Source organism: Paenibacillus oenotherae, from assembly GCF_019443105.1.
In the GTDB taxonomy this organism is placed as follows: domain Bacteria; phylum Bacillota; class Bacilli; order Paenibacillales; family Paenibacillaceae; genus Paenibacillus_Z; species Paenibacillus_Z oenotherae.
On record NZ_JAHZIJ010000023.1, the window covers coordinates 1 to 57,671 of the forward strand.

The 57,671-nt window shown below is 48.0% G+C and carries 52 protein-coding genes (1 of these 52 running past the window's edge); 42 read left to right on the top strand and 10 right to left on the bottom strand.

From position 1 onward, the window contains the following. Positions 1 to 718: 718 nt before the first annotated feature. Positions 719 to 1,900 carry an MFS transporter gene (locus K0T92_RS21575; RefSeq protein ID WP_219874567.1) on the top strand — a complete coding sequence of 394 codons (1,182 nt, stop codon included), beginning with the start codon at positions 719 to 721 and terminating at the stop codon, positions 1,898 to 1,900. A gap of 148 nt (positions 1,901 to 2,048) precedes the next feature. Here the strand turns inward: K0T92_RS21575 and K0T92_RS21580 are convergent, their stop codons facing one another. After that, positions 2,049 to 3,044, bottom strand: coding sequence for an ABC transporter substrate-binding protein (locus K0T92_RS21580; protein ID WP_219874568.1), 996 nt, complete (start codon positions 3,042 to 3,044; stop codon positions 2,049 to 2,051). Positions 3,045 to 3,245: 201 nt separating this feature from the next. Between K0T92_RS21580 and K0T92_RS21585 the strand changes: the two genes are divergently transcribed. The 5 genes from K0T92_RS21585 to K0T92_RS21605 all read left to right on the top strand — a co-directional run bounded on the left by K0T92_RS21585 (position 3,246) and on the right by K0T92_RS21605 (position 6,793). Then, entirely contained in the window at positions 3,246 to 4,253 is a 1,008-nt protein-coding gene (locus tag K0T92_RS21585; RefSeq protein WP_219874569.1) for a FecCD family ABC transporter permease, read from the top strand. Between the two features lies 1 nt (position 4,254). After that, the gene (locus K0T92_RS21590; RefSeq protein ID WP_219874570.1) at positions 4,255 to 5,298 is read left to right on the top strand and encodes a FecCD family ABC transporter permease; all 1,044 of its coding nucleotides are present in this window, start codon (positions 4,255 to 4,257) and stop codon (positions 5,296 to 5,298) included. A 14-nt stretch (positions 5,299 to 5,312) separates the two neighbouring features. After that, positions 5,313 to 6,113, top strand: a complete 801-nt coding sequence (locus K0T92_RS21595; RefSeq protein WP_219874571.1) for an ABC transporter ATP-binding protein — start codon at positions 5,313 to 5,315, stop codon at positions 6,111 to 6,113. Between the two features lie 175 nt (positions 6,114 to 6,288). Further along, positions 6,289 to 6,459 (top strand): hypothetical protein, encoded by a 171-nt coding sequence (locus K0T92_RS21600; protein ID WP_219874572.1) that lies wholly within the window; start codon positions 6,289 to 6,291, stop codon positions 6,457 to 6,459. A gap of 151 nt (positions 6,460 to 6,610) precedes the next feature. Beyond that, positions 6,611 to 6,793: a hypothetical protein gene (locus tag K0T92_RS21605; protein WP_219874573.1), complete on the top strand. Its 183-nt coding sequence runs from the start codon at positions 6,611 to 6,613 to the stop codon at positions 6,791 to 6,793. Positions 6,794 to 6,956: 163 nt separating this feature from the next. Here K0T92_RS21605 and K0T92_RS21610 read toward each other — a convergent pair whose 3' ends face one another. After that, positions 6,957 to 7,172: a hypothetical protein gene (locus tag K0T92_RS21610; RefSeq protein ID WP_219874574.1), complete on the bottom strand. Its 216-nt coding sequence runs from the start codon at positions 7,170 to 7,172 to the stop codon at positions 6,957 to 6,959. 419 nt (positions 7,173 to 7,591) lie between these two features. On the opposite strand from K0T92_RS21610, the gene lepB reads away from it, so the two are divergent. Beyond that, positions 7,592 to 8,164 (top strand): signal peptidase I, encoded by a 573-nt coding sequence (gene lepB / locus K0T92_RS21615; RefSeq protein ID WP_219874575.1) that lies wholly within the window; start codon positions 7,592 to 7,594, stop codon positions 8,162 to 8,164. 90 nt (positions 8,165 to 8,254) lie between these two features. Next, a complete protein-coding gene (locus K0T92_RS21620; protein WP_219874576.1) occupies positions 8,255 to 8,998 on the top strand; it encodes a helix-turn-helix domain-containing protein in 744 nt (247 codons plus the stop codon). A 55-nt stretch (positions 8,999 to 9,053) separates the two neighbouring features. Here the strand turns inward: K0T92_RS21620 and K0T92_RS21625 are convergent, their stop codons facing one another. From K0T92_RS21625 to K0T92_RS21635, 3 genes are all read right to left on the bottom strand, one after another. Further along, positions 9,054 to 9,878 carry an N-acetyltransferase gene (locus tag K0T92_RS21625; RefSeq protein ID WP_343223771.1) on the bottom strand — a complete coding sequence of 275 codons (825 nt, stop codon included), beginning with the start codon at positions 9,876 to 9,878 and terminating at the stop codon, positions 9,054 to 9,056. 173 nt (positions 9,879 to 10,051) lie between these two features. Beyond that, the gene (locus K0T92_RS21630; protein ID WP_219874577.1) at positions 10,052 to 10,684 is read right to left on the bottom strand and encodes a GNAT family N-acetyltransferase; all 633 of its coding nucleotides are present in this window, start codon (positions 10,682 to 10,684) and stop codon (positions 10,052 to 10,054) included. Beyond that, positions 10,681 to 11,250, bottom strand: a complete 570-nt coding sequence (locus K0T92_RS21635; protein WP_219874578.1) for a hypothetical protein — start codon at positions 11,248 to 11,250, stop codon at positions 10,681 to 10,683. Before K0T92_RS21635 ends, K0T92_RS21630 begins: the two co-directional genes overlap by 4 nt. Positions 11,251 to 11,430: 180 nt before the next feature. Between K0T92_RS21635 and K0T92_RS21640 the strand changes: the two genes are divergently transcribed. The 3 genes from K0T92_RS21640 (at position 11,431) to K0T92_RS21650 (ending at position 14,603) form a co-directional block, all read left to right on the top strand. Further along, positions 11,431 to 12,027 carry a TetR/AcrR family transcriptional regulator gene (locus K0T92_RS21640; RefSeq protein ID WP_219874579.1) on the top strand — a complete coding sequence of 199 codons (597 nt, stop codon included), beginning with the start codon at positions 11,431 to 11,433 and terminating at the stop codon, positions 12,025 to 12,027. Positions 12,028 to 12,249: 222 nt separating this feature from the next. Further along, positions 12,250 to 13,443 carry an SEC-C domain-containing protein gene (locus K0T92_RS21645; RefSeq protein ID WP_219874580.1) on the top strand — a complete coding sequence of 398 codons (1,194 nt, stop codon included), beginning with the start codon at positions 12,250 to 12,252 and terminating at the stop codon, positions 13,441 to 13,443. A gap of 515 nt (positions 13,444 to 13,958) precedes the next feature. Then, positions 13,959 to 14,603: a ThuA domain-containing protein gene (locus K0T92_RS21650; protein WP_219874581.1), complete on the top strand. Its 645-nt coding sequence runs from the start codon at positions 13,959 to 13,961 to the stop codon at positions 14,601 to 14,603. Here K0T92_RS21650 and K0T92_RS21655 read toward each other — a convergent pair. The 3 genes from K0T92_RS21655 to K0T92_RS21665 form a co-directional block, all read right to left on the bottom strand. Further along, positions 14,600 to 15,862: a mechanosensitive ion channel family protein gene (locus K0T92_RS21655; protein WP_219874582.1), complete on the bottom strand. Its 1,263-nt coding sequence runs from the start codon at positions 15,860 to 15,862 to the stop codon at positions 14,600 to 14,602. The genes K0T92_RS21650 and K0T92_RS21655 overlap by 4 nt on opposite strands. A gap of 239 nt (positions 15,863 to 16,101) precedes the next feature. Further along, a complete protein-coding gene (locus K0T92_RS21660) occupies positions 16,102 to 16,923 on the bottom strand; it encodes an N-acyl homoserine lactonase family protein (RefSeq protein ID WP_219874583.1) in 822 nt (273 codons plus the stop codon). Between the two features lies 1 nt (position 16,924). Next, a complete protein-coding gene (locus tag K0T92_RS21665) occupies positions 16,925 to 17,296 on the bottom strand; it encodes an ArsR/SmtB family transcription factor (RefSeq protein WP_219874584.1) in 372 nt (123 codons plus the stop codon). A 298-nt stretch (positions 17,297 to 17,594) separates the two neighbouring features. On the opposite strand from K0T92_RS21665, the gene K0T92_RS21670 reads away from it, so the two are divergent. Together K0T92_RS21670 and K0T92_RS21675 are read left to right on the top strand one after the other, a co-directional pair. Further along, positions 17,595 to 18,047: a helix-turn-helix domain-containing protein gene (locus K0T92_RS21670; RefSeq protein WP_219874585.1), complete on the top strand. Its 453-nt coding sequence runs from the start codon at positions 17,595 to 17,597 to the stop codon at positions 18,045 to 18,047. A 242-nt stretch (positions 18,048 to 18,289) separates the two neighbouring features. Further along, positions 18,290 to 19,237, top strand: a complete 948-nt coding sequence (locus K0T92_RS21675; protein ID WP_219874586.1) for an aminoglycoside phosphotransferase family protein — start codon at positions 18,290 to 18,292, stop codon at positions 19,235 to 19,237. A gap of 457 nt (positions 19,238 to 19,694) precedes the next feature. Here K0T92_RS21675 and K0T92_RS21680 read toward each other — a convergent pair whose 3' ends face one another. Continuing rightward, entirely contained in the window at positions 19,695 to 22,787 is a 3,093-nt protein-coding gene (locus tag K0T92_RS21680) for a hybrid sensor histidine kinase/response regulator (RefSeq protein ID WP_246628345.1), read from the bottom strand. Positions 22,788 to 22,992: 205 nt separating this feature from the next. Between K0T92_RS21680 and K0T92_RS21685 the strand changes: the two genes are divergently transcribed. From K0T92_RS21685 to fumC, 18 genes are all read left to right on the top strand, one after another. Further along, the gene (locus K0T92_RS21685) at positions 22,993 to 23,487 is read left to right on the top strand and encodes a GNAT family N-acetyltransferase (RefSeq protein ID WP_219874587.1); all 495 of its coding nucleotides are present in this window, start codon (positions 22,993 to 22,995) and stop codon (positions 23,485 to 23,487) included. Positions 23,488 to 23,582: 95 nt separating this feature from the next. Next, positions 23,583 to 24,110: a GNAT family N-acetyltransferase gene (locus K0T92_RS21690; protein WP_219874588.1), complete on the top strand. Its 528-nt coding sequence runs from the start codon at positions 23,583 to 23,585 to the stop codon at positions 24,108 to 24,110. A gap of 211 nt (positions 24,111 to 24,321) precedes the next feature. Further along, on the top strand, positions 24,322 to 24,657 hold the full coding sequence (locus K0T92_RS21695) for an ArsR/SmtB family transcription factor (protein WP_219874589.1): 336 nt from the start codon (positions 24,322 to 24,324) through the stop codon (positions 24,655 to 24,657). A gap of 12 nt (positions 24,658 to 24,669) precedes the next feature. Then, positions 24,670 to 25,179: an SRPBCC domain-containing protein gene (locus K0T92_RS21700; protein WP_219874590.1), complete on the top strand. Its 510-nt coding sequence runs from the start codon at positions 24,670 to 24,672 to the stop codon at positions 25,177 to 25,179. 225 nt (positions 25,180 to 25,404) lie between these two features. After that, positions 25,405 to 25,797 (top strand): VOC family protein, encoded by a 393-nt coding sequence (locus K0T92_RS21705; protein WP_219874591.1) that lies wholly within the window; start codon positions 25,405 to 25,407, stop codon positions 25,795 to 25,797. Positions 25,798 to 26,023: 226 nt separating this feature from the next. Continuing rightward, the gene (locus K0T92_RS21710) at positions 26,024 to 28,012 is read left to right on the top strand and encodes an AraC family transcriptional regulator (RefSeq protein WP_219874592.1); all 1,989 of its coding nucleotides are present in this window, start codon (positions 26,024 to 26,026) and stop codon (positions 28,010 to 28,012) included. Between the two features lie 137 nt (positions 28,013 to 28,149). After that, on the top strand, positions 28,150 to 28,488 hold the full coding sequence (locus tag K0T92_RS21715; RefSeq protein ID WP_219874593.1) for a PadR family transcriptional regulator: 339 nt from the start codon (positions 28,150 to 28,152) through the stop codon (positions 28,486 to 28,488). 14 nt (positions 28,489 to 28,502) lie between these two features. Then, positions 28,503 to 29,516 (top strand): HAAS signaling domain-containing protein, encoded by a 1,014-nt coding sequence (locus K0T92_RS21720; RefSeq protein ID WP_219874594.1) that lies wholly within the window; start codon positions 28,503 to 28,505, stop codon positions 29,514 to 29,516. A gap of 1,602 nt (positions 29,517 to 31,118) precedes the next feature. After that, positions 31,119 to 32,867, top strand: a complete 1,749-nt coding sequence (locus K0T92_RS21725) for an ABC transporter ATP-binding protein (RefSeq protein WP_219874595.1) — start codon at positions 31,119 to 31,121, stop codon at positions 32,865 to 32,867. Next, on the top strand, positions 32,864 to 34,615 hold the full coding sequence (locus K0T92_RS21730) for an ABC transporter ATP-binding protein (protein WP_219874596.1): 1,752 nt from the start codon (positions 32,864 to 32,866) through the stop codon (positions 34,613 to 34,615). Before K0T92_RS21725 ends, K0T92_RS21730 begins: the two co-directional genes overlap by 4 nt. A 49-nt stretch (positions 34,616 to 34,664) precedes the next feature. After that, positions 34,665 to 35,675: a GHMP family kinase ATP-binding protein gene (locus K0T92_RS21735; RefSeq protein ID WP_219874597.1), complete on the top strand. Its 1,011-nt coding sequence runs from the start codon at positions 34,665 to 34,667 to the stop codon at positions 35,673 to 35,675. Further along, positions 35,675 to 37,138 carry a glycogen synthase gene (locus K0T92_RS21740; RefSeq protein WP_219874598.1) on the top strand — a complete coding sequence of 488 codons (1,464 nt, stop codon included), beginning with the start codon at positions 35,675 to 35,677 and terminating at the stop codon, positions 37,136 to 37,138. Before K0T92_RS21735 ends, K0T92_RS21740 begins: the two co-directional genes overlap by 1 nt. A 32-nt stretch (positions 37,139 to 37,170) precedes the next feature. Beyond that, on the top strand, positions 37,171 to 38,601 hold the full coding sequence (locus K0T92_RS21745) for a glycogen synthase (RefSeq protein WP_219874599.1): 1,431 nt from the start codon (positions 37,171 to 37,173) through the stop codon (positions 38,599 to 38,601). Beyond that, a complete protein-coding gene (locus K0T92_RS21750; protein WP_219874600.1) occupies positions 38,598 to 39,887 on the top strand; it encodes an HAD-IIIA family hydrolase in 1,290 nt (429 codons plus the stop codon). The genes K0T92_RS21745 and K0T92_RS21750 overlap by 4 nt, the downstream gene beginning before the upstream one ends. 27 nt (positions 39,888 to 39,914) lie before the next feature. Next, positions 39,915 to 41,753 (top strand): 4-alpha-glucanotransferase, encoded by a 1,839-nt coding sequence (locus K0T92_RS21755; protein WP_219874601.1) that lies wholly within the window; start codon positions 39,915 to 39,917, stop codon positions 41,751 to 41,753. A 146-nt stretch (positions 41,754 to 41,899) separates the two neighbouring features. Then, positions 41,900 to 42,505, top strand: a complete 606-nt coding sequence (locus K0T92_RS21760) for an SIS domain-containing protein (RefSeq protein ID WP_219874602.1) — start codon at positions 41,900 to 41,902, stop codon at positions 42,503 to 42,505. Positions 42,506 to 42,732: 227 nt separating this feature from the next. Next, positions 42,733 to 43,137, top strand: a complete 405-nt coding sequence (locus tag K0T92_RS21765; protein ID WP_219874619.1) for an acyl-CoA thioesterase — start codon at positions 42,733 to 42,735, stop codon at positions 43,135 to 43,137. A 100-nt stretch (positions 43,138 to 43,237) separates the two neighbouring features. After that, positions 43,238 to 44,626: a class II fumarate hydratase gene (fumC, locus tag K0T92_RS21770; RefSeq protein ID WP_219874603.1), complete on the top strand. Its 1,389-nt coding sequence runs from the start codon at positions 43,238 to 43,240 to the stop codon at positions 44,624 to 44,626. Positions 44,627 to 44,801: 175 nt separating this feature from the next. On the opposite strand, the gene K0T92_RS21775 is transcribed toward fumC, so the two are convergent. Then, positions 44,802 to 45,770 (bottom strand): YihY/virulence factor BrkB family protein, encoded by a 969-nt coding sequence (locus K0T92_RS21775; protein WP_246628346.1) that lies wholly within the window; start codon positions 45,768 to 45,770, stop codon positions 44,802 to 44,804. Between the two features lie 233 nt (positions 45,771 to 46,003). Here K0T92_RS21775 and K0T92_RS21780 point away from each other — a divergent pair, with 233 nt between their 5' ends. The 11 genes from K0T92_RS21780 to K0T92_RS21830 all read left to right on the top strand — a co-directional run. After that, positions 46,004 to 46,924: a hypothetical protein gene (locus K0T92_RS21780; RefSeq protein WP_219874605.1), complete on the top strand. Its 921-nt coding sequence runs from the start codon at positions 46,004 to 46,006 to the stop codon at positions 46,922 to 46,924. Between the two features lie 83 nt (positions 46,925 to 47,007). Continuing rightward, entirely contained in the window at positions 47,008 to 47,751 is a 744-nt protein-coding gene (locus K0T92_RS21785) for an ABC transporter ATP-binding protein (RefSeq protein WP_219874606.1), read from the top strand. Beyond that, positions 47,744 to 48,493: an ABC transporter permease gene (locus K0T92_RS21790; RefSeq protein ID WP_219874607.1), complete on the top strand. Its 750-nt coding sequence runs from the start codon at positions 47,744 to 47,746 to the stop codon at positions 48,491 to 48,493. The genes K0T92_RS21785 and K0T92_RS21790 overlap by 8 nt, the downstream gene beginning before the upstream one ends. A 15-nt stretch (positions 48,494 to 48,508) precedes the next feature. Continuing rightward, the gene (locus K0T92_RS21795) at positions 48,509 to 50,026 is read left to right on the top strand and encodes a sensor histidine kinase (protein ID WP_219874608.1); all 1,518 of its coding nucleotides are present in this window, start codon (positions 48,509 to 48,511) and stop codon (positions 50,024 to 50,026) included. Next, the gene (locus tag K0T92_RS21800; protein WP_219874609.1) at positions 50,004 to 50,699 is read left to right on the top strand and encodes a response regulator transcription factor; all 696 of its coding nucleotides are present in this window, start codon (positions 50,004 to 50,006) and stop codon (positions 50,697 to 50,699) included. Before K0T92_RS21795 ends, K0T92_RS21800 begins: the two co-directional genes overlap by 23 nt. A 401-nt stretch (positions 50,700 to 51,100) precedes the next feature. Then, on the top strand, positions 51,101 to 52,465 hold the full coding sequence (locus K0T92_RS21805) for an FAD-binding oxidoreductase (RefSeq protein WP_219874610.1): 1,365 nt from the start codon (positions 51,101 to 51,103) through the stop codon (positions 52,463 to 52,465). A 32-nt stretch (positions 52,466 to 52,497) separates the two neighbouring features. Beyond that, a complete protein-coding gene (gene hppD, locus K0T92_RS21810) occupies positions 52,498 to 53,613 on the top strand; it encodes a 4-hydroxyphenylpyruvate dioxygenase (RefSeq protein WP_246628351.1) in 1,116 nt (371 codons plus the stop codon). A gap of 29 nt (positions 53,614 to 53,642) precedes the next feature. Continuing rightward, on the top strand, positions 53,643 to 54,527 hold the full coding sequence (ilvE, locus tag K0T92_RS21815) for a branched-chain-amino-acid transaminase (protein WP_425517677.1): 885 nt from the start codon (positions 53,643 to 53,645) through the stop codon (positions 54,525 to 54,527). Between the two features lie 371 nt (positions 54,528 to 54,898). Further along, complete coding sequence (locus K0T92_RS21820) at positions 54,899 to 56,530, top strand: cyclic peptide export ABC transporter (RefSeq protein ID WP_219874612.1); 1,632 nt, start codon at positions 54,899 to 54,901, stop codon at positions 56,528 to 56,530. Positions 56,531 to 56,538: 8 nt separating this feature from the next. After that, positions 56,539 to 57,252 carry a thioesterase II family protein gene (locus tag K0T92_RS21825; RefSeq protein ID WP_246628353.1) on the top strand — a complete coding sequence of 238 codons (714 nt, stop codon included), beginning with the start codon at positions 56,539 to 56,541 and terminating at the stop codon, positions 57,250 to 57,252. An 18-nt stretch (positions 57,253 to 57,270) separates the two neighbouring features. Continuing rightward, positions 57,271 to 57,671: the 5' end (the start) of a non-ribosomal peptide synthetase gene (locus K0T92_RS21830; protein WP_219874614.1), read on the top strand. Its footprint extends 19,774 nt past the window's final position; 401 of the gene's 20,175 nt are visible here — the first part of the coding sequence; it begins with the start codon at positions 57,271 to 57,273; the stop codon falls past the right edge of the window.

A 57,671-nucleotide genomic window follows, 5' to 3' on the forward strand; every position in this document is an offset into this window, starting at 1 on the left:
AGAAAAAATTGTATACTTGGACACCATCGCCTACAACGAACGTTTTGAGAACCGTGTCATCCCAGGTTTTGGCGATCCCGTTGTCAAACAAAAACTTAATGAGATGTTTGAAAAGCGCTATTCCTCGAATTCTGTTCAGTCGGATCCTCGGATCGAAAGTTAAACCAATATGGCGGGGCGGATTCCTCCACCCCCACCAACACCCGATGGATATATCTACAAGCTTACACAAACTTCTTGACGCTACCCATATGAGCTGAATTCGTTCTATATTCCTGCAGGATTGCAGGCATTTCGCCGTTTCGTGTTCTGATAGCAAAAACTCCTGCACTTTAGCAGGCTTTCATTCCAACCAACCAACCAACCAACCAACCAACCAACCTACTTACCTACCAACCGTGCGGCGTTGCGCATTTTTCGCATCAAGCGCGAGCTCCCAGTGCGGTGCTTGGCGTCACATGATGGTGGTTAACCGTCAACCACGTGGCTTTGCGAGTGGAGGTCATTTCTGTACAGATTATGGATGCCCGAATGGCCCGGTATGCGATATACTATGCTTACCAGCATCGAGAATGGATGCACGATTTCATTTGCAGAAAGGAATAATGACATGACACACGCAAGACCTCCCTGTTAATCTGCAGCCTTACGCCGCACGCGGGGACCTCCATATTCTGAATGCGCATCATTCATTCAGATTATGAGAGGAGCCGCTGGTATGGGCTATACGCGGAATGTTTGGAAACTGTACGTCATCCGCTTTTTTTATCATCTTATCCCTGCTTATGTGATTGAGCGGTTGTTCTGGGAAGAGCGGGGCATGACGATCCAGATGGTCGTCTATACGGAAATTATTTTTGCCGCTACGGTTGTTATGGCTGAGGTTCCGACAGGAATTATCGCTGACAAATGGGGCCGGAAGCAGATGATTGTGTTGGCCGCCTTGTTGGGCTGCTTCGAGTTTCTTATTCTGGTGTTCGCAACGGAGTTCTGGCACTTCGCGCTTGTTGTATTTCTGGCGGCAATCGGCAGCTCGGCAAGCAGCGGGGCGGAGAATGCCTTGCTCTATGATTCGTTATTGGCAGAGGGTAAGGAAAAGGATTTTGAGAAGATACTGGGCCGTATGAATGCTCTTGATATCGTCTCCATCATCATTGCCGCGCTGTGCGGCAGCTTATTGTCGGACCGCTTCGGCTTTGAGCTTAATTACTGGATTTCATTAGCGGCTATGATCGTCTCTCTGGGCATGACAGCAACACTGGTTGAGCCTGGCGCCCGGCAAACAAATGCGGATAACGAAATGCCTGTCCCGATGAAAACCTATATAACGGCTTCTGTACGCTTCTTCAGCCATAATCCGGGCGTCAGCCTGGTGATGCTGTCTGGGATGGTGACTGGCGCAGCGATAAATTTCATCGATGAGTTCTGGCAGATCTACCTGAACAGATTAGAGATTCCTGTCATTTACTTCGGCTTGTTCTCGGCGCTGTTCTTCCTGCTCCGACTTCCGGGCAATGTCCTCGCCTATAAGCTGAAGGGCCGATTCAGCCATAGGATATTGCTGTCAGCCGTAACGGCAGTGCTGGCTCTTGGCTTCGTCTATATCTCGGCAGTGCGGGACTACAGCGGGCTGGCGGCCTTGTTCATCATCTGCCTGGCTGCCGGTGTCATCGAGCCGCTCGCTGCCGGATATTTGAACCACCGGATTGACTCCTCCATGAGAGCGACAATGGGCTCATTTCAATCTCTTGGCGAGAATGCTGTATTGGTGCTTGCGGGGCTCGGCTTTGGATATTTTTCCTCCAGGTTCGATGTTTTTGGCGGATTCGGCTTCGTTGCCATACTGTGCAGCGCCTTCTTTGTTTACTTTGCATTCGCATCCAGAAGGGTTGTTGAATAGTTGTCTGGAACGCTAGAGTAAGAAAAAACTAGCTGTCGGCGTGAAAAACCCAGCTATCAGCGTGAGCGAGGATAGAGTGGAGTATCGCCAGAAACAGCCATGAAAAAAAACAGCCGGTGGCCATCCACCGGCTGTTGCAATAAGCAGCTTATTGTTGAATTTCATAAATCGCATAAAGCTCATCAAGCATCAGGTTAGCTGCAATTACGCCGCCAGCCGTGTTCCAGATCGCATCGTTTACGCGGATTGCCTTGTTATTCTTCACAACGGAAAGGCTCTGCCAGAGCGGATCCTTCAGCATCGTTTCTTCCATCTCTGTTCCTTTGCCGTCACCCGTTTCGTACGTGAAGTAGAACAGCATGTCCGCATCTACTTCCGGGAGACGCTCCTTCGTAATTTCCTCTACGAATGTATCCGTATATTTCTGATTGTCCGGACGTGTAATGCCAAGCTTGGAGAATGCGACTCCTGTGAAGGTATCTTCCAGGTAAATGCGTATTTTTCCAGCCATGAAACGAACGACAGATACTTTCTGGTTCAGCTTGTCGCCTGCTTTGGACTTGAAGTCCGCAGTGCGGCTGTCGTAAGCTGCAATAGCTTTCTCGCCCTCGGCTTTTTTGCCCAGTGCATCAGCGTATAACAGGAAGTTCGCCTGCCATTCACCACGAAGCGTTTCGGAGAACACGGTTGGAGCGATTGCTTTCAACTGCTCGTACACTTTCTCCTGACGCAATTTGTTGCCGATTATAAGATCAGGTTTAAGACTGGCAATAAGTTCTAAGTTGGGCTGGCTTTCGTCACCGACGACGGTGACACCTTCCATGTCAGCAGAGATATGCTCGTACCATGGATTGCCTGTCCAGGATTTAACAGCTCCTACCGGCTTTACTCCGAGTGCCAGCAGCGCTTCCGTTCCTTCATTTGTGAGCACGACTACACGAGCCGGCGTGCCGGTAATTTCCGTTGTGCCCATCGCGTGGGTTACACTGCGTGCTGCTTGCTCTGTTTCTCCAGTGGCGGCAGTGTTGGCGTTGTTCTTGTTGTTGTCAGACCCGGCTTGGCCGCAGCCCGAAACGATAATAGCTAGTGCGAGTAAAACAGTGGTAATTGTCCAACCATACTTCTGCTTAAATACATGTGACATTGATTATGACTTCCTTTCTTCTGCGAATGACTCTCAATATCAGTCAATGAGAAACTATAGCAGGATCAAATATTAAAGTCAACGTTCTGTAACAGTTCCTCCTGATAATGATTCTTATATTCATTGACACGTTCTGCCGCATCCCATAAAATTATGAGGTGCCCTTATTGGACGGGTACAGGAAAAGGGAAAGAGGACAACATGAACACTTTACTAACGACGACCTCACAGAAGATTATGGGACTGTTGCTCTGCCTGATTGCTCTTACTGCCGGAATTATCTGCAGCATCGTATTCGGTGTAGCAAATATTAGCTGGCAAACGATTGTAGAATCATATACCGCATTCAATGGCTCTCAGGAGCATCTTATTATTCAAACTGCAAGAGCCCCCCGCGCGTTTATAGCGGCCATAGCTGGTGCAGCTCTGGCTGTTGCCGGCTCTCTGATGCAGGGTATAACCCGCAATCCGATTGCTTCTCCAAGCATCTTCGGCATTAATGCCGGGGCTGCTTTCTTTATCGTTGCGGGAGCCGCTTTCTTCGGAGCAAGCGGCCTGGCAACCTTCGCCTTGCTCGCTTTTATCGGTGCGGCATTCACGGTCATTGTCGTCTATGTGCTTGGCTCTATAGGAAGCGACGGATTGACACCGCTTAAAGTAACGCTCGCAGGAGCGGCTATGACCGCTTTTTTCTCATCGCTATCACTCGGTATTCTGCTGACCGGAGGGCAGACGTTCGATCAGGTGCTGCATTGGTTCGTCGGCTCGGTGGCAGGACGGGACATGAGCATTTTTACATCTGCGGCTCCATATATGGGGATTGCGCTTCTGGGCACGATTGTGCTGGCGAGGCATATGAATTTGCTGGCGCTTGGAGAGGATGTCGCTACAGGACTTGGGCAAAGGACGATCTACATTAAACTGGCTGCGGGAATTATTGTCGTGCTGCTTGCAGGCGGCTCTGTAGCTATTGCGGGTCCAATCGCTTTTGTCGGCATCATCATTCCGCATTTGACTCGTCACCTGGTCGGCATTGATTATCGCTGGGTCATTCCATACTGCGCATTGCTTGGCGGGGTTCTGCTGCTGGCAGCCGACATCGGCTCACGATATATTTCATTTCCCAAGGAAGTTCCTGTTGGCGTTATGACCGCGATTATTGGTGTGCCGTTCTTCGTCTATATTGCCAGAAGAGGGGGGCGCAACTGATATGAATCATTGGTTGACGTTTAGAGGACGGTACCATTCGTTCGAAATTCACCGCCGTACTATAGGGGTCATTCTGCTCCTGCTGCTGGCTAATCTGGCTGCTGTCATCGTCTGTGCAGGCCTCGGCGGAACAGCGATCAGTCCAGTCTCGGTTGTTAAAACTTTGCTTGGCATTGGCGAATCATCCGATTCCATGATTATTTTCTCACTTCGCATGCCGCGTGTTGTGATCGCTGTTATGGTGGGCGCGGCGCTTGGCGTGTCAGGCGCACTGCTGCAAGGGATTGTCCGCAACCCGCTGACCTCGCCGGATATTATTGGCATCTCAGGCGGAGCTGCGCTCGGTACGGTTATTTTCATTCTGTACTTCTCCCATATCAGTATCCGTTATATGCCGATCAGCTCGATTGCAGGGGCTTTTATCGCCGCCTTCCTGATCTACCTGTTCGCCTATCGCAAGGGGATTACGCCGCTTAGGCTTGTCCTTATTGGAATTGGGATGGCAACAGCGTTAACGGCTGTTACTTACATGCTCATTCTTACATCCTCGTTCACGCCGACAGCGGTAGCGGTCAAAGCGTTTACCTTTATGACGGGGAGCATCTATGGTGTGTCATGGGAGCGGGATGTGATGACACTGCTGCCATGGATTGTGGTGCTGCTGCCTGTCTCGTTTATCTATGCCAGACATCTGAATGTTCAAGAGCTGGGGGATGAGGTTGCTACCAGTGTGGGCAGCTCCGTACATGTCAAAAGAACGATTCTGCTCTTCGTCAGTGTCGCTCTTGCAGGGGCGGCGGTCGCTATTGGCGGAACGATTAATTTTATCGGTCTCATGGCGCCGCATATTGCCCGGAAGCTTGTCGGTCCCGCCTACGGAGGCGTCATTCCGGTGTCGGCGCTTATCGGCTCGCTTGTGCTGCTGTTATCCGATCTTGTAGCCAGGGTTGCTTTTATTCCGCTTGATATTCCTGCTGGGGTATTTACTGCCGCTATTGGAGCGCCTTTCTTTATTTACTTACTGTATCGCAACCGCAAATCATAAAGGGAGTGAGTCTCATGTCGGTTATTCAAGCGGAGAAGCTTACGTTGTCTTATGGAAAAGAGCCGATCTTCTCAAATCTGGATCTAGCCATCCCCCCTCATAAAATAACAGTATTCATCGGCAGCAACGGCTGCGGCAAATCAACGCTGCTGCGTTCGCTTGCCCGTCTACTGAAGCCTCAAGAGGGGGCCATTATTCTTAATGGCAAAGATATTGCCAAGCTGTCAAGCAAGGAAGTTGCGCGGCAACTTGCTATTCTGCCGCAAGGCCCGGTCGTTCCAGAGGGATTGACCGTGCAGCAGCTCGTCAAGCAAGGTCGTTATCCTTACCAAAGCTTTCTGCAGCAATGGTCGCATGAGGACGAGAAGCAGGTGAAGCGGGCGCTTGAGGTTACCCATATGGATGGGCTGGCATCCCGCTCGGTGGATTCACTGTCCGGGGGACAACGGCAGCGGGCCTGGATTGCGATGACGCTGGCACAGAACACCGGAACGATTCTGCTGGATGAGCCTACCACCTACCTGGATATGACGCATCAGATCGAAATACTCGATCTGTTGTTCGAGCTTAACAAGCAAGAGAATCGCACCATTGCTATGGTGCTCCATGATATCAATCTCGCCTGCCGCTATGCGCATCATATCGTAGCGGTCAAAGAAGGCAGCATCTACGCGCAAGGCGAGCCGGAAAATATCGTAAACGAGCAGCTTATCCGCGACGTATTCGATATGGAATGCCAAGTGATGAAGGACCCCATCTTCGGAACGCCGCTCTGTATTCCATACGGCAAAGGCCGTATGCTCAGCGAGGCGTAAGGCTCGCTTCTGCGAGCGGTGGCGCCTCGGGGCGGCGCTGCGGCCGCTGGCGTTGCGGCCGCGCGCGTGCCACGTGCTTGCCGCGTGGTATGGGCACGCTGTGCTGCGCCGCCGTGCTGCGCCGCCGTGCTGCGCGTGCGCCGCGTCTTGCTGCGTCGCGTACGTGCCGTGCGGCATGCACGCTATGCTGGAGGTGAGCGGGGCAGCGGGTGGAGCACATGCGGTGGCGGTAAGCGGGCCAGCAGGTGGAGCGCTGAGCGGAACCGCTATGCGAGACGCAAGCGAGATGGCAAGCGAGACGGCAAGGGGGGCGGAAAGCCTGCGGAAGAGCAGGCTTTCCCGCTGAAATCCGGCATTTGGAGAAAAAGCCTGCGATGAAGCAGGCTTTTTGGCCATTCTCCTCTCGAATGAGGGTTGGAGCGGAAAAAAGATGCAGGATTGCAGGTATTCCAGTAAATTGGGTAAATAAGCCGCCTAAAGGATGCACATTTGCAGGCATGTTGGCAGGAGCAAACATATGGACTGATCCCGCATGTGCCGAGCAAGGAGAGGTGGCCAATCCACAGCTGACCAGGCAGATCACGCAGACCATACCATATGGAGACGGCAAGGGGGGCGGAAAGCCTGCGGAAGAGCAGGTTTTCCCGTTGAAATCCGGCATTTGGAGAAAAAGCCTGTGATGAAGCAGGCTTTTTGGCTATTCTCCTCTCGAAACAGGGTTGGAGCGGAAAAAAGATGCAGGATTGCAGGAATTTCAGTAAATTGGGTAAATAAGCCGCCTAAAGGATGCACAATTGCAGGCATGTTGGCAGGAGCAACCTTATGGACTGATCCCGCATGTGGCTAGAAAGGAGAGCTGGCCAATCCACAGTTGACCAGGCAGATCAGACCAACCGCATCAATCGCACCAACCGCACCAACCGCACCAACCGCACCAACCGCACCAACCGCACCAACCGCACCAACCGCACCAACCGCACCAACCGCACCAACCGCACCAACCGCACCAACCGCACCAACCGCACCAACCACCCAAACCACCCAAACCACCCAAACCATCCAAACCACCCAAACCCTGCTCAGCCCACGCTCAGCCCCCACCCCACACGTAAAGGCAAAGCGGGATTGCCTGGGCGGTAGATTACATCCGAGGTATGTCTAACTATACAGAAGAGTTGAAAGCCACAGCGACTATCAGTGGAATTGGCAAGCTGGTTCCCTTCATATAATAGCGAAAACCCGTCCTGCGCAGGGTGGGCTTTCTTCGTAATCTCCCGGTACAGACACAGTATGTACTGGCATTTTTCAGTTACCAAAAAGATGATAAAAGTGTAAAATTACGATATGAACTCACTCATTATTGCAGCTAATATGAAGAGGAGATTCTGATGAAAGCTATATTTTGCGTCATATTATTCATGTCCATTAGCCTCATTATTGGCTGCTCAGCCCGCAATGTGGAGGACTCGCGCCCGAGTGTGCTGTCAGATGATTCAACTCCCGAGATGCCAGCAACAGTAACGATCAAGGCAGGAAATATCGTCATCAATCACGACTTAGACAATATGGATAGAGGGAATCACGAGTATGAGGGGAGTCTAGTTGTCCATAAAAGCTACTGCGACTCCAATGAAATGAAACGAGGAGATGTTGTTTATTTTAGAACGCCCCCATTCCAACATCCAAACCCCAATATGACCGTTCCGAAAAAAAGTATATCCAGAGTGGTGGCACTGGCAGGAGAGAAAATCGAAATAAAGGAGGGACAAATTTATATAGACGGGAAGCAGTTGGATGCCTTTTATGGCAAAGCGCAGTCGAAAGGAGTGGATCGTGAGCAATATAAACTGCTCGATGCCAAGCTCCAAAATCCGGAGTTGTTGCAGCAATTCTATCATATGAATCTGCCAGAGGTCGAAATTCCGGCTGATCATGTTTTTGTGCTGGGGGATACATGGTGGAGGAGTGTGGACAGCCAACTGTTCGGGCCTTTGCCAATCGAGCAAATAGAAGGGCGTGTTGAAGGATATCCAGCTAAGTTAAGCGATTGAAATATACGACAAGCCGCTGAGCTTGGAGAATGGGGGGGCTCCTGTAAGCAGGTGCAAGCCGTTATCCTGAATGACAAAGGAGAAGATGTTATGGAGCATTGGATTCTTGTTCTTATCATTATTTTAATATCAGGTGCAATTGGGGGGATCGTTAATTATTTGCTGGTGGAAAGAGTAGGCGTATTATTTCTGAGGGACAGGGAGTTCTACAAATCAATCTTTATTGGATTGGCGGCTGCCTTGCTTGTACCGTTATTTCTGAATACAATATCAAGCAATCTCATCAGAGATAGTGAAACGGATATCTACAAAATATTTGTTATCTCAGGCTTTTGTCTTATCGCCTCCATCTATTCCAAAAGCTTCATCCAAACCTTATCAGATAAGGTGATCAGGCAATTAGATGAGGTTCAACAAAAGGTTAAGAATGTTGAGAAGGATGTCAATGCAATTGCAGATAGTGAAACGGAGGATGGCTCTGGAGGCAAACATAATGACATTATGGTTTCCCATTCATTGGATGAGCATCTGCCTCAATTGAAGGCTTCATTCAGAGAAAATGACACCGATAAAATTAAGATCCTCCGATCCCTGGCGGAAGGGAATTATACCTTTCGATCTCTGCAAGGAATGAGCAAGGAGACGGGGATAAATGAACGGGAAATCAACATCGCTATTAATGAATTATCTGCGTTAGGTTATATAGATCAATCCATGAGAGGCAGTGGTATAAGATTCTATATTACCAGGCCAGGTCGGGAGCATCTTGCTTGGTATAACGGGACCTCCTATGCCCACCTGCTCGAAAAGAACGGGGATATCAAGGGGGCGTAAGGAATCTGCCGCGATCGTCCCCGTCCCAAAAGAGCTGCTTCTTGTGCAGACCCCGTCACAGCGGGGCCCATTGGGCGCGTGTCCAGGCCAGTTGCATGCCAATTCGCTCCATATTGTGCTGGCTTGTGCTGCCGAACCCGGCTTGTGCGACAACAAGCTCACAGCCGATTTCATGCGCCTCATACATCCGCTGCTGGAGCAGAGCCGTTTGCAGCCCATGTCTTCGGCGTTCAGGCAGTGTTGCCGCCAGCGTGCAGGATGCGATGCCGCCGCCACTGCTATGCATGACAGCCACAGCAGACGGGACGTCGTTCCATAATGCCATATACAGGCTCCAGCCGGGTCTGTTCAGCAAGCCGATGTTATTGTTCACGAAGTGATGCTTATGCTCGGCCGACATCCCGGCGCCAACACAATGTATTCCCGCGTAGAGGTCAAAATCCTGTTCATTATCAATCTTGCGGATGGTTATAGGAGCGGGCAAGGAGGGCCTTTCCTCAGCCGGGCGTCCAACAAGGACGGAATGAAACCCGGCTTGGTACAAACCGTGCTCCGCCAATGCCCTGAGCATGCCGGGACTGCTTCCGGCAGGATTGATATCGAGCTGGAAGCTGCGCTCCCGTTCCCGATAGAATGCAAGAATGGCTTCCAGATGGCCAACATCCTCGCAGGAGAATCCCTTCACAGAATTGAATAGGGGCCAGGGCATCGTTCGAATGTAAAAGGCAGTTGCTTGGCCAAACCGCTTCATCTCGACGCCTTCGGGATTGCCGTTTCGTTCGCCGATCGAGCTGATTCGCGAGGTGAAATAGTCGATTTCGGACTGCTGTATCCGCTGTGCCAGTTCCCCGTTGATAACAGGCAATTTCAATATGAACACTCCATTCCATAGTAGAGCCGTTTTGTAATGTAAAAGTATCATAGCTAGAACCTAATTGTAAAATAATAGTTTAAATGGATGATGAGAGAACTGATGCTGCGAGGCGGATTGCTGTCACATGAAAGGCGAGATATTCGATTATTCGCGGACGCTATGTTCAGTTCGATAGAGTATCATTTGCGATAGAGCATACAATAGACTGGGACGTCATGAAGCTGTGTTTCCCGATGCAGAAGAAATCCGTTCTTGCGGTACCAAGCGACATTTTCTTTGTTTTCCGTATCGAGCAGGATGCCTTGCGATAGCTGATCCGCATTTGCCGCATGCAATAGGTGTAGCAGCAGCGTACCGCCGATGCCCTTTCCTTGCGCCTCAGGTTCTACGCCAATCATAATGAGGTAGTGATGCGGCACAGAGGGAGCAGCAGATCGCGTGATTCGCATGTAGGCGTTAAGGAGGCCCAAAGGTGGGGAGGATATGCGAAATAGCAAAGGAACCAGCCTGCCGATCAACAGCAAACCGCCGATCACATTCATAAGCTTGCTTGCAGATGGCTTCTCTACGACGTATGCGCCGAGCAGTCTTTCATGCTCAAACACGCCCACTATCTCTTCATGGAGCATGAAGCTGCTGTCAAATATAAAAGAGAGAAAGGCTGTCATCCGGCTGTTTGCTTTGCGATCCACTTCTGAATCTCCGAAAATATACAGGAATAAAGGATCACGGGCAAATGCCCTGCTCATCAACCCCACGAATAGAGGCTTGTCATTCTTCGTTAGCTTGGCCGTTCTGTATGGGGCAGTCATGCTTTGTCACCGGAGATTTTTATTGCTGTACCGTAATGGTCAACTGCGAAGCTGTAGGACACCTTGAGCATGAATAATAGGAAGGTTATTAGCATATAGGGCTGAATATCCGGCAGCATCGGTATAGAGCCAAGGCCCGCGGAGAGGAGCAAGCCAGCAACGAATCGCTGCGAGTGCTTGCCGTGAAGAGCATTGACGATGAATGCTGCACTAATCGTATACGCCCACACCGCTACCGAGTACCAAATATCTGCCTGCAGCAAAAGTGCGACAAGAATCACATGGAAATGTATCGCAATGAATACGATTCGGTTCTTATCGCGTGCTGCATAAAAGTTGCTGGTCGATGCCGTAAAGTTTGCTGCACAGCCGGAAAATATATCGAACATGAGCAGTAAGGCCAAGCTGCTGCGCCAGACCGGCACATTGTCGGCAAGCTCAGGGAATGCCAAATACAATGCAGCCGTCAGAAGTCCGCCGAATAGCAATATCGCCACAATCGCGCCGATGCTCTGTCTTTCACCGAATACATCATGCAAAAATGAAGGGATGAGTCTCTGTTTCATTCACATTCACTCCTGTCGTTGATTTAATTGCATAAGTGATGGCGGGGGAAGTTTTGTAGTTATTTTGTTGATTTACTACAAAACTATTATAGAATTGTAAGAATGGAATTGCAATAGATTTGTACTCAAATTGTTGTAATACTCTAAAACTTGGGCTACACTACAAGTGAGGTGGAGAAGATGAACGGTTTTGAACGACGGAAGCAGAAGAAGATTGAGCAAATATACAGCAAGGCCTTTCAGCTTTTTGCTGAGCATGGCTTTCAGAGGGTTAGTGTGAACGAGATCGCCCAGCAGGCGAAGGTGTCTCCGGCGACCATCTATAATTATTTCGGAACGAAAGAGCAGCTCTATGCCGATATGCTAATAGACTGGATGGACAGGCAGTTGGAGCATTACGAGGGTATTCTTGATTCGGAGCGTTCTTTTCCTGAGAAGGCCAGGGAGATTATGCTGCATGAGGTCAGCAATTTGAAGATCCTGTCGGATGAGTTTCAACAAGTCCCATCCTCCGATCGAAGCGGTTTGATGGGGATGATCGAGAGCTACAGCGAGCAAAAGATCAGGGGATTTTTCATGAAATTTGTTGCCGCCGGGAAGCACGAGGGCTATATCCGGGAGGATCTGACCGAAGAGATGATGCTGCTCTATTTCAATATGTACAAAAATGAGCTGGGCCGCTACTGGGAGTCGTCGGAACAGGAACCCGAAAACCGGAATATTGATCATTTGATGGAGTTGTTTTTTTATGGGTTGGTTGGCGGGGGAGGGGGATAGGGATAGTTGTTTTGGATTTATTTGGGAGCCGCGGCCGAAGGGCACAAGAGTATTGCTCTCTATCTTCAGAAGAAATTGGCTGCCATGAATTTTTTAGAACATCAATTAGCTTCGTAATACTTATGCCATGTTCCGATATTGCAACATCAGCTAATAATAGAGCATATGAACCCGAATTCTGACAGAAGTCAGAAATAACGTTTATGGAAAGCTGGTGTATTAATGACTTCTCCAGGCAACACGCACCAAACCATTAAAAAGAAAGAACAATGCCCGTGTGGTTCAGGAAGACAATATCGTAACTGTTGCAAGAAGAAAGATTTTTTATTGTACAGGAAAGATGGAAAAGTTTTTAAAAAAATACCTCTCGTGAAAGAATTATCAGATGAACTGAAAAATCAAAAAGTATTGTTTAAAGAAATTTATGGTCGCGAAGTAGGAGAGCACGATTTCATATTCTTCGGTATTTATAACGACAAACGTAATTTCGATAAATTTACCGTAAAGTTTTTGCGTGATGCGGGTTTCCCCGAGGAATTTATTTATGCATATACCCAAACAGGGTTAATCCCAACAGAATTCAATACGGGTTTAATCTCCGATACCGAATTAGAGGAATTTACCATGTATGTCGAGGAGTATCGGGAGAGTATTCAAGAAGCTCCAGCCTCTAATAAAGTTAATATCCTCATGTATATAGAATTTTCAAATCACTTTTTGAATGAAGTATTCGACAAGCTATTTTCTTATTTGATGTATTCATATAATTATTTTATTAGAACTCATCTGGAAGAGAGGCAGGATTTTTTTAACTACAGTGTCCAATCTTATTTGGATTTCGGCGGATTATGCGCAATCAAAACGCTCAAAAATTTGGAATCGATAGGACAATTAATAGAATACGAACTCGAAGAAAATATTCTTGCGACAACAAGGTTTGTTTTCGAAAGTTACTTATATTTGGTTATGTTGAATCAAGACAAAAGTTTCTTTCAGAAACATATATTAAATAATTCGAAATCAAACAGACTAACAATAAAGTCCATGTCGGAACGTAGCATGTTTGATCAAGATAAGAAATTGTATGAATTATTTTTCAAAACTTCATCAAAATATGTACATCTGGATGTACTAACCGCTCAAAGTTATTTTAAAGTAAGCCATCCTTTTGAAGAAGTGAACCGATCATTGGTAGCCTCGATAATAGGAACTGCTTTTTCAATATTAACCTTAGAGCAAATCTCCATTTTGGAAGGAAACAATCCGCAATTTAAGCAGGATATTCGCTATATGACTCAAAATGCAAAACAGGATCTAATAAAATGTTTTGAAGTCATTAAATCCGATGCGTCTCCTCAAGACGAAATGTATTCGACAATGATATCCAGATTGCGCGAGAATAAAACGAAAGAATAGGAATCTATGCTGTTCATTGGCTTCATTTATTATTCTTTCGATAGGTAATTACATTGATGGACTCTGACCCAGATAAGAAATAGCGATATTTTGCGAGAGTCCGCATTTTTGTCGAAATCAATACTGCCAAAAGCATTCTCCAAAAATAGGATGAAAGAAGAATAGATACTGATGTTTATATAGATATTTTTGAAGTAAGTAGAGGTTTTAATTGTGTCAATAAGTATGTGATCGCCCTCATTTTATACAATTTTTTTATTATCCGTGTCCCTTAGTCTGCTCTAACGGAAGCACTGAGAACGACACCCTCGAGAACGCTCGTAAATGGATTAAGAAAGGCCTTCCGATTAATAATTGGGAAACGCTCAACGGGATTAAACGAAGTTTGGAATTGGGACTAATACGCACAAATAAATTTAAGGGCCAAGTTATACGTTTCCATGACACCCGCCGTCTAATTTTGTGTTAAATTAAAATAGATAATTACGAGCTTTGCTGTTAAGGAGCTGAACACAATGTCTGGAACACAAATTTTGTTAATTGGTGATGATCAGTCGGGAGGTTGGCATCCACTTCAACCAGTGCGGGAAGAGCTGGAAAAGATCCTGAAAGAAAAATTCCAATTGACCGTAACAAACAATTACGATGACTTATCGACTCTCGATACCAGTAAGTTTGCAGCCTGTATCTCTTATGCGGATATCGGGACTCGGAATGTTACTCTGACATCGGAGCAAGTATCCGGCCTGCTGAAATTCATTGCAGACGGGGGCGGCCTGCTTGCCATTCATAACGGCATTTCATTGGCACGCAGCTACGAGCTGCTGCAAGTAATCGGTGCCAAATTTGTAGCTCATCCACCTTTTCAACCGCTTCATTTTTATCGAGTAATGAATGAGCATCCATTGCTTGAAGGAGTGGAGGATTTTACAGTCGATGAGGAGCCGTATCAGTTTGAATTCGATAGTTTCACACCCCGTACTGTATTCCTTGAATACGAATATAACGGAAAGAGATGGCCCTCTGCGTGGGAACACAAGTATGGTTTAGGTAAGGTCGTCTACTTGCATCCGGGCCACACGGAAGATTCTTTCAAGCCGGAAGCTATCCAACGGCTTATTCTAAATAGTGTTAGCTGGATAGCCGGCCTGGATTTCTAATAGCGGGAATCCGGTTGCCCATTAACCTCCGCCCGGAGCATACTTTTCATGTCATACCCGGACGGGTTCTGGAAGACGCGAAGGCCGAACTCCGGAGCTACGGCGAGGATATGGTCGAAAATATCGGACTGTACCCTTTCATATACGCTCCAGTCAATGTCGTTCGTGAACGCATAGATTTCCAGAGGAAGGCCTGTCTCCCCGGGAGCCAGCTGCCGGACGATGAGCGTCATGTCTTGATGAATATTCGGATGATGCTGAAGATAACGCATGACATAGGCGCGGAACACGCCGATATTGGTCATGGCCCGGCCGTTGACCACAACCGATCGATCAATGTCGTTCTCCCGGTTATACGCCTGGATCTCTTCCTCCTTCTCCTGCACATAATCACGGAGATATTGGATTTTCTTGAACTTCTCGATCATATCGGGACTGCAGAAGCCCACACTGCTCATATCGATGAAGACGGAGCGTTTGATTCGCCGTCCCCCGGAAATTTGCATGCCCCTCCAGTTTTTGAATGAATCCGAAATTAGCGCGTATGTCGGGATGGTCGTGATCGTCTTATCCCAATTTTGTACCTTGACCGTATTCAAGGAAATATCGGTGATGTTTCCGTCCGCGCCGTATTTGGGCATCTCGATCCAGTCGCCGACCCGGACCATATCGTTGGAGGTCAGCTGAACGCCCGCGACGAGACCGAGGAGCGAATCTTTGAAAATCAACAGCATCACGGCCGACATGGCGCCGATCCCGCTGAGAAGAATAAGCGGACTCTCGCCGATAACCCGGGAGATGACGAGAATTGCGCCGATGATGAATATGAAAATTTTGACGACCTGTATGTAGCCCCGGATCGGCCTGCTTTTGGAGATTTCGAACGTCGTGTAGATGTCGTTTACTGCATTCAGCAAGGCATCCAGAATCAGCAGCGCGACGATGATCAGATAGATGACGACACCTTGCTCAATCAGACGCTGATATTCAGGAAAGCTATAAGAGAACGAGTAAATGATCAGAGCAGGAATGATATGGGAGAGCTTCTGGATCACCTTTCGCTCCATAATGTAGCTGCCCCACTGGAACCGCTTGTTCCGAATGTAAGAAGAGACGATCTTCAGCACGATCTTCTTGGTCACATAGTTGGCCAGAATGGTCAGCGCTCCGACTCCGATGATGAGAATAATAGTAGCCATATAGACGGCGGTGCTATCCTTAATGCCCAGATCAGCAAGCAGATCCTTGATGTAATTCATACCTTCCTCCTCAATAAAAGCAAGGCTCTCCAGATGCGCATCGATCGATACGGTTAAGGGAGCTTTTATGACGATGTTATCGAAAGGCGCCTCCAACGTCAACTGTGAGGATAACCCAGGATCGGGATGATCATGCCGAGATGGTTCAGTGCAGGGGGAGTAGAATGAAAGACAAAAGGCCTTCCCGCATGGGATTGGCCCTATAACTGTGTTTAAGTGTAGCTAATAAATGCCTTATACTATAGCTCAATCGTATGTGGCCTAACATCAGGATCATGATTTGCGATTACTTCCACGCAGTTTGGACGCAGGCTCATTTCTTTAACCCACTGCAGTGATTCAAGGGCTTGCCGCTTACTAACGGTAAATCCGGGAAGTATCATGCTCTCCCATGACTTCTTTGCATAGCCAGTATCGGCTGCCAGGAGCACAAATTTGCCGTTTCTTTGGATAAGGGTTGAGGTCAAGCCTTTCGAATGCCCTGGTGTATGGACGAAAAGTACAGATCCATCACCGAACAGATCAAAGGCCTTTTGTTGAGGGCCAAATTCTGAGTCTTCCAGCGCAAATGTACGGACCGGAACCCCTTCCCACATATGCCGAAGGTAGCGGATACCGCCCTTTGATGCAGCCTGCCATTCCAAATCACTGGTCAAAATACGTTTAGCCTCGCTTACTAATTTCAGGCCGCTGGCATGATCGATATCCATATGGCTTAATACGACGTAATCCAGCTCCTTTGCTGTTATTCCTCTCTCAAGCAGTTGCTCATTGATAGCTTTCGCTTCAGGGAGAATGGCTTTACTGGCTTTGAAGCCCAGTCGTCCCATATATTTGACTTGATCTCCACGCAGATCGGTATGCCATCCGGTATCAATTAAGACGAGCCCTTTAGGGTGCTCAATCAGATAAGCCGAAACGGGGACAACAACCTGGTGCTTTTTTGAACGAAAGATACCAGCGGCAGCAACAGGATTAAGGGTATTCTGTCTGAATGGCACAGCAATATCAACCTGCACATGGCCACAGTGTAAAATATGCACTTTAATTGAATCTGACATGTTATACCCCGTCCTCTTCTGATGGCTGTTTTTGAATGTCCGTTATACATGCTTCAATGTTATCAAACATTTTTTTGAGCTTAAAAATATCGCTCTTAATAACATCCAGGTAATAATAATTTTTTGTTCCCTCTTTGCTAAATCCAATCAAATTCGCATCTTTTAAAATTTTCAAGTGATGGGACACAGCTGGACGGGATAGATTTGTCCTTTTTGTAAGCTCGCCAACACGGATACCCCTTTCACAGTCACTTACACTCTCCATAAGTGCAATGATGATGGATTGGCGTGTTTCATCCCCAATTGCTGTTAAAGCTTTTTTACATTCACTGAATTCATCAGCCAACTTTTTCAATCGTTTTTGTTTATCCATAATCGTCCTCGCGGTTTATTGGTTTAATTTTATAAACCATACTATCATAAAAAATGTTGAAAAGTTCATTGGGAAAGTAAATCGAGACCATTGGAGCCAGTATGCCCTAAGCGGAACATTGCCTGAGGCGTCCATTCGGATCGCAAGGAGAGTCCGGCTTGGCCGAATGAGGCGGGGTGGGGGCTCTGAATGTGTGGGTGCAACTTGGCGTTGCGGGGCAGCGCAACGAGATCGTTCTTTACTTTTGCGAGCGTCTGATTGAATAATTGCTTATAAGTTGCAGAAAGGCAGGTGCGGGATGGTTTTTGGCGAGAAGCTTAAAGGCGAAAGAAATAAAAGAGGCTGGTCCCAGGAAGAGCTGGCGGAACAATTGTTTGTCAGCCGGCAATCGGTTTCTAAATGGGAGAATGGGCAGAACTATCCAAGCATTGAGGTCATTATAAAGATAAGTGATCTATTCGGCTTAACAATCGATGAATTGCTAAGGAGCGATGAGGAATTGACCAAGAAAGTGATCAAAGATAGTAAGCAGCTTGCACATCCTAAATTGAAACTTGTATTCGATTTGCTTTTTATGCTGGGGCTTGCGCTCATGTTTATCAAGATTGGCATCCTTATTCTAAACAAACTTACCGAGCTCGACATTGCGTTGTTCGGCGGGACATTCTCTTGGAACATTGGAACGATCGCCTTAATGGTCGTTGGCGGAATCGGTTCAAACGTACTGAAGGATAAGTTTAAGGAAGAATAGACCTCAGGAAGTTGATTTCAATAACCAAACTAGGTAGCGATATGGATTTCATAGTCCCCAATTAAATATAAGCTGGCTCTGGCAGTTGCACCCTTATTGGGTGCTTTTTTGTTCCGAAACGGCTGCTGATGTCGAAAAGATGCTGCAAAAAAGGAAGCTTTGCACAGGATCACGAATATGATATAGGATTCAAATTGAATTTATATCTTAAAAAGTAAATATTTGCGAAAGAAGGGTTAGCGATGATTGAAGCCTTGAATGAATATGACCAGTTCCGCGACTGGATTCCCCTGCTACGTCATAGTGCCAAGATTGAACGCATACACAAGGGATATTCAAGTGATGAGAAATACATCGTGCATGACAGCGATGGCGCCCCCCAATACATATTAAGAACCTACAGCATCGATCACGACAAAGACAAGCGAGTAGAATTCAGCACTCTCAAGCTGATGGAAGTTCATAATGTGAAATGCTCCAGGCCTATTGAAATCGGGCTCCTTCCTGAACAAGCACTCGGCTACATGATCGTCTCCTTCATTGAGGGGAATGAAGCATCAGAAGAGCTGCCACTTTTAACGGAAGAAGAGCAGTTCAAGATAGGCGTTCAATCGGGATTAGAATTAAAGAAGATCCATCAGATTATCTGCCCCGATAATATGAAGCCGTGGGATGAAAGAATGCTCGCCAAGCATCATCGATACCGAATGAAGTATGCTAACTGCGGAGTTGCGATAAATAACGATGTGCGGTTGCTATCCTTTATTGATGACAAGCTCGATTTAATGAAAGGCAGGCCTAATATTTTTCAACATGATGACTACCACGTGGGAAATCTTATTGTCAGGGATGGGAACCTGTCGGGTATCATTGATTTCAACAGGTACGACTGGGGAGATCCTATTCATGAGTTTGTGAAAGTCGGCATGTTTAGCTCGGAAATTAGTATCCCTTTTTCAGTGGGCCAAATTCGGAGATACAATAATGATATTGAACCTGGCGATGAGTTCTGGCAGCTGTATTCTCTCTATCTAGCCATGACGCTTATTTCCTCTGTCGTGTGGATCTTAAAGGCTAAGCCGGATGAGCTGGATTCAATGTTAATGAAAATACAGAGGGTAATGGACGACCACGATGACTTCGAGTTAATTGTGCCTAAGTGGTACGGTCAGCATCGCCTAAGCCAGTAACGAGGAATAACCGATTAAACGCGGAAACAGCTAAACAAGAATCAGGAGGGAGCGGGGTTCCGTGAGCTCAAGCATTTGTTCTGTGAAAAGGTGGGGGGAGACAGGGTTTATTGGAACATCAGAGTAAATATTGAATGTCTGTACAACCCCTTCCTCCAGATGTTTTGAAGGCAGAGTGCCTGGAGTGAGAAGCCTGCGAATGTGCATGAATTTCGGTTACAAGACGCCATAATGGTAATATTCCTGCGATCAGGCATCAATTTGAGCAAAAATCGGCCGTAAAGGGGAAACGAAAGTAAAATACCTGCACGCTGGCAGGTATTTTACCTTCATGGGGTCAGAAACGAGCAAAAAACTGCCGTTTCGCATGTTTTACCTCGCTTACATCTCGCATCTCGCTTGTCTCGGCGTTTGAAAGCTCTTAGATAGGTCCTGCATGCGCTCATCCCAGCTTGTATCAATTATTCTGCTTGTTACGGTTGTCCGGAATGATAAACGTCACGGTTGTTCCTGTGCTCGGCTGACTGGCAATAGACAGGCCTTGGCCGTACAGCTGGATCAGCCGCCGATTCGTATTGGAAAGTCCAATGCCGCCCTTGTCCTTCATGGTAGGACTCAAAAGCTGAACAGCCTTCTCCGCTTTCATGCCCTTCCCATTATCCCTAACTTCAATCAGCGTGGAGCTGTCCTGGCGGGCAATCCGAATATGAACCGTGCCGCCGTTCATCTGGCTCATGAGGCCGTGCTTGACGGCATTCTCAACAAGCGGCTGGATCGAGAGCGGAGGGAGAAGCAAGTTGATGCCGGGATCAACCTCCCATGCGACGGACAGCCTTTCCTCAAACCGTTCTTGTTCAATATACAAATAGGCTTTAACCAGCTCCAGTTCATGCGATAGCTCGACCAGCTCCCCCGTATTGAGAAAATCAAAGCTGATCCGCAAATAGGATGCAAAAGCGCCGACCAGATTTTGCATTTTTACCGTGTCGATATCACTAAGCGCCATAATGGAATTCAGCGTATTGAACAGGAAGTGTGGATGAATTTGCGCCTGAAGATAGGCCGCTTCCATACGCAGCCGTTCATTGATGGATTGCCTCAGCGTAGTTAGCGCCCTGATTCGGTATTTGAGCTCCAATGCATCTACTGGCTTGGTCACATAGTCGCTCGCTCCCGACGAGAATCCGGTATAGATGTCAGCAGGCTGGCTGCGCGCGGTCAGCAGCAGAATCGGCAGCTCGGATACGGAGTAATGCTCCCGTACTTTCTGCGTCAACTCGTAGCCGGACATCTGCGGCATCATGACATCGGCAATCAGCAGATCCCATTGCTGCGTGCCCAGCATTTCCAACACTTCACGGGCTGAGCTGGCGGTTGTGATGCGATACGGCTCCGTCGAAAGGATGCCAACAAGCACATTCAGGTTGACCGGGTCGTCATCTACTGCAAGAATATTCACCTTCCCGTCATTCAATAGCGGCGGAATCTGTACGGAAGCTGCTAACTCCCTGATTGCACCGCTCGGAAAATATAATCCAGAGGGCTGGGCTTCAGCCTCATCTGTTATCTGTCCGGGAAGGAGGGGGGCTTGCGGCAATGGGAGATGCGACATGTCCGCTAACGGCAGATCAAAGCTGAATACGGAGCCCTTGCCCGGTTCGGAGCGAACGGTCAAAGCACCGCCGTGCAATTCGACCAGCTGCTTGCATATGCTCAGACCAAGCCCGATTCCTCTCCCATCACTAATGCCATGAGAGCCTTGTTCGTAAGAGTGAAACACTCGCGCCTGTGTCTCCTCATTCATGCCAACCCCGGTATCGGTGACATGGATCACGGCATTTCCATTCCGCGTTTCGGCGGAAATGGAGATGGTTCCTTCAGCTGTAAATTTGATCGCATTGTGCACCAGGTTATACAAAATTTGCACGAGCCTTTTCTCATCGGCCATGATCGGCGGCATCGAGTCTGCGATATTCATATCCAGCCGGACAGGCTTGCCTTCCAGCATAAATTTGAGCATGCCGATTACGCCGGGAACGACCGATTGAATCTGCAAGGGCTCTTGCCGCAGCACGACACGCTGCTCCTGAAGGCGGGCGACATCTAGCAGATCGCCAAGCATATGCGACATGCGGCGGCTTATCGTTATAAGCAGCTCCATATCCTTCAGGCTCTTCTCGTTTAATGCGGCTTTCTCTTTGATGACAACGGTCTCGGCAATATTCATAATGCCGTGCAGCGGCGTTCTCAGCTCATGCGAAGTATTGGCCAGAAATTGGTCCTTCAGCTTGTCGGCCTTCAGCAGCTGTTTGTTCAGATTGGCGATTTCCGTGGCATTGCGGAAGTATTTCTTGAACCAATAAGCGGAGAATCCGATAATAGCCACAATAATATCGATGGGATAATAAACGGTGGTAACGTTTTTAACGGACTCCAATATGCTCCACAGCAAGTTGGAGATGATGCCTGCTGCGGACAGCAGCAGGAAGGCGATGTCTTTGTCGGCCTGCTTCTTGAAGATCAGTGTCCCAACGATATAAATAAACCAAGCGAAGGCCAATAAATAGATTGTAATAAAAATCCTCAGATCGATGATTCCATTGGCCCATGAAGCGGGTGCAGCCAGCAGCAATCCCGACAGGCATATCAGTGTCACAGTGTATGCCCGCAGCCATACGTTCTGTGGCGGAGCCGCAGCGAATCTTCTGAATACAAGAAGAATAAAAAGATTTTGCCATAGAAGGAAGATCAGCCTGAGCTTAATCGCCCACGTATAATTGATCGGCAGCCATAACAGGAGCAAATTATCATGTCCGATCGTAATCGCTATTCCGACCGTCAGCGTTAACAGACTAGTGATGAACAAGGTTCGTTCTCGCGGATTAAATAAGTAAAGGATAAGGGCGTACAAGCCATGAAGCAGCAAAATAATAAATGTAACCAGTTGAAATCCGATCGAGTACCAGCGTACAGTGTCAATCGCGGCCAGAGAGCCAAAACGAATGGAGCGCATAATCCCGCCGTTAAAAGGCTCGTCGAAGTTGGCTGCCCGAATAAGCAGCTCAATCTCTGTTGAACCCTCTATTGTATAGGAAGCTGTGTAGGAGACATTCTCGGGCGTATATTCATGAGCGTTCGAGGCAAGCTTGCCGACATGGCTAGTGAGAACGCCATTGATCTCCACTTCCGAGGAAGCTTGAATGCTCTGAAGCCAGAAGGCGACAGGCTGCTTCAACGGGTTCATCAAAATGCGCAGCCGATATGTTCCGTATCCGTAAGAGGAACCGGAATCCTTGTTCAGCACGCTCCCCCAGTCGCCTGGAACCTGAATAGTGCGAAATTTATTATCCTCCGACTCTATTTGCTCATGTGTAATAAACTGTCCAGGGTAGAATTGCCATTCGCCGTCCAAATTGATTGCCGAGGACTGTTCCAAATCCAAGCCGCGCATGTCCAGCATGCCATTGACAGGACGGGGAGATTCCGAGATATGAAAAAACTCGGACCATACCCATCGCAGACAAAGAAGAACGCTAAAAAATAGTATCATTATCGCCACATATTTGAGGGTCGTTTTATTAAGTATTCGCATCATACGAAGAGATTCGCCATTAATTGCAAATAACCCTTTATTGCGTTTGCTCTGTGAAATGCCAGTGGCTAGAACAATAATCCTAATCAAATGTATTTACCATATATGGTAAAATAAATTGCGGATGCGGCATACGATTACAGGCGAAAGAAGGAAATATACAATGATAACGATTCACGAGGTCGAATACGATAAAAAGCCTGCGTTAAAAAATCTGCTGGAGCTTTATAGATATGATTTTACCGAGTTCGATCCTGATGATGTTAATGAAGACGGACTATATGATGATTATATGAATTTCGATTATTATTGGACGGAAGAAGGAAGATATCCCTTTTTTATTCGGGTGGATGGGAAGCTGGCCGGGTTTGCATTGGTAAGAGAGATCGGTACTAGTGAACACAACCAGACCATCTATTCAGTGGCTGAATTCTTCGTCATGAAAAAATATAGACAACTGGGAGTAGGCCAGCATGCCTCTACTGCATTATTCAATAGATTCCATGGTATATGGAGAGTTGCCCAGATCGAAGCGAATACACCGGCGCAAGCTTTTTGGAGGAAGACGATTAGCAGGTACACGAATGATGATTACCAGGAAGTTAGAGAAGAGGACTGGCATGGGCCGGTTCAAATGTTTGTATCAGGCGCTCGATGAGGACGATGGATTCTAAGGCAGAAAAGTTCTGCCGGACACAAGGGATGCTGCCAGCATTCGGTGGCTGTCGGTGAATGGGGAGGTAATGAAATACAATGACAATGGTTACACGACGTTTGACATTGCGTCAGCTTGAGCTTCATGACGCGGACGCAATCGAGCATTTGGCTGGTGATAAGGATGTAGCGGATACGACTTTGAGCATGCCTCATCCGTATCCTGCGGGTTCAGCCGCTACGTTTATTAATGCAAGACGTGAAGCTGCAGCGAGAGGCGAGGGCTATTCCTTCGCTGTAACTTCTACTGAAGACAGCGTCTTTCTCGGCATTGTTGGCCTGCATATAAATAAGACTCACCATATGGCAGAGCTAGGGTATTGGATTGGTAAACCATATTGGGGATATGGCTATTGCACAGAAGCGGCTGCCCGGGTCGTTCAGTTCGCATTCGACGAGCTTGAGTTGAATCGGGTGTTTGCCGCGGCAATGACGCGAAATCCTGCATCGTACAAAGTAATGGAGAAGATCGGAATGAAATATGAAGGCATCTTGCGCAATCATATTCGAAAAGGCGACACTTATGAGGATTTGAGGTACTATGGGCTGCTGCGAACGGACAGATAGGTGAATGCCCCGATATAGCTCTGTTATGGTTCATAGGCAGAGAGAGAACATTTTATAGGAATATTCCTTGACGGGAATATTCCTATAATGGTATATTGTAAATGCGAGCACGGTAAACATAACAAAGCGAGGTGGTTGGGGATGATTTCGAATGGAAGGGCTTGTGCCGTACTCTATACGATTATGGATTCATTAACGTTACATCCGAACGATGGATACAACAACATTTAGCGCACTAGCCGAACCCAACCGCTTGCGTATTGTTGAGCTTCTGCAGGGCGGGCCCATGACTGTCGGGGAAATCGCCGATCATACCGAGCTCCGCCAGCCGCAAGCCTCGAAGCATCTGCGTGTCCTGCTGGAGGCCGGATTAGTCGAGGTAGAAGCTGCCGCCAATCGCCGGAACTACAAGCTTCGAATGGAGCCGTTCCAAGCGTTGGACAGTTGGCTGGATACTTACCGCAATATTTGGAATGAGCGATTTGACAATTTGGACAACTACTTAAAGCAGCTGCAAGCGAAGAATAACAAACAAAATGAATCCTAGGAGGAATTATTCATGTCGAACAAAATGATTACTAAGGTAGAGGGCCCTCAGCTTACTCTGGAGCGTGTCTTCGATGCGCCGCGCGAGCTAGTATTCCAAGCATTCTCAGAGGCTGAGCATCTGAAGCATTGGTGGGGCCCGCGAGGCTGGACGCTTACGGTTTGCAATATTGATTTTCGCCCGGGCGGCATCTGGCACTACTGTATGAAGTGCATCGACGAGAATCAGGGGGATTTCTTCAACTACGAATCTTGGGGCAAAGGCGTCTACCAGGAGATCATTGACGGGGAGAAGATCGTCTATACCGATTATTTCTCGGATGCCGAGGGCAATGAAGCGGAAGGGATGCCTTCGACCCAGGTTACGTTGACCTTTGAAGAGCATGAGGGGAAGACGAAGCTCACTAGCAGCTCCATCTACGCTTCTGAGGAGGCGCTCAAGACTGTTCTGGATATGGGTATGGAGCAAGGCATTACAGAAACATGGGATCGTCTTGCCGAGCATCTGCAAGCGGTGAAATAAGCGAAACATCGCAGTGGCCGCCGGGTATCGCGTACTTCAGGCAGGCGGCGGACAACACTCTATCATGCACCGCGCACCGGAAACGGCACGCGGTGCATGAAGCCCTCAATGCCATTGTGGCGTTGAGGGCTTCAAGGCGCTTGCCAAGCAATTGTCTTAATCTGCAGGCAAGGCAAGCGGTCATTATGCACAATAACAATAAACAATTAAGGGAGTTGTACTGAAGTGGCGAATGCGAATCAGAAAATTACGCCCTTTTTGATGTTCACCGGTCAGGCGGAGGAGGCAATGAATTTCTACATCTCGCTATTTGACGACTCGGGAATTACAAGCATGCTGCATCATGAGGATGGAACGGTGCTGCACGCTGTCTTCACTTTAAACGGACAGACGTTTATGTGTATTGACAGCAATCTGGATCATGGCTTCACCTTCACGCCCGCAACCTCATTGTTTGTTAACTGCAATTCTTCTGAAGAAATTGACGCCATCTATGCCGCCCTGACACAAGAGGGCGCCATACTCATGCCTATCGCTCCAACGCCGGTAAGCGACAAATTCGCCTGGGTGAATGATAAATTCGGTGTCTCCTGGCAGTTGAACCTCCCCAAGCAGTAACGGAATTTGCGCCGCAGCAGCGACTCTCTGCAAGCAGCACACAGCACAGCAGCTGTATGAACACGCCTGTCCGGCGTGTTTTTTTGCGTTATGGGCTGTCGCTCGCACAGATTCATTGATTGTGAGAATCATTATCAATTATAATGATGAATGAATCTTCTTCTATTCCGGGATTGCAGAATTGTGGAGGATGCGATTGGCAGCAGCTTAGGGAGTGGACGATGGAATGAAATTAAATGATCATATATTGTTGTGGAATCATGTCTTTATTAAGGTGATCGATATTCGCCATAACGTGATGGAGAAGGGGGAGGAGCTGCGCTCTTATCGGCTTCCTGTCAGTACATTCCTCTATACGGTGCGCGGAAATGCGCGGATATGGCTGGATGACAATATCCACACGGCCAAGCGGTTTCATATTCTTCATGGCGGCAAGGGAACGAGCCTGAATATTATAGCGGATGATGAATTGGAGTACTATATGATTCTGTACAAGCCGACTCTTCCCTTGCTCTGTCGCCAGGAAATTGTGCAACTGATGGAGAAGGATAATCCCTTTCACTATCAGTATGCTTTTGCCCCGAGCTATCCGCTGTCTTTATACGACTATATCGTTCAGATGGACAAGTATTGGCATGAGTCGGCCACGTTAAGCAAGCTGCAGGTCAAAGCGACATTGTATCAGTTCGTTTATGAGCTGCTGCGGCAGCTGCATCGGCAGGACTTTGAGCCGGTAAGGCCTGATCCCGTTAGGCTGGCCGTCCGCTATATCCGCGAGCATTTCAATGAGCCGCTTACGCTTGATTCTATTGCACAAGCACTGGATTGCAGCGCAGGACATCTGTCGAGACTATTCAAGAGCAGCATGAACAATAGTCCCATTCATTATTTGGGCCAGATCCGGATTGACCGTACGATGCAGCTGCTGATTCGGACTGACGCAACTCTGCAGGAAATCGCTGAACAAGTCGGATTTGCCGATGCCCATTCTTTAAGCCGTGCCTTCAAGAAATATCAAGGTCTGTCACCTTCCCGCTTCAGAGAGAAGCAGCGCCGAAGCTGGCAGGATCGTGATTTGCCCTTGTCTATGCAAAGATTTGCCGTTCTACAGCATAAATTTTATCCCTATAATGATATTGAAAATCATTCTCATTATAGAACAGGGAGAGAGTTATTGATGCAAAGAAGAACAAAGATAGCGGTCATGACCTTGGTAATGTGCTTCTCATTATTAGTGGGGGCTTGCTCAAGTCCGGCCAATACAAATGTTGGCACTCAAGCTCCGGCTAATCATGCTGCGGAGGCTAATATCAATACAGGCAAGGGCGATCAGCAGGCGAACGCAGCGGCAAAAACAAGAATTGTATCTACTTTGAAGGGGGATGTAGAGGTGCCCGCTGAGCCTAAACGTGTAGCATCCGATCAATATATGGGCCATCTATTGAAGCTGGGCATTATTCCTGTAGGGGTTAGAAGCTTTATGCTGGGCGAGTCCTGGATTAGTAAGGCGGGCATTTCACAAGAAATTCTGAATGGAATTGAGGATCTCGGCGGATTTCCTATGAATCTGGAGAAGTTGACTTATTTGGAGCCGGATTTGATCATAGGCTCGCTCGATAAAAATATCGAGGAATACCAAAAAATCGGAACAACGGTGTTCCTGCCGTATTGGGAAGGCGAATCGACAGCGGGGCCGCTGGAGAAATTCCGGAGAATCAGTGAAATATTCGGAAAGCAGCAGGAAGCCGAGCAATGGATAACGGAATATGAGAAGAAAGTTGCAGAGGCTAAAGCGAAAATTGCCGGCATTGTTAAAGAAGGAGAGACGGTCTCTGTTGTGCAAATCGGCAGCAAGGCGATGTATGTTTTTGCTGCGGAGGGCGGCAATTATGGAAGCTCGACGATTTATCAAATGCTGCAGCTGCCGCCCACGAAGCAAGCGCTGAATATGAAGGAAGGATTCGAGAATATCTCTCTGGAGGTTCTGCCTGAATATATGGGTGACCATGTATTCGTGTACGGTGCAAAGGATGAAGGGGCCGATCAAATTATAAACAGCGACCTATGGAAGAGTATTCCCGCTGTTCAAAAGGGTCAGGTGTATATGTACGGGTCATTCGGCGAGAAGGGCGATGAGTTCGTAATGGAGGATCCTTACTCGTTGGAGCTTCAGCTCGATACGATTGTAAATCTGCTGTTGGCGAATAAAAAGTAAATGTATAGGGCAGGAAATAATAAGATCCATCCGATATTTCGGGATGGATTTTTTCGCATTATATTATTGATATCATGATAATTGGTTGTTTACAATAGTGTGTGACACACAGTATAATAACAGCAGGAGTTGATCATATGAGCAGCGTTAATGAAACCATCAGCGGCTTAATGCAGGAATTGCGCCGCGGGACGATTATTATCGGGGTATTGAGCCAGTTGTCAGAGCCTCAATATGGCTACTCCCTTGTTGCTATTCTGGAAGCGAAGGGAATCAGCATTGATCCAGGGACGCTCTATCCGCTGCTGCGCAGACTGGAGAAGCAAGAGCTGCTGGAGAGTAAGTGGGATACGAATGAAGCACGTCCGCGGAAGTATTATTTGCTCAGTCCGTTCGGGAAAGAGGTATACGAGCAGTTATGTCTGGAGTGGAGAAGTATGATTAGCAGCGTGGAGAGCATCATTGATCAAGCTTAAAGGAGGACGAGGCCATGGATTTAATTAAAAGGTACATTTATGCGGTTACGCACAAATTGCCGGAGAAGCAGAGAGCGGATATTGAACAGGAACTGCACGGATTAATCGAGGATATGCTGGAGCATCGTACGGGAGGCGGGGCGGTCACGGAGAAGGAGGTTGAGGAGGTGCTGCTTGAGCTCGGCTCTCCTCAGGAGATGGCTGAGAAGTACCTTGGACAGCGCAGATATTTGATCGGGCCCAAGCTGTTCGATCTCTATTGGATGGTGGTCAGAATCGTCGTGTTCTCCATTGTTCTCGCGCTCGGAATTGGACTGATCATCGAGCTCTTCCTCGAACCGGTTCAGGGCGGGCAGTTCATCATCGAGTCGATCGCTTCACTCATCTCCGCGGCCGTTCAAGGCTTTGCCTGGGTGACAGTTGTATTCGCGGTGATGGAATACAGGGGAGTGAAAGCGCCGGACATCGGACTGGGTGCCAAGAATGAATGGAGACCGTCCCAGCTTGCCCCCATTCCTAATCCTAAGACGACCATTAAACGGAGCGAGCCGATTGCATCGATTATTGTCAACCTGCTGGTCATCCTCTGGTTGACTTCTTCTATTCACTATTTCGGCATTATTTATTTCAATGAGGACGGGGGAACGGTCATTATTCCGTTTTTTAATGAAGCGGTATTCCGGGCTTACTATCCGCTCATCTGGGTGACGATTGCGATTAGTATTTTGAAGGATTCTATCAAATTAGTTGCAGGAAGATGGACGACAAAGCTTGCTGCCTTTCATCTGCTCTTCAACCTGGCCTCTGTTGTTATTGCAGCGATCATATTCATGGACCCGGCGGTGTGGAATGCCGAATTCCTGAGCGAGCTGCTGGCCTCCGGCATGGTGTCCGCAGGCAGCGAAGGTTATGAGACAGCGAGCATCATCTGGAACAATACGGCAGACAATTTCATTTATATTGTTGCGGTCATTGCAATTATCGATTCTATTGCGGTCATCTATAAGTTGTTCCAGGCCAGGAAGTAAATTGTCTGGTTAGAGAATACTCGAAAGGGTGTTGTCATCCCCCTTGATCTGGGGGGATGCTATAAATTGCGAACATGCCTGCGTTTACGCAGGCATGTTCGCATTCCGGCTTGCTAAAGGCGAGATGCCTGCCAAAGCGCAGGAATTTCGCCGTGTTCGCCCGATATCGGCCCGATCCGTCGTATATTCCTGCACATACGCAGGCATTCAGCCCTCAGCGGCTCCTTTTAGCCGAAAAGCCTGCACATACGCAGGCATTCTGCTCTCAGCGGCTCCTTTTAGCCGAAAAGCCTGCACATACGCAGGCATTCTGCTCTCAGCGGCTCCTTTTAGCCGAAAAGCCTGCACATACGCAGGCATTCAGCCCTCAGTGGCTCCTTTTAGCTGAAAAGCCTGCACTTACGCATGCTTCGCTCTCTCAGCCAGCAGGATGAGTTGTAGCAAGTTTACTCGTACCTGTTTGGGAGCGCGCGCAGCTCCCGGCACGGTGGGGACGGTACGGGTATCACCGCCTAGTTGATGGGAACCCGCCGGACTTTCTCAAAACCTGCGGATAGGCAGGCTTTTGCTCATTTTAACCCGCTGAAGACCGAATTCCTGCCAAAGCGCAGGAATTTCGCCGTGTTCGCCCGATATGGGCCCAATCCGCCATATATTCCTGCACATACGCAGGCATTCTGCTCTCAGCGGCTCCTTTTAGCCGAAAAGCCTGCACATACGCAGGCATTCAGTCCTCAGCAGCTCATTTTAGCTGAAATGTCTGCACATACGCATGCTTTGCTCTCTCAGCCAGCAGGATGAGTTATAGCAAGTTTACTCGTACCTGTTTGGGAGCGCGCGCAGCTCCCGGCACGGTGGGGACGGTAAGGGTGTCACTGCCTAACCTAGTTGATGGGAACCCGCCGGGCTTTCTCAAAAACCTGCGGATAGGCAGGCTTTTGCTCATTTCAACCCGCTGAAGAGCGAATGCCTGCCAAAGCGCAGGAATTTCGCCGTGTTCGCCCGATATGGGCCCAATCCGCCATATATTCCTGCACATACGCAGGCATTCAACCCTCAGCGGCTCCTTTTAGCCGAAAAGCCTGCACATACGCAGGCATTCAGTCCTCAGCAGCTCATTTTAGCTGAAATGTCTGCACATACGCATGCTTCGCTCTCTCAGCCAGCCGGATCAGTTGTAGCCAGTTACTCCGTACCTGTTTGGGAGCGCGCGCAGCTCCCGGCACGGTGGGGACGGTACGGGTGTCACCGAACAGTACGTGGGGTCAGCGGCTAGTTGACGGGGAGCCCGCCATAGTTCAAAGCGAAAGTATTTCACCGTTCCACCGTTTCGCCGTTTCGCCGTAATTTCCTCGAAACGCCCCATTCCGCCACCAAAGCCTGCATATGCGCAGGCAGTACGTTTCTACGACTTCTTTTAACTAGAATGGTTGCACTCGCGCAGATTCTTTCTCTCTATTGCTGGATGCCTCAATGGCAGCACTCTTTCTCCGCCCCTGAAAGGGTGCTTATTAATTTCCAATGGGTCATTAACAAATTCACAACAATTATGATACAATTAGTATCGTTATTTATAAATTCCGCATAAGAAAGGAGGTGAAATTGATCGAATCGACAAAAATAATGGGTATTATCCTCTCTTTTGTCAAACCCTATCGACTTATGGCTACAATTTGTATATTAGGCGCTTTTTTTGGAACCGGGGTGGATATTGTACAGGCGAATCTGCTCAAGGAGGTTGTAGATCATGCGATAGGGGGCGATAAGCAGGGGTTTATAGCAGCGGTTACTGCCATTATTCTTGTTATTGCAGCGAGCTGCCTGATCCGTTATGGGATCAAATACTACTCGGGACATCTGGGTATTCAGATTCTTAGAGATGTCCGAAGCCGGTTGGCCGGGCGGTTAGGGCGCTTGCCTGCCGCTTGTCTGGAGAACCGCCATTCGGGAGACATCATAACGAGAATGAATAATGATGTAGGCTCGATCTCAGGCTTTGTGGACCGCCATATTACGAACATGATCTACCTTCCGCTGGTCATTACTGGCGTCGCTGTTTATTTGCTTTATTTTAACTGGAAGCTGCTGATCGTCTCGATCATTCTGCTGCCGGTCAGCATGCTGGCATCCCATAAGCTAGGGCGAGCGGTGGGCAAATATGCGACTGAGCTGCAGGAGAGCTTCGCAAGATACAGCGCTGCTGTCCAGGACACGACAGGCGGTATCGCCTTGTTGAAGTCGTATAATATGGAGCCCGTCATGTTCGGCAAATTCAAGCGGATAACAGAGGATATTCTGGCGATCAAGCTCAAGACGGATTGGCGGTGCATGTATATTGCCCCGATCTCGATGGTGGTGGGCGTTGTCCCGCAGATGAGCTGCATTCTCTATGGCGGCTATTTGACCGTCCATGGTGTGCTTACGCCCGGCGAGCTGTTGACCTTCATCTATCTGCTGGGCTTTCTCATCGGCCCTCTATCCGGCATTCCGGGACTAATCATAGATTTCAAGGTTACGATTGCATCCGCAAGGCGTGTTATTGAACTGCTGGAGGAGCCGGAGGAGCGGCAGGACGGGAGCGTCTTTGCGCCGCCGGAGAACGGGGATACGCTGGTCGAATTCCGTAATGTCAGCTTCTCCTACGGGGAAGGCGAGCCCGCACTGCGCGGCTTGAATCTGACCATGCGGAGAAACAGGATCACCGCCCTGGCCGGGCCGAGCGGAAGCGGGAAAAGCACGGTGGCCAAGCTGCTGTGCGGTCAATATGACGGCTATGACGGCGATATCTATATCTATGGCAGCGAGCTGCACCAGTGGAGTTTGAGCGAGGCAAGAGCACGAATCTCGATTGTTTCGCAGGATACGTATCTCTTCCCGTGCTCTATCTATGAGAATATCGCGTATGGCAGAAGGGATGCGTCAAGAGAGGAGGTGATGCAGGCAGCTTCACTGGCTGGCGCGGATGAATTTATTCGGGATTTGCCCCAAGGCTATGAAACGGCGGTGGGGGAACGCGGGGCTGCCTTGTCGGGAGGGCAGCGGCAGCGGATAGCGATTGCCAGAGCCATTCTGAAGGATGCGCCAATCGTCATTCTGGACGAGCCCACTTCAGCCTTGGACGGGCAGTCCGAAGCATTGGTGCAGGAAGCGCTGGAGCGGATTGTCGTGAACCGGACCGTGCTTATTATTGCGCATAGGCTGTCCACGATCAGGGATGCGGATGAAATTGTTGTGATGAACAACGGTCAACTGGTAGAACAAGGCGGACATGAGGAGCTGATAGGAACCGATTCTTTGTACAGACAGCTATACAATAATCAGTATGCGTACTGCACCGAAGGGGGTGAATGATGATCAGGTTTCAATATGTGAGGGAGTTCAATCGGGTGATGGCCTTTATGAAACCAAGGGCATGGATATATGGCATCGGAATCGTCGGCAACAATGTATCCGCTGCGCTTGGCCTGAATATTGCTATGGCCTTCATTTATATGGATATGGTGAACGGGGCTGTTGAAGCGGATATGCGCCTGCTCGCCAGATCGGTTATTCTCGCCTTGGCCGTGCTGGCGGTCAGCAGCTTTCTGTGTACCTTTCTAACCTACATGTACAACAAATGCGTGCGGCATACGATGACGGAGATCAGGCAAATCAGCTTCCGCCATGTCGAAAGGCTGCCTCTTGCGGCATTCGAGCGTTCGCATAGCGGCGGCATGCTGTCGAGGCTGACGAATGATCTGAATCATATCGAGCATCTGTATGACGGGGCGATAGGGGGCATGATCTACGCGCTTGTCGTCGGCATAGGCGCTGCTGTTGCCATGTTCGCTCTTAACTGGAAGCTTGCCGTATACGCCATTGTGCTTGGGGGCGTTACTTTTCTTGTGAACACTTGCTTTGCAGGCAGATTCCGGAGCATGAATGATGATATCCAGCGCGCATTGGGCAGGAAGACAGAGCTGCTGTCGGATCTGTTGTCAGGCGTTCAGCTCGTCAAGATGTTCCAGCTCGGAGCAGCAATAACGGGCAAGTATGACGCCGCTAACAGGGAGATTGCCGCCTTGTCTACGAAAGTAAACCGGAAATACGCGCTGCTGGACGGCATCAATACGATATTGGGGAGCATGAGCTTTATCGGGATTGTCATTATTGGCGGGATGATGGCGCTGAATGACCGGACTGATTTCGGCACGATTATGGCCTTTATTAAGCTGCAGGGCAATATTGGCGCCATGTTCTTTAAGGCGGGAGATCTGGTGACCGATCTGCAGCGTGTATTGGCAGGGGCCAGCCGTGTCTTCGAGGTGCTGGACAAGCCGGTCGAGCCCGAGCGCTACCAGTCTCCCCCCGCCAGATGTACGGATTCGGCTCTTGAAATGAAGGATGTCGCCTTCCAGTATGAGGGCGGCAAAGAGGTGCTGCGGGGACTGAGCCTGACGATCGGCAAAGGGGAATGCGCAGCGCTCGTAGGTCTGAGCGGCAGCGGCAAGAGCACCATAGTAAAGCTGCTGCTGGGCTTCTATCCGGCGGGCAGCGGGAGCATGAGCTTGCTCGGCAAGCCGATGGGCGCCTACAGGCTGTCCGAGATCAGAGGTCTGATCGCCTACGTCCCTCAGGATGCGTTCCTGTTCGATGGCACGATCGGGGAGAATATCGGATATGGGAATCCGCGCGCCTCCCAAGCGGATATTATCGCTGCTGCGAAGGATGCCCACGCGCATGATTTTATTATGAACCAGCCTCAAGGCTACAGTACGGCTATTGGCGAAAGGGGAGTGAGGCTGTCAGGCGGACAAAAGCAGAGAATTGCCATTGCCCGGGCCTTCCTCAAGGATGCTCCGATTCTGCTGCTGGATGAAGCGACCTCTGCATTGGATACGGAGTCCGAAGCGATTGTGCAGGGAGCACTGAACCAATTGATGCAGGGCCGGACGGTCATTATGATTGCCCACCGGTTATCAACGATTGAGCGGGCGGACCGGATCTATGTAGTAGACAATGGTACCGTGCTTGAGCATGGGGGACATGAGGAGCTGATGGGACAGCAAAGTCTGTACAAGCAGCTGTATCAGCTTCAAACGGGAGATAGGGCAGGATAAGCCGGACCTGCTGATCGATGCAGGCGCAATACATGGAGGGGGAATCATCATGATTATTAGCCAGACACCTTTGAGAGTCAGCTTTTTTGGGGGTGGAACGGATTTAAAGGACTATTATCGTTTCCATGGCGGAGCTGTACTGAGCAGTACGATCGACAAGTATATCTATGTCATCGTGAAATCGAGATATGATGACCGGATTGTATTGAATTACGCGAAGAAGGAGGAGGTCCGCACTGTTGCGGAGATCGAGCATCCGATTATTAGAGAAGCGCTGACAATTGTCGGCATCGACCAAGGGATCGAGATTACGAGCATTTCGGACATTCCCTCTGAAGGCAGCGGTCTCGGCTCATCCAGCTCCTTCACGATCGGCTTGTTGAACGCCTTGTACATGTACAAGGGCGAGACCAAAAATCCGCATGAGCTCGGCGCGATTGCTTGCAGAATCGAAATTGATCTGCTGAAGGAGCCTATCGGCAAGCAGGATCAGTATGCCGCGGCCTTCGGCGGGTTCAAGAAGTACAGCTTCAACAGCGATGATACTGTAAGCGTGGACAGCATCCCGCTGACCAACAGCCAATATAAGCTGCTGGATATGCATGCGATGATGTTCTTTACGGGGATTACCAGAAAAGCATCTGCTGTACTGGCAGATCAGAAGCAGAACACAGGCAATAATCTGGATACGCTGAACCGGCTCAAGCAATTTGTGGATACTTGCCATGATGATTTTCTAAGTCTGAATATTGAGCGGATCGGCAGGCTGCTGGATGTCAGCTGGGAGGAGAAGAAGAAGCTGTCCCGGAAAATCAATAACAACGAAATCGACCGCATCTATGAGGCGGCCAAGGAAGCCGGCATATACGGCGGCAAGCTGCTGGGCGCTGGCGGAGGAGGGTTCTTCCTCTTCCTCTGTCCGCTGGAGAACCAGCAGAGGGTAAGGCAAGCGCTGCACCATTACGACGAGCTGCCAATCAGCTTCGACCGCTATGGAAGCCGGATCGTGCTGAATGCGAATGATCATTGCGGCTTTGTTAATTTGAAGGTGGGGTGCTAATGATGGAGAAGTCGATACTTATTGCGGCGGTAAGCAAGGATCCCTTTGAGACGAATGCTTTGAATGATGGATTTGTCCGCGAGCTGCTGGAGAGGGGGATAGACGCGAGAATGATACTCCCGCTCCATGACAGCATAGAAGGCATATGCGAATTGGACCTATCTATCATCGGAGACATTGCCTTGACAATGGATGGCAGACCTGTGCAAGGCACGATCAAGCAGGGTGTCATGAACGGAATCATCACCTATCTGATCGATACGCCGGAGTACTTCAATCGCGAGAAAATGTTCGAAAATCCTGATGATGCAGAACGGTTCTCTTATTACTGCAGAGCGGTATTGGCCTCATTGGCATGCATCGGTTTTGAGCCGGACATCATCCATTGCGAGGATTGGCCGGCCGCATTCATCCCCTTCTTGCTGAGAGCTAATTATGGCGGTCTGGAGCAATACAAGGGCACGCAAACCGTCCTGACCTTCAACAGCTTCGCCCATCAGGGCGTATTCGACCGGGAGAACAGCATCTATCTGGATATGGACTGGGATTCCATCAAGGATTGCGGGCTGGATTATTATGACCAGATCAATTTCTTGAAGGCGGGTCTGCTCTATGCGGATGTGCTGACGACCGTAAGCCCCAACTATGCATTGGAGATCCAGACGGAGATATGGGGCCAAACGCTGGAGGACTTTGCGATTAAGCGGAGGGATGATCTGCATGGGATATTGAACGGCGCTGACCCGGCGAAATATGACCCGGCGACGGATCGCCGTCTGCACGCCAATTACAGCATCGGCAATATGGAGGGGAAAGCGCGCAATAAAGCCAAGGTTCAGGCCGCGCATGGATTGGCCGCAAGAGAGGATGTTCCGCTTCTTGTGAGCAGCTTCAGAATGACCAGCGAGCATGGAGCCGAGCTGCTTCAATATGCGATTGGCGATCTTCTGAAGGCGGATATTCAGTTCATCCTGATGATAACAAGGGATGATGCGCTGTACACGGAGAGCGAGAAGGAGATCTTCATCAACTTCTTCCAAGCGGAAGCGGACAAGCACCCGGATAAATTCCGTTTCCTGAGCTTTGACGAGGATGAGCTGTTCAGACTCATTGCCGGAGCTGATCTGTATCTCATGCCTGCATCGGAGCCTTGCGGAATTGGCCATCTTATTGCGATGAGGTATGGCACGGTTCCGATTGTGAAGCATACCGGCGGTGCGGTGGACACGGTGCAGCCGTTCTGTGAGCAGTCAAGGGAGGGAACGGGCTTCTGCTTCAAGTATGCAAACGAGAAGGTTCTGCTGTACCAGGCGCGCAAGGCTGTTGGACTGTACAGCAGAACAGATGTCTGGCAGGAGCTCGTGGAGAATGGCATGAGGGAGCAGTTCTCGCAGAAGCATTATGCAGAGCAGTATATTGCGCTTTATGACAAATTGATCCATGGCAAGTATGTCACGGTGTAACCATAACCATAGTCCGGATGGAGGCTTGAGCGATGAACAATACAGTGCTGTTTGTTACGTCCCAGTTGTATCCCTTTACGACCGGAACGATGGGGATCTTCAATTATTCCCTTCCTAAGAACCTGATCGGGATGGGCTGGGATGCCAGAGTTATTGTACCGAAAGTAAATAAAACCTATCGGCCCTACCCGCATGATACGGAGGTGATCGCCGAGCTGAATATTGCGATGGGCGATAAAGCCTATGCCTGTACGATTGAAGCTTGTGTCTATGACGGCGTCCCGCTCTATTTCATTCAAGACTCTTATTATTTCGGCAGAGACGAGCTGTATGGCTACGAGGATGAGGTGGAGCGGTTCAGCTTCTTCACCAAGGCCGTGCTGGAAGCATTGCCGCATCTCGGCTTTAAGCCGAAGCTTCTGCACTGCCAGGACTGGCATACCGGCTTTATTCCGCTGCTCAAGAAGGTCAAGTATGCCGGGCAGCCTTTCTATGAGGAGATCAAGACGCTGTATACGATCCACAATATGGGCTATCAAGGGATATTCGATCAAGATAATTGCTTGTTCCTGGATATGGACTGGGAGGAGCTTCTGAGGCACAGAGTCGATTATTACGAGCAGCTTAATTTCATGAAGACGGGCCTGCTGCATGCGGATAAAATAACGGCGGTCAGCCCTACCTATGCCAAGGAAATTGCAACCGAGCAGTATGGCTCCACGCTTGAATTGACCGTTCAAGAAAGGCAGGCCGACATCTGTGGCGTTCTCTGCGGCCTGGATCTTGAGATCAATAATCCTTCGGCAGATGCACGCATCTACGCGAACTACGACGAGCATTCATTGGACGGCAAATATGCGAACAAGCGGATGCTTCAGCAGGCGCTCGGATTCCAGGTCAGGGAGGATATTCCGATCCTCTCCCTGTTCTCCAGATTGAAGACGGAGAAGGGGCTGGATCTGGTCAAAAATACGTTCAAGGACATTATGAAGCTGGATATCCAATTCGTGATGGTATCCAATGGCGATGCGGTGTACGAGGAGTTTTTTCAGGAGGCTGCGCGCAAATATCCTGATAAATTCTCCTTTACGCTCTATGATAATGATTTTGCTTACAAAGCCTATGCGGGCTCGGATCTGTTCCTTATGCCCTCCAGCTATGAGCCGTGCGGCATTGGCCAGTTAATTGCGCTGCGATACGGCACCGTGCCTATCGTTCGTCAGGTCGGGGGGCTGAATGACAGCATTCAGCACTATAACGAGGAGACCGGAGAAGGGAACGGATTTCTATTCAAGCATTATAATGCGAAGGTGATGCTTTATACGATTCGCCAGGCCATTGAAGTCTATAAGCGCAAGGAGACATGGGAGAATATCGTCCGCAATTGCATGGTGCAGAATCATGGATGGCCGCGCTATGTGAAGGAGTATACAGGCGTGTATGAAAGGGTGCTGGGAGCATGAAGGCGGTCATTCTCGCAGGCGGCAAAGGAACAAGGCTAAGCGAATTTACGAAGGAAATTCCGAAGCCGCTTGTTCCGGTTAACGGGAAATCCGTATTGGAGTATGCCATCGATAATTTCGCCCGGTATGGAATGAAGGACATCATTATCGTTATCGGGCATCTGGGGCATAAAATTCAGCAGGTTCTGGGGGACGGCCAGGAGCTTGGTGTGAGGATCAGCTATTATGTGGAGGATCAGCCGCTCGGAACGGCGGGAGCTCTGTATGCGCTGAAAGACGTGCTGACAGAGGATTTTGTGCTTGCCTATGGCGATGTTATTTTTGATATCGATCTTGCCCGGTTCATCGCTTTCCACAAGCAGCAAGGGCTGACGGGAACGCTTGCCGCGCATCCCAACAATCATCCCTACGATAGCGATGTGCTGCGAATGAAGGGCAGCGGAGTCGTGGAGGACATTCTGAAGAAGAATGAGAAGCGGGATTTCTATTATAGCAATTGCGTGAATGCTGGCGTGTTCGTATTCAATAAACGGATTGTCAGCTATATTGCTGCGAATACGAAGCAGGATCTGGAGAAGGACGTCATCGCACAGCTGATTCCCGAGGGAGAGATCTGTGCCTACCGGACGACTGAATATATGAAGGATATGGGAACCCCCGACCGGTATGGACTGGTGCAGCGGCATGTGGAGAAAGGGATTGTAGGGAAGAAGAATCTGTCTCTGAAGCAGCGGGCTATCTTTATCGACCGGGACGGAACGATTAACAAATATGTCGGGCTGCTCTCCAAGCCGGAGCAGCTGGAAATTGAAGACCGTGTTGTGGAAGCGCTGCGGGAAATTAATGATTCGGACTATATCAGCATCGTCATTACGAATCAGCCGGTAGTTGCCCGGAATCTATGCTCGGAGGAGGAGCTCGGCCAGATTCACCGGAAGCTGGAGACCCTTCTTGGCGAGCGGGGTGTCTATGTGGACGATATTATGTATTGTCCCCATCATCCTGATGGGGGATATCCGGAAGAGAACAAGGCGTACAAAATTCCTTGCAGCTGCCGGAAGCCATCCATTGGCATGCTGGAAGCCGCCGCAAGCAAATACAACATTGACCTTGCAAGCTCGTTCCTGATCGGGGATACCACCGTTGATATCCAGACAGGCGTCAATGCGAATGTAAGCACGGTGCTGGTATCGACTGGACTCGGCGGGAAGGATAACAAATTTCAAGTGGCGCCGGATTATTATGCCGAGCATTTGCTGGAGGCGGTTCAGTACATTATGAAGTGAAGCAAATGACAGGACAGGGGGAATATTGTGATCACTAGCCAGGGGAGCATGATGCCGTATTTATACGGAGCGAATAAATGGGATCGGATCGGTATCGAGAAGCGGGCGGGGCTGCTTGCCCCTCTATTCAGCCTTCATTCGAAGCGGAGTGCGGGTGTAGGCGATCTGGAGGATTTGAAGCGGGCAGTGGACTGGTGCGAGCGAACAGGCCATACGATCCTTCAGCTTCTGCCTATGAGCGACTACTATAATACGCCTTATTCGACGACCACCTTGTTCGCCGTTGAACCGATGTATATGGCGATGGATCATTTGCTCGGAGTCGCGAAGGAAGCGGTCGAGCCATACATTCAGGGAATCCGGGAGCAGTTCCCTATCGATAAGGGCTTCATGGATTTGAATGTGAAGCACGCCAAGATTAACGCGCTTCATGATTTATTTCAGCAGGTGCAGCCTGTGGAAAGCCCGGCTTTTCACGATTATATGGCGGCCAATAAATATTGGCTGGATGACTACGCGCTGTTCTGCGCCTTGAAAATGAACTATTCACCGAATTTCTGGGAAGCTTGGGAGCCGAGGTACAGAGACCGCGATCCTGAAGCAATAGAGCAATTCTGCGAGGAGCATGCCCTCAGCATCTTATTCATCAAATGGATGCAGTGGCAGCTGTATGAGCAGTTTAAAGCGGCGAAGGCGTATGCGAATAGCAAAAACGTGCTGTTGATGGGTGATCTGTTCTATGTCTCCGCCCGGGACAGCTCCGATGTATGGGCGCGCGGCAAATATTTCAGGCTGGATCTTGTCCCTGGACTGCCCCCGGAACCGAGCCATGTGAAGGGGCAAAGATGGGGGGATCAGCCGATCTACAACTGGCAGGCCATCATAGCGGACGACTGTGAGCTTTATAAGAAGCGCTTGCAATATAATCAGAACTTTTTTGATATTATGCGGCTTGACGCGGCATCGACATTGTTCAAGATGTGGTGCATTCCAAGGGAGGAGCCTTCGGAGAATCTTGGTCTCAACGGATTCTACTATCCGGGCACGCCACAAGAACAGGAGGAACAGGGAAGGACGATGCTGACGGCTATGCTGGACAGTACCACAATGATGCTCTGTGCAGAGAACCTGGCTCCCTTTGGCGAGGAATTCACACCTATCGTGAGAGAATTGGGAATTCCTCCGATTAATTTTCAGCGCTGGGACAAGGATTGGGACGGAACGAAAGGATTTACGCTGCCTGAGGAGCATGATCCGCTCACTGTTTTTATTCTATCGAATCATGATACGTCCATATGGGGGGATTGGTGGGAGAATGAAGCGGGGACGATAGATGCTTCTATCTTTATGGAATACTGCGGCAAGGCAGGGCTTGATTATGAGGAGATGAAGGTAATTATTTTCGAAGAAACTCTCTCCTCCGATAACAAGCTGCGCTGGAGGAATCATGTAAACTCCCATGATAAATTGGCCGAACTTCTGGGCAGACCAAAGATGGATCTGTACGATCTGTATCACAGCTATGTTCTCAGCTACGGGGAAAAGGAGATGTTATGGGCCATAATGGGCCTGGAAGGAGCGGCAAGGGAGAAATGCGATCACGAGATCATTAGAGCGGCTATTCATTCTGTCCAATCCTCGAATGCGGTATGGTCGATAACGTCCATTCTTGATTATTTGAGCATGCTGGGGGCGATTGAAGGCGACTACCGCGAATTCAGATATAATCGGCCGGGCACCTGTGGAGATTGGAATTGGACGATTACATCTCCCCTTGCAATGGAAGAGCTGTTGGAGGAGAGTGTATGCTCTCAAGTGAGAGCCGTGGTCGAAAGCAGCATGTCAATTTCGACATCCAGCGTGTAATATAATGTCTAAATATTAGGATATTTAACTAATAAATAGTTCTCAATACTCTAAAAAAACAGCAGTTATCAGAGTATCATAAATAGGTGTCCATAATATTATACTTATGGTCATTATTTCGGGACCCATGAGAGGAGTGCTTTAAAATGAGTGGAGTAATGGGGCAAGTAGCTGTCGATTTTCGAGCGGATATCCAGGGATATTTGAGTGGATTGAAGGAAGTGCTCGATCAACTGGACGTCAATGAGATCCAAACCGTCATTGAGAAATTAATTAAGGTGAATGAGCGTGGAGGATTTGTTTACATTTTCGGCAACGGCGGAAGCGCCTCGACCGCATCCCATTTCGTCAATGATTTCAACAAGGGTGTAAGCGAGAAGCTGCGCAAGAAGTTCCGCTTCTGCTGCTTGAATGACAGTGTATCTACGATTATGGCAATCGCCAATGATGTGAGCTATGATCAAATTTTCAAAGTGCAGCTGGAAAACTACTTGACGCCTAATGACCTTGTGATTGGAATATCCGGCAGCGGCAATTCCAAGAATATTGTAGCGGCGCTGGAATATGCCAATACGCAAGGGGCGGAGACAATCGGGCTGGTCGGCTATGACGGAGGCAAGGTCAAGGAGCTTGCGACATGCTCCATCCATGTGCCGATTCATGACATGCAGAAGGTCGAGGATGTGCATATGATTATGGATCATCTCATGATGTTTATTCTCAAGGATTATTTGGAGAGGTGGGCGAGCTAACCTGCGATGAATGGTGTCAGCACCTTATAAGGAGATGAATTGATAAGCGAATAGAATCGGGTACCCGGTAAAGGCAAAGGCTTGTCCCATCCGTCATGACGACTGGGGACAGGCCTTTTGTGCTTCGTTCGGACAGGATTGATTGTTGGAGCATCCAATTCTATAATTAGCAGCATCGATGGATGTCATAATCAATAGTGATCAATAGCAAGGAGGAGAGGCTGGAGATGGAGGCCATGCTTGATATCGTGGTTCGATCCACAGAAATTGATGTCAACGGACATGTGAATAATGCAAAATATTTGGAGTACCTGGAATGGGGAAGAGAGGAATGGTACGAGCGGTCAGAGCTGCATTATGAAACTTTGCTCGCCATGGGGATTCAGACCGTTACCGTTAACATTAATATTAACTATCGGCATGAATGCAGACAGGGGGATCGTTTAACAATCACGACCACTCCCGAGAGAGCCGGACGAACCAGCTATGTGCTCAAGCAGACGATTATCAATGCCGATGGTGTATTGTGCGCAGATGCGCTCGTCACCAGTGTCACTATGGATGTGGCGACACGCAAGAGCAGGGAAATTCCCGGCGAGCTGCGGCGGTTGTTCGCAGCGGAGGCGCTGTGAGGTTGCCGTGGAGCTGCATCATGTATATCATTGCCCCAATGTAAGTAGAATACTGCTAGACGACGCTCATTGAATAAGCAGAATTGGAGGCGGGCACAACGTGAAATTCAGAACAGAGAAGGACTCCATGGGAGAGATTCAAGTTCCCGCGGAACGGCTGTGGGGAGCGCAAACGCAGCGAAGCCTGAATAATTTCAAGATCGGTGCGGATACGATGCCACTTGAGCTCATTCGTGCTTTTGCGTATTTGAAGAAGGGTGCGGCTATCGTTAATAAGGAGCTAGGCAAGCTTGACGCAGGGAAAGCGGATGCCATTGCGGAGGCCGCCGATGAGGTATTGGCGGGACGATGGGATGATGAATTCCCGCTTGCTGTATGGCAGACGGGCAGCGGTACGCAGTCCAATATGAATGTGAATGAGGTCATTGCGCGCAGAGCGGGCCAGCTGCTGGATGAACGAGCGGGCTCCGGCGCAGTTCATCCTAATGATGATGTCAATCGTTCCCAGAGCTCGAACGATACTTTCCCGACTGCGATGCACATTGCGGCTGCAATTGCAGTCGATGAGCTTGTGCTGCCGGCCATCGCGCAGCTAAGGGGGACTCTGGAACGCAAGCGTGATGAATACGCGAACGTGATTAAGATCGGTCGCACCCATTTGCAGGATGCGACTCCCCTTACGCTGGGGCAAGAGATCAGCGGCTGGGTGAGCATGCTCGCGAAGTGCGAGCGATATCTTCTTACCAGCCGCGAAGAGCTCCGTGAGCTTGCCATTGGCGGAACCGCAGTGGGCACAGGGCTCAATGCCCATCCGGAGTTCGGAGATCGCGTTGCTTCTGCGATCAGCGGACTGACGGGCAAGCGGTTCGTGAGCGCCGCCAATAAGTTTCATGCGCTGACAAGCCACGATGAGCTTGTATTCGTCCATGGAGCGCTCAAGGCGTTGGCGGCGGATCTTATGAAGATCGCCAACGATGTCAGGTGGCTGGCGAGCGGCCCGCGCTGCGGAATCGGCGAGATCCGCATACCGGAGAACGAGCCCGGCAGCTCCATTATGCCGGGCAAGGTCAATCCCACGCAGAGTGAGGCGCTGACTATGGTCGTCTGCCAGGTGATGGGCAATGATGCGGCAATCGGCTTCGCAGCCAGCCAAGGCAACTTCGAGCTTAACGTGTTCAAGCCCGTTATTATTCGCAACTTCCTGCATTCAGCACGGCTGCTGGCCGATGCAATGCGATCATTCGATGAGCATTGCGCCACCGGCCTGGAGGCGAATCTCGAAGCTATCGCCAGCTATCTGAGCGAATCGCTCATGCTGGTGACAGCACTTAACCCGCATATCGGTTATGAGAATGCGGCGACGATCGCCAAGACCGCACACAAGGAAGGGCTAACCTTGCGTGAGGCGGCGATCCGCAGCGGGCTTATTACCGCTGCGAAGTTCGATGAGGTGGTGCGGGCGGAGGATATGATATATCCGAAGAACTGACATCAGCCACCAGGTACGAGCCACAGGTCACCAGGCACGAGCCACAGGTCACCAGGCACGAGCCACAAGTCACCAGGCACGAGCCACAAGTCACCAGGCACAAGTCACCAGGCACGAGCCACAAGTCACCAGGCACAAGTCACCAGCCGCGAGCCACGAGCCACCAGCAGCAAGTCTATTGCTGGATCGGCGGATTTATTTTTGGCGAACTTGAAGAATGGGAAGAAGAGCCTTCGTGGTTCTTCTTTTTTTTGCCCAGAAAGGGCAGTGACAGTGCGAACTGCTTGCATGGTTTTTTGTGAATGCCATTTCTGTCGAAATGCAGTACCGCATTTATTTCACCGCCAAGCACGATTATGATGCTGGACAAATACAGCCATGTCAGCAGTACGATGATCCCTCCAATGCTTCCATAGGTCTTGGAATAGCTGCCGAAATTGTTTACATAGAAGGAGAACAGCAGCGAGATCGTTATCCAGCCGAATGTGGCGAAGACCGCCCCCGGAATGACCTCCTTGAACCTCAAACTCAGGTTCGGAATGAACAGATACAGCGAAGCGAACACGGCAATCATCATAAGAATGGGCAGCACATACTGGCCGGTTGCCCAGATTTGATCGAAGCTGCCGGGCAGACGAGAGAACTTATACAGGGAGTCTCCTATCACTCTGCCAAATACGAGCATAACAAAGCTGCATACGATAACGACAGCCAATACGATCGTGAATGCGAGCGAGATTGATTTGACCTTCCAGAACGGCCGTGATTCCTCCACATCGTACGCTTTGTTGAGCGCCTTCATCACCGCGCTGATGCCGTTGGACGCAGACCATAGCGTAATCAGAAGGCCGAAGGAGAGCAGGGAGCCGCTGCGGGATTCCTGAATCTCCGCGAAAGCATCCGTAATTGTGGAAGCAGACATCTCGGGCAGAACAAGCTGAATGTATGCGATGACATTCTGGATGCTGAGGTCAGTGAAGCTGAGAACCGCGATGACGAAGATCAGAAACGGGAAGAATGCAAGTATCAGATAGTAGGTCAACTGCGCTCCCATAGCAGGAACCTCATCATCCTGGAATCGGCAGTAAAGATTTTGAGCGAAATCGAGGGATCGTTTCTTAAAGGGTGTACGTGGCTTAGGCATAATTGCGGCCTCCTTCCTTATCACGTTAATACCCCTTCGCGTCATGAATTAACCGTGGGGAGGTTCAAGGTTCGCCAGCAAGCTCGGCAGCATTAGCCTGGATTGTTTGCAAATTTTATGCTTTTTTTAGATTTCATTAACGAGCAGTTTAGAGTTAGGGATTATTCTGATATCAGAAAGCTTCAGGAAACAAAAGGAAGTTTTCAAAAATAGATGAGGTGGAGGAATAGAAGATGAATAAGAAAAAATGGTTGAGTTTCGGCATCCCGGTAGCTGCAAGCGCAGTATTGCTGGTAGTCAGCGGCTTCACGGTTAGTGCAGGCACGTCCGGTTATGAGGCTTACAAATCAGCGTTGAAGAACAGTGACAACATCTCCAGTGTAACGACAGATTTCGCCCTGTCAGTCACGGATAATGGCAAGAGCGTCCTGGATGCAAAAGCAAATATTAAGCTGGATGAGGAAGGAGAGGGCACTAACGCTAATTTCTCCATAAACAACGGCACCGATAGCCGCCAATTGCAGGTTTATCACCAAGGAGACCAGGTGATCGTCAAGAACAGTGCGGATGATACGTATTACACCTTGGATACGAAAGAAAATAGCCGGAAAATAGAGCGAATGGAAAGAGAGAAATGGGAAGCGCCAGAGGAGATTGAGAATGTCATTGATGCCCTGGTCGGCAATTTGAAGCAGCAGATCAGTCTTGAAGAAGGAGCCGACGGGAAGCAGGAGGTTTCCTTGCATATGTCGGGCAATCAATTGCCGCCAATCGTCAATGCTGCCGGATCGCTAATGATCAAGTTTGCGGGTGAGCATAAGGAGTTCAACGCGGATGACAATAATTCCAATTCATTCAAAGAGCAGCTGTTCGGTGAAGAATTCGATGCCGCAATACCGGATCTGACAGAGGATATTCGAATTGAGGCAGTAAATATAGATGCCACGATCAATAAAGACAACCAATTGGAGCATCAGGCCTTTGAAATTGAAGTTACCGGTAAGGATGAGGCAGGGCAGGCACATGAAGTGAAGGTCGCTTTCAAAGCGGATTTTACTAACTTTAACGGTACGGTAGCCGAAGAGATCGATCTGCAGGGCAAAAAAGTTGAAGCTATCGATCCGAAAGCATGGAAAGAGAGAAAGCATCACTAAGATACAACGACCAAATCGGCCAAGGGAGCCGGATGCTGCACCACAGTGTCTGGCTCTGATGGTTTATGAATGAGGGGATAATAATGACAGAGCAAGCAGCGATGACAATAGCCCATATATCCAAAACCTACAAGAATGGTAGAGGCGTGCGCGATGTTAGCCTCTCCGTTAATAAAGGAGAGATATTTGGCCTGTTCGGCCCTAATGGCTCGGGCAAGACGACATTGCTCAAGATTATGACAGGTCTTTGTACTGCAGACGAGGGAGCCATCCACATTTTTGGCCATTCTATTTCAGAGCAGTTTGAAGGGGCGATGGCTAAGGTTGGTTGTGTCATTGAGACTGCGGATGCATACGAGTATATGAGCGGGTATGCGAATTTGAAGCTGGCAAGCCGATTTTATAACGATTTGCCGAGCGGCCGGATTGAAGAAGTATTGGAATTAGTAGGATTGAAAGCATACGGCCATGAAAAGGTAAGCGGATATTCCCTGGGCATGAAGCAGCGGTTAGCGCTGGCGGCAGCACTGATAAGCAATCCCAAGCTGATCATATTGGATGAACCGACGAACGGTCTTGATATTGAGGGAATCATCTCGGTGCGAAATGTCATTCTTCACCTGGCCGAGCATCAGGGCATGACCTTCATTATCTCCAGCCATATGATGAGCGAGATGGAGTTGATTTGCACGCGGATTGGGATTCTTTTTGGAGGACAGTTGATTGGGCAAGGGGAAATCGGAGAGCTACTAGAGGGAGGACAAACGATGGAGCAGTATTATCTGTCCGCGATTCAGCCATTCAAGGAGGGGGCAGCACATGTTTAGCTTAACTGCGAATATCCGTAATGAAATGCACAAATGGTGGCTGCATCGCAAGACCAAATGGTTCCTGCTGGCCATTGTACTCCTGCCTGTGGGGTTTGCCTGGTTAATTGCTAACGTGCAGGTGAGCATGGGCATTTCGGCAATTATCGGAACAGACTTCCCGCTCATCATGCTTGGCCTGTTGACGACAATTCTGCTTCCGCTCTACTTGTTCATGACCGCCGCAGATTCATTCTCAGGCGAATCGGCAGCACGAACAATGAAGATCGTTCTTGTAAGACCGATTACAAGGTCGAAAATTTTTGCTTCCAAAGTCATTTCCTTGATTGTTATTGCCATTATCACACTTGCAGGAGGCTGGTTGGCCTCGCTCTTGTCGGGTCTGTTTCTCGAGAACAGCTGGAGCTTGTCCGGAATATGGGATGGAGCAGCTGCGTACATGGTAGCCTTGGTCCCGATGGCTGTTGTGGCGATCTTTGCTGCACTAGTGGCGCAGTGGTTTCAAAGCAGTACGACAGCCATCATCTTATGTATTGCCATTTACGGGGCACTCAAGCTGCTGCCTTACCTCCTTCCACAAGCTTCTGTCTGGTCGCCCTTTGCTTATACGGATTGGTACAGCATGTGGTTAGGGAACGGTGTTTCATTCATGAAACTATTCAGTGTCTTCGTCTTTCTGTTATCGTGCAGTATAATAGTGTACATGGCAGGTTTGTTGCAATTTGCCAGAAGACAATACTAAACTAGGAGAATTCCCATGTCCATCCGGCTGAAGCTGCTGCTTTCCTATCTCGCAATGATTATTGTACCTGCGATTATTTTTATACTTACCGTTGTTATCATCTTGTCTTTGATTATGAAGGACAAAATGAATCCGCTCATCAGGATCATAGGTGATTTCGAAAGCGTGAGGGAAGCGCAAGAAATGATGCAGAAGCAGGAAGAATGGACATCAGGGCTAGCCTTCTTCTCCAAACACGAGCCGGAACGCTTTCGGGATGCTTCATTTCTGAAGAAGACCGATCAAGAACTAGATGGTTCGGAAACTGGTCTTGCAGTTGAGATTGACGGCTCATTAACATTCGCTTCATCGTTCTTGAATGAGGGGGAGCTTGAGCACAAGCTGAAGACGATAGAAAAGAAACGACCTGTCTATGGCTATATTGAGGCAGATCATTTTGATATTGGCGGCGTTGATTATATGGTAACGGTGCATGAATTGACTTTCGCGGATAATAGCAAAGGTATACTGTACGTATTGGCTGAGGATCGAGTGAGCGAGATGCTTATGATCAGCTTTCCATTTATCATTCTATTCGTACTGCTAGTAGTGGGATTAACAAATGGGGGATTAACCTATCTCATGTCTCGCAGCTTTATTAAACCGTTATACGCACTCAAACGGGCAGCGCAGCAGATCAAGGAGGGCAATCTTGACTATAATCTGAAGCTTGTCCGAAAAGACGAGTTTGGCCAATTAAGTGATGCTTTTGAAGAAATGAGAGTCAGGCTCAAGGATTCGATTGGGATTCAGCTGCAGTTTGAAGAGAATCGGAAAGAATTGATCTCGAATATCTCGCATGATTTGAAAACTCCGATAGCAGCGATAACGGCATGCGCGGAAGGAATGAAGGATGGCATTGCCGATTCTCCGGAGATGCAGCTTAAATATATCGATATGATTCATAAGAAGGCCTCTCACATGAATCGGTTAATAGATGAGTTATTCCTATTCTCGAAGCTGGATTTAAAGCGGCTCCCGTTCTACTTCGAGCAGACGGACATTCGCGGATTCTTGAACAATTATGTGGAGGAGCTTCGACTGCATCCGCAATATTCGGAAATCCGCTTCTTATTGGTTAGCGATTGTAATGAGCCGGTATATGTCATGGCTGACCGTGAGAAGCTTGGCAGAGTGATCGCGAATATAGTGGACAATAGTATCAAGCATATGGACACAATTGAGAAAATCATACAGTTCGAGCTCAGTGGCAGCAGAGAAGAAGCGACGGTATCGATTAGAGACAGCGGAAGAGGAATTAATGCTGATGCGCTTCCCTATATATTTGACCGGTTTTATCGAGCGGAGTCCGCCAGAAATACAGATACGGGCGGCACAGGGCTTGGTCTTGCTATTGTGAAACAAATTATAGAGGAGCATGGGGGCAGAACATGGGCTGAGAGCACCCTGGGTGAAGGAACCGCAATCAGCTTTACATTACTTACTCCAGAAGGGCATAAAGGTGAACGTCATGAAAAAAATACTAATCATTGAGGACGATACAGTTATAGCAGAAGTGCAAAAAGATTATCTGGAGGCAAGCGGCTATACGGTAAACATTGCAACGAGCGGTGACGTTGGTCTGCAAATCGCCATGAATGAAAAGGTTGATTTGATCATTCTGGATCTGATGCTCCCTGGCGTGGATGGTTACGAGATATGCAAGCAGGTCCGCGAGCATAGTACCGTTCCTATTCTCATGGTATCAGCAAAGAAAGAAGAAGTAGACAAAATCCGTGGTTTCGGTTTAGGCGCTGATGACTACATCATCAAACCCTTTAGCGTTGGCGAGTTAGTCGCAAGAGTGAAAGCCCATCTCGCTCGATTCGAGCGATTGACAGGTGACCAGTCGCATAAAAGGAAACAAGAACAGGTTCGCATTCGGGATCTCGTAATCGATAAGCTTCCGAGAAAAGTATACGTAAGAGAACGGGAAGTTGTATTTACTACGAAAGAATACGATTTATTGCTTCACTTGGCGTCGAATCCGAACCGCGTATTTACGAAAGAGCAGCTATTCGAAAGCATATGGGGACTAGACTCCCTCGGTGATCTGCCTACAGTTACCGTTCATATAAGCAAGCTCCGAGAGAAAATTGAGCAAAATCCCTCCAAACCCCAATTCATCGAAACAATCTGGGGTGTTGGTTATCGATTTAACTTGTAACGGAGTCGCACGACGATTACTTGCTAATCCAAGAAGATTCACCTAATCTGGCTTATATAATGAAAAAAAGTAATAAATGTATTTATTAAAATTAATAATTAAATAATTTATAATATAGACGAGTTCAGATGCAATGTGGGCTCGTTTTTTGTTGGGCTACTTTAAAATAATCACCCATAAAGATCATATTCCATCTACCTAAAGCGCATCAATATAGACCGCAAATTATCCGTCATCTTTCCATTCTGTCAGTTCCTAATTATACTGAAAATCGACAAAATTTAGTCTATTAATCCAAATAGAAAGATTTAAAGGAAAAATTAATATAGTTCGATAGACTTCGACATATTAACTGTGATATTCTAAAAAAAGGTTTTTATCAATTAATATGGAGAAATAATATGGGAGAATTAAAAGATCTAATTAAAGTTATTCCAGATTGCACAAGAATGAGTACTAAACAGGATGATTTGTTACATCATGGTAAGGATAAATCTTCCTATCATCCCGTTTTAACCCCTGATATTGTTGTATTTCCAATTACAACAGAAGAAGTTAAAGGGGTAGTTGTATTTGCTTCAGAAAAAGGAATTCCGGTAACTCCTTTTGGTCTTGGAACTTCTGTCGAAGGTCAGGTTATCCCCATCCTAGGTGGAATCAGTATGGATCTTAGTTTAATGAACAAAATTTTGGAGATTAGGCCAAATGATTTTTTTGTGAAGGTTCAGCCAGGTGTGACAAGAAATCAGCTGAATCAAGCTTTGAAGCCTTACAATTTATTTTTTCCTGTTGATCCGGCATTAGATGCTACGTTAGGCGGCATGGTGGCAACGAATGCAAGTGGAACGACAGCCGTTCGGTACGGGGCTATGAAAGATCAAATCCTAGGACTGGAGGTTGTACTGGCCAGCGGAGAAGTGATCCGTACAGGAGGTGCCTTTTTGAAATCATCCGCAGGTTATAATTTGACCGGTCTTTTTACTGGATCAGAAGGTACTTTGGGCGTAATTACAGAGATTATTTTGAAAGTATATGCATTGCCCGAATTTACAGCTACATTGACCGCCGGATTTGAGAGTCTCGAGGCGGCAAGCCGAGCTGTTGCAGGAATGATGCAAAACGGTCTGGCGATCGGCTGTGTCGAGATTGTCGACGAGCGAACTATTAATGCTATTAATCAATATAAAAAAATGGATCTCCCTGAGATTCCTCAGTTGTTTATAGAATTGGTCGGAAAAGAGTATACGGTTATGAACGATTTGGATGTAGTTAAAAAGGAGTTGGAGTTGCAAGGCTGCGTTCATATCGAGTATGCGTCGGATAAAGAACAGCGGGAACGATTGTGGATGGCCAGGCATGAAGCGGCAATGGCAATTATGGCAATAAATCCGGGGAAAAGGCTGATGGCGACGGACGTTTGCGTACCGCTCTCCGTATTGCCGTCAGCGATCCAGCGAACAAGAGAAATTATGAACGAATACGGGGTTGCGGGAGCCATAATGGGACATGTGGGAGACGGCAACTTCCACGCTGTTTTTGGGGTTGATCCGATGAATAAGGATGATTTGAGGAAGTTGCAGTCCATTAATGGGGCGATTGTTGACTATGCGTTAAGTCACGAAGGAACATGTTCCGGGGAACATGGCATTGGTATTGGGAAAATACCATTTATGCATAAGCAGCATGAAGATTTGATAGCCATATTTAAATCTATCAAAAAGATGTTCGATCCTAACAATATTATGAATCCAGGTAAGATTATATAAATTCGTTTACATACAGTATGGAGGTGTTCGTTTTGAGTTACCACGTGCAGAACCGTTTTGAGAAAGCAAGTGCCGTAGATGTTATAGATATTGAATACATTGAGATGTATACAAGCAATGCGAAGCAATCGGCCTTCTATTTTTGCAAACTGTACGGTTTCGAGATTATCGGGTACAGCGGATTGGAGACCGGCAACCGCGAGAAGACATCTTATTATTTGCAGCAAGGAGACGCCCGGCTAATTTTGAGTGCCGCTTACAGTTCTAATCATTTCATATCTGATTTTGTTAATAAAAGAGGGGATGGCGTTAAAGATATCGCTCTACTGGTAGATGATGTGGAGGAAACCTATCGCAATGCGCTACTTAACGGCGGGATCGCTATTGAAGAGCCTAATACGGTAAAAGATGAGCATGGTGAGATTAAACGTGCAGTGCTGGGGACATTCGGTGAAACGATACATACTTTGATCGAAAAACATAACTATACAGGAACGATGCTCCCGAATTTTGAAGCGGTTAAGGGGAAATACATTACTCCTAAGACGGGAATTACACGCTTTGACCATTTAGCGATTTGCGTGGAACAGAATCAGGAATGGATTGAATATTATGAAAGCGTATTCGGATTCGCGATGTCCCAACAATTTAGCAAAGATCAGGTCAGTTCACAGACTTCCTCGTTAATGACAAAAATTCTTCAGAATGGTACAGACAAAGTCAAGATGACAATTATCGAGCCGGCTCAAGGGAAGAAGAAATCGCAAATTACCGAGTTTTTAGAGTATAACGCAGGTGCTGGCGTACAGCATATCGCTTTACTGACATCCAATATTTTGGAGACAGTAGATAATTTGCAGATGAGTGGAACTGAATTTTTATATACGCCTGACATGTATTACGATATGTTGCCTGATCGTGTAGGAAATATTGATGAGTCGATTGACAAGCTGCACCGATTGAAGATATTGGTAGACCGCGATGACGAAGGCTATCTGTTGCAAATTTTTGCGCGGGCAATACAGGACAGGCCCACGCTTTTCTTTGAAATTATTCAAAGAAAAGGATCGCGAGGCTTTGGCAACGGGAATATAAGAGCTTTATTCGAAGCAGTTGAGAGGGAGCAGGCGCTGAGAGGGAATTTATAAGAAATATTACTTGACAAGGGGATTTGAAAATGATGAATTGGATTTTTATTAATGGGGAATATGTACGTCAGGAAGATGCGAAAATTTCAATCTATGATCATAGTTTTTTATTCGGGGACGGCATTTTTGAAGGGATACGGGCTTACAGCGGAAATGTATTTCGGTTAAGGGAGCATGTCTTGCGGCTGTTTGATTCTGCCAAGGCATTGCTGCTGCCTGTTCCTTATACCGTAGAGCAGATTGAGAATATTGTGCTGGAAACGCTGAGCAGAAACAAGTTGGAGACCGCGTATATCCGTCTTATTCTTACGAGAGGCGAGGGTGGCGGATTCAGTCTGGATCCGTTCATTTGCAAGGATCCTCAATTTATTTGTATTACGGTTGCGTTCGATGCTTTTCCGGAAAAGTACTATAACAGCGGGATCGAGATTGTTACGGTGCCGACTAGAAGAAATAGAGCCGACGTACTGAGTCCTCAAGTAAAATCCTTGAATTATTTGAACAATGTGCTTGTCAAAATAGAAGCTATTAATGCTGGCGTACAAGACGGTTTGATGTTAAATACGGAAGGTTTTGTTGCAGAAGGCACCACTCAAAACGTGTTTTTCGTAAAGAACGGAATTATATGTACGCCTCCTTGCTCGCAAGGTGCACTGGAAGGCATAACTCGCAATGCGGTGATGGAATTGGCTGCCGGCATGGGTATAACTGTAAAAGAACAAACCGTTACTCGCCATGATATTTATACTGCGGATGAAGTGTTCATGACGGGAACGGCTGCAGAAATTATCGGGGTAGTGAAAGTAGACGGTCGAGTAATCGGCAACGGAACGCCTGGCGAGTACACAAGACGTCTCTATCAGACTTATAAAATGTTTGTTCTCGGTTCAGAAATCCACACTGCGCAACACTAATGTTAATTTGGAGAGGAAGCTGACGGCTTTCTCTCATTTTTTCAAGCTAATCTTAAGATTATTAGGGGGATATCGTTCTTGTGTCGACTTATTTGGAGGCTGTTCTAAGTGTAATTATAGTCGTATTATCTGGTTGCTCTCTGTGGAGTGCAATCGAGATATCTCGTTCCAAACGAGAGAAAATGGCTCCAGTAGCGATTAAGACGATGCTTTTTCATTTGTTAATGGGAGTCATCTATTTTGCATTATTTATTTGGTGTATGCAGGATGCCAGCTCTGTAATTCCCCTTGTCTCGCCGATATTTGAGGGCTCTGAAGCTTGGATCGAGCAGTCCACGAGCTTATTGACGACTGCCGGTACACTGCTCTATGTGTACCTGCTGCTGGATCTCGCTTTTCCAGCCAAGAGGAATTCAAAGCTGATTGCGATTACTTTGCTGAGCGTTTTAAGCGGTTTTGGAGGGGCGTTCATCATTGTTGTATTAAACCAAGCAGTGCAACATGATCCGGCTGGATGGGTGGAATATTTTCTGTTTGCCATATTCGCCTCGCTTTACGGAGGCAGAGTTGTACGTATTAAACTGACGGAAATCTCGAATCGGATCGTTCTGGAAAAAAGAACGAGCTTAATAGAGAAGCTGCTGAATGCCTCCTATGAAAAGATCGAGAAGGTCGATAAAGGGAACATTCGAGTTTGTCTTAATCATGACACGGAAACGATAAGTCGTTTCGCGGGTGAAGCGGTATCCATTATACGGAACAGCGTCACTCTTCTCGTTAGCCTGCTTTATTTGGCTACATTAAATATTACCGCATTGCTCGTATCCGTAGCAGTATTTGGAATTGCCATAGCCTTCTATTATATTACCTCGCGAAGAGCAGGGAAAGATTGGACAAAAAATCGTGACATTCAAAATCTGTTTTATAAATATATTGATGATTTAATTTACGGTTACAAAGAACTGAGCATGAAAAAGGCTAAAAGGGCTGATTTTCAGAACGATATATTGCAAAGCTGCCAGATTAATTTTGAGACGCGTGTCCGAGGTGAGAATCGGTTCACCAATGTGTTTCTTATAGGAGAACTGCTTACATTCTCCATAATTGGAATGGTTATTTTTATTTTTCCGCTTCTATTTGTACTAGAGCCGGCATTTTTGCTTAGTTACTTATTGATTTTCCTATACATTAATGGCCAGATCTCATCCCTGCTGAACAGCATTCCACAAGTGGTGATGATGAGAATAAGCTGGGCGCGTATTAAAGAGACGATTGAACAAATTGAAAATATTAAAGTGAACGAACAGGAACGCGAGGATGAGATAGAAGCGGTGCCTGCCAGCATTCGTCTTCAGCTGCACGATGTCGGTTATGAATACGAGAACGAAGAGGATACTCCATTTTCAATAGGGCCTGTCAATTGCGAGTTTCGTTCAGGTGAAATTACATTCATTACAGGTGGAAATGGAAGCGGCAAGTCTACTTTGGCCAAAATTATTACAGGCTTGTACACACCGCATCAAGGCTATGTGACGTTTAATGGGATGCCTGTTTCTCAAAAATATTTAAGTGAACAGTTTACTGCTGTGTTTAGCGATTTTTATTTGTTCGAAAAATTATATGGCGTCTCTTATCAAGAGAAGAAGCAACAATTGGATCAGTATTTGAAGCTGCTTCAAATCGATACGAAGCTAACGGTGGATCATGGGAAATTCAGTACAGTCGCTCTTTCAACCGGACAGAGAAAGAGACTCGCATTATTAATCAGCTATATGGAGGATGCTCCTATTATCTTGTTTGATGAATGGGCAGCGGACCAAGATCCGGAATTCCGGAAATTCTTTTATTATGAGCTTCTGCCGGAATTGCGTCAAAGAGGAAAATGTGTAATTGCCATCACTCATGATGAACATTATTTCCATATGGCCGACCATCATTTAAAGATGGAATTCGGACAATTGAAGCTGCAAGTATTAGAAGGTGTTGGGGCGGAGGGACATTAGTGAATCGGATGCAATTATTTTGCCTTCCTTACGCAGGCGGGTCTGCCGCAGTTTACAAAAAGTGGAGCGATTGCTTGGAGTCTTGGATTGAGCTTGTTCCGATAGAGCTTTCAGGTCGCGGCAACCGCTTCAATCTTCCTTTCTATTCGACGATCAAAGAAGCGGTGGACGATGTGCAGCAGCAGATTGTTTCTTGCTTGAAGCCAAATACTCCTTATGCCATATGGGGGCACAGTATGGGCGCTTTATTAAGTTATGAAGCGGCTCACAGCTTGAGTCAGAGCGGTGTGCGTCAGCCTGATCATCTTTTTGTATCAGGGTCGAGCGCTCCAAACCACCGGAAAAAGGAAAAAAATTTGCATAACTTAGATGATGAAGAGTTTATGCGAGAGTTGAAAGAATTACAGGGGACGCCTGCTGATTTTTTTGAGAATAAAGAACTGGTGGAGCTGTTCCTTCCGATTATTCGCAATGATTTTAAAATTTCGGAGCAATACATTTACGAAGCTCCTTCAGCAAAGCTGCGGACGAATATAAGCGTCTTATACGGAAATGAAGAGAAATTCATTAACAAGATTCACGCATGGAGCGAACATACAGAGAAAGAGTGTCGATATCACGAGTTCCAAGGCGGTCACTTTTTTATTTTTGACCATATCCCAAAGGTTACTGACTTAATTAATGGATCTTTATCCCAATATAAATTCATTGGAATCCGGTGATTTCGGGGAGGGACTGAAATGAGCCTAAGCAAACAGCACTATCCATTGACACATGCACAGAAAAGAATTTGGCAAGTCGAAGCCATGTACCAGGGGACGGCAGTTGCCAATCTTGCGGGTCTAATTAAATTAGATGGCACATTAGATATTGATATTTTCCAGAAAGCTGCTAATCTGCTTGTTTCCTTAAATGATTCTTTAAGAATTCAAATGAAGCGTACCGAGGAGGAAGAAATTGAACAATACTTCGCTGAAGATACTGAAAAAGTTTTTGAATTGCATGATTTTAGTGAAAATGGCGGTGAAGAAAGGGCTCGTGAGTGGTTTGAAAAACAGAAACGCATTCCGTTTGCTCTATTAGATAGTCCGCTATACCGTATTTCATTAGTTAAAATAGAAGAAAGAAAATTTTGGATTTT

Excerpts from the sequence above, each read along its gene's own strand:
- K0T92_RS21575 (WP_219874567.1), top strand. The coding sequence starts at position 719 with ATGGGCTATACGCGGAATGTTTGGAAACTGTACGTCATCCGCTTTTTT.
- K0T92_RS21580 (WP_219874568.1), bottom strand. The coding sequence starts at position 3,044 with ATGTCACATGTATTTAAGCAGAAGTATGGTTGGACAATTACCACTGTT.
- K0T92_RS21585 (WP_219874569.1), top strand. The coding sequence starts at position 3,246 with ATGAACACTTTACTAACGACGACCTCACAGAAGATTATGGGACTGTTG.
- K0T92_RS21590 (WP_219874570.1), top strand. The coding sequence starts at position 4,255 with ATGAATCATTGGTTGACGTTTAGAGGACGGTACCATTCGTTCGAAATT.
- K0T92_RS21595 (WP_219874571.1), top strand. The coding sequence starts at position 5,313 with ATGTCGGTTATTCAAGCGGAGAAGCTTACGTTGTCTTATGGAAAAGAG.
- K0T92_RS21600 (WP_219874572.1), top strand. The coding sequence starts at position 6,289 with ATGCACGCTATGCTGGAGGTGAGCGGGGCAGCGGGTGGAGCACATGCG.
- K0T92_RS21605 (WP_219874573.1), top strand. The coding sequence starts at position 6,611 with ATGTTGGCAGGAGCAAACATATGGACTGATCCCGCATGTGCCGAGCAA.
- K0T92_RS21610 (WP_219874574.1), bottom strand. The coding sequence starts at position 7,172 with ATGGTTTGGGTGGTTTGGGTGGTTTGGGTGGTTGGTGCGGTTGGTGCG.
- K0T92_RS21620 (WP_219874576.1), top strand. The coding sequence starts at position 8,255 with ATGGAGCATTGGATTCTTGTTCTTATCATTATTTTAATATCAGGTGCA.
- K0T92_RS21630 (WP_219874577.1), bottom strand. The coding sequence starts at position 10,684 with ATGACTGCCCCATACAGAACGGCCAAGCTAACGAAGAATGACAAGCCT.
- K0T92_RS21635 (WP_219874578.1), bottom strand. The coding sequence starts at position 11,250 with ATGAAACAGAGACTCATCCCTTCATTTTTGCATGATGTATTCGGTGAA.
- K0T92_RS21640 (WP_219874579.1), top strand. The coding sequence starts at position 11,431 with ATGAACGGTTTTGAACGACGGAAGCAGAAGAAGATTGAGCAAATATAC.
- K0T92_RS21645 (WP_219874580.1), top strand. The coding sequence starts at position 12,250 with ATGACTTCTCCAGGCAACACGCACCAAACCATTAAAAAGAAAGAACAA.
- K0T92_RS21650 (WP_219874581.1), top strand. The coding sequence starts at position 13,959 with ATGTCTGGAACACAAATTTTGTTAATTGGTGATGATCAGTCGGGAGGT.
- K0T92_RS21655 (WP_219874582.1), bottom strand. The coding sequence starts at position 15,862 with ATGAATTACATCAAGGATCTGCTTGCTGATCTGGGCATTAAGGATAGC.
- K0T92_RS21660 (WP_219874583.1), bottom strand. The coding sequence starts at position 16,923 with ATGTCAGATTCAATTAAAGTGCATATTTTACACTGTGGCCATGTGCAG.
- K0T92_RS21665 (WP_219874584.1), bottom strand. The coding sequence starts at position 17,296 with ATGGATAAACAAAAACGATTGAAAAAGTTGGCTGATGAATTCAGTGAA.
- K0T92_RS21670 (WP_219874585.1), top strand. The coding sequence starts at position 17,595 with ATGGTTTTTGGCGAGAAGCTTAAAGGCGAAAGAAATAAAAGAGGCTGG.
- K0T92_RS21675 (WP_219874586.1), top strand. The coding sequence starts at position 18,290 with ATGATTGAAGCCTTGAATGAATATGACCAGTTCCGCGACTGGATTCCC.
- K0T92_RS21680 (WP_246628345.1), bottom strand. The coding sequence starts at position 22,787 with ATGATACTATTTTTTAGCGTTCTTCTTTGTCTGCGATGGGTATGGTCC.
- K0T92_RS21685 (WP_219874587.1), top strand. The coding sequence starts at position 22,993 with ATGATAACGATTCACGAGGTCGAATACGATAAAAAGCCTGCGTTAAAA.
- K0T92_RS21690 (WP_219874588.1), top strand. The coding sequence starts at position 23,583 with ATGACAATGGTTACACGACGTTTGACATTGCGTCAGCTTGAGCTTCAT.
- K0T92_RS21695 (WP_219874589.1), top strand. The coding sequence starts at position 24,322 with ATGGATACAACAACATTTAGCGCACTAGCCGAACCCAACCGCTTGCGT.
- K0T92_RS21700 (WP_219874590.1), top strand. The coding sequence starts at position 24,670 with ATGTCGAACAAAATGATTACTAAGGTAGAGGGCCCTCAGCTTACTCTG.
- K0T92_RS21710 (WP_219874592.1), top strand. The coding sequence starts at position 26,024 with ATGAAATTAAATGATCATATATTGTTGTGGAATCATGTCTTTATTAAG.
- K0T92_RS21715 (WP_219874593.1), top strand. The coding sequence starts at position 28,150 with ATGAGCAGCGTTAATGAAACCATCAGCGGCTTAATGCAGGAATTGCGC.
- K0T92_RS21720 (WP_219874594.1), top strand. The coding sequence starts at position 28,503 with ATGGATTTAATTAAAAGGTACATTTATGCGGTTACGCACAAATTGCCG.
- K0T92_RS21730 (WP_219874596.1), top strand. The coding sequence starts at position 32,864 with ATGATGATCAGGTTTCAATATGTGAGGGAGTTCAATCGGGTGATGGCC.
- K0T92_RS21735 (WP_219874597.1), top strand. The coding sequence starts at position 34,665 with ATGATTATTAGCCAGACACCTTTGAGAGTCAGCTTTTTTGGGGGTGGA.
- K0T92_RS21740 (WP_219874598.1), top strand. The coding sequence starts at position 35,675 with ATGATGGAGAAGTCGATACTTATTGCGGCGGTAAGCAAGGATCCCTTT.
- K0T92_RS21745 (WP_219874599.1), top strand. The coding sequence starts at position 37,171 with ATGAACAATACAGTGCTGTTTGTTACGTCCCAGTTGTATCCCTTTACG.
- K0T92_RS21750 (WP_219874600.1), top strand. The coding sequence starts at position 38,598 with ATGAAGGCGGTCATTCTCGCAGGCGGCAAAGGAACAAGGCTAAGCGAA.
- K0T92_RS21760 (WP_219874602.1), top strand. The coding sequence starts at position 41,900 with ATGAGTGGAGTAATGGGGCAAGTAGCTGTCGATTTTCGAGCGGATATC.
- K0T92_RS21765 (WP_219874619.1), top strand. The coding sequence starts at position 42,733 with ATGGAGGCCATGCTTGATATCGTGGTTCGATCCACAGAAATTGATGTC.
- K0T92_RS21775 (WP_246628346.1), bottom strand. The coding sequence starts at position 45,770 with ATGCCTAAGCCACGTACACCCTTTAAGAAACGATCCCTCGATTTCGCT.
- K0T92_RS21780 (WP_219874605.1), top strand. The coding sequence starts at position 46,004 with ATGAATAAGAAAAAATGGTTGAGTTTCGGCATCCCGGTAGCTGCAAGC.
- K0T92_RS21785 (WP_219874606.1), top strand. The coding sequence starts at position 47,008 with ATGACAGAGCAAGCAGCGATGACAATAGCCCATATATCCAAAACCTAC.
- K0T92_RS21790 (WP_219874607.1), top strand. The coding sequence starts at position 47,744 with ATGTTTAGCTTAACTGCGAATATCCGTAATGAAATGCACAAATGGTGG.
- K0T92_RS21795 (WP_219874608.1), top strand. The coding sequence starts at position 48,509 with ATGTCCATCCGGCTGAAGCTGCTGCTTTCCTATCTCGCAATGATTATT.
- K0T92_RS21800 (WP_219874609.1), top strand. The coding sequence starts at position 50,004 with ATGAAAAAAATACTAATCATTGAGGACGATACAGTTATAGCAGAAGTG.
- K0T92_RS21805 (WP_219874610.1), top strand. The coding sequence starts at position 51,101 with ATGGGAGAATTAAAAGATCTAATTAAAGTTATTCCAGATTGCACAAGA.
- ilvE (WP_425517677.1), top strand. The coding sequence starts at position 53,643 with ATGATGAATTGGATTTTTATTAATGGGGAATATGTACGTCAGGAAGAT.
- K0T92_RS21825 (WP_246628353.1), top strand. The coding sequence starts at position 56,539 with ATGCAATTATTTTGCCTTCCTTACGCAGGCGGGTCTGCCGCAGTTTAC.